The following is a 53610-nucleotide window of genomic DNA, read 5'->3' on the forward strand; positions in this document are numbered from 1 at the left end:
AGTGGTCGCACTGGAATCGGTTTCGGTCGCAGTCGCTGTCGCGCCCGCATCTCAGTCCGAGGTGTATACCCGAATACCGCTTCGCCAGTGAACATCTGTTCGAACGGGTATGTGACCCTCTCAGGTAGCCACCAGAACCGGTCGGCCCGCGTTCTGGACGACCCGGTCGGTCACACTTCCGATCTGGTCGCCTTCGCTGTGGGAATGCCCGTGGTATCCGAGCACGATCAGGTCGGCGTCGACCTCGTCGGCATAGCTGATAATCTCCACGTACGGTTTCCCGTGGCAGCATCGGGTGGTGACCTCGACGTCAACTGCGTCGCCTCTCTCGGCGACTTCTGCGAGTTCATCGTCCCCCCATTCCTCAACCTCGATGGTTTCCAGTTCCATACTGCTCAGGGCCGGCTCCGCGTGTCGGTCTGTATTGACAACGAAGACGGCGTGAAGCTCGGCACCGTGTTGCTCAGCCTGTTCAAGCGCGTGTGTCGCTGCGCGGTTCGCGTCAGCGCTCCCGTCGGTCGCAACCACAATTGTGTCGTACATGCTAGAATAGGGGACGCCATCCTATTTCAATCCGCTGACCATTCTCAAATGATAGTAATCTGTTATCACATACTGTGGTCGTCCACAGATCAAACGGACAGACTTTGATAGGATATCGTCAATCGAGCTTTCACGGGCGTAACCAGCTTTCCTTGCCACAAGCAAGCGAAGTCACGGCTCGATGTTTTCCCGAAAGTCGGGTGCTAATCCGGTTTGCCGGATACCGGCAAGCTCCGTTATCTCGAACTCGTAGAGTGCGACTCCGCCGGAGGTGGTGGCCGTCTGGAGCGTGTTGGGTCGCCAGGCGTTCTGTGTCATCGCCGTGATCTCCGACCATTCGTCTTCCGGCACATTGCTGATATCGCCAGCAAGCATCACGCTCTGCCACTCAAACGCGGTTTCGATGTCGTAGACGAGAAACCGGCCACGACCGGCTCGCTCAGTTAGTTCCGCTTTCTGACTCGATTCGCCCAGCAGGTAGGTGAAATAGAGGCACGCCCCGTCGTCAAAGCCGTACGATAGCGGCAGCAGATACGGAACATCTGTCGTCGGAAGCCCCAGAACGCCGGTCGAGTGTGCGGAGAGAAAGTCCTGAATCTCTTCGTCATCCATCTGTTCGAGTCCGTACTCCTCTAGTTGATCAACTGTCATAGGTCGCGTCTGATCATCCAGTTACGTATCATGAATGTAACCCCACGGTAAAAAAAGGTAGAGCGGGCTTCTCAGGAGAGAGGCTGTTTAGATTGCGGCACAGAGAGTGTCTTATCACCGAAGTCGCTCGGTACTCATCACATACTGTAGGATATCTGCCACCGAGAACTGCTGGCAACTCGGTCAAAATATTTGCGCCGTCGCTCTCAACTGCCGGATTTCTAATAGCGTGAGAATCGCGACTGCCGTTTATTTACTGACAACAACGAGTTGTAAACACAACAATGCTCGATTCCATTCTGGTCCCGACCGACGGTAGCGAACACGCGACCCGGGCCGCTGAACACGGGGCAGCGCTTGCGCGTGCGTTCAGCGCGAGCCTGCACGTCATGGCTGTCATCGATACGCGAACGGCAGGCGGGCCATTCAGCAGTGGCAATCTCGACGACGAGACACTCGACCGCATGACGGCTGACGCCGAAGAAACCGTCACAGCTATCACAGATGCGGTAGACGCCGCTGGAGCGATACAGACGACTATCCGCACGGGCAATCCAGCAGCGGAGATATGTGCATACCGTGACGACAACGAGATAGACCTGATCGCAATGGGAACGCACGGTCGCACAGGTGTCGGGCGATATCTCGCCGGGAGCGTGACAGAGAGTGTTGTCCGGCAGGCCGATGTCCCTGTCTTCACTGTCCGTGCCACCGAACAGAGTCGCGAGACCGACTCCTACGATGATATTCTCGTCCCGACGGACGGAAGCACGTCCGCAACGGCTGCTGTCGAACCGGCCTGCGAGATTGCGGCGAAGTTCGATTCCCGCGTTCACGCTCTGAACATCGTCAATCTCGGCGATATTGCGACCGGAGCGGAATACACGCTGCCGAAAGACCTGATTGACACCCTGGAATCACAGGGTGAGAAAGTCACCGAGCGGATTGCAGCGCGAGCCCGCGAAGCCGGCGTCGAGACTGTCACACAGGTCATCAATGGATTCCCGGCGGCAGATATCCTCGATTACGCCGAGGAGAACGACATCGATCTGATCGTCATGGGGACGGCCGGCCGAACCGGGCTCAATCGGTTCATTATGGGAAGCACGACAGAGCGGCTCATCAGACACGCCGATATGCCTGTGCTGGCAGTCAACGCCCGGGATCAGCATGCCAACGAGGGCTGAAACAGGGACACGCGTTCCTGTCTGTCAGCCTCCGGCTGCGTACGGCGTCCACCATGTGCCCAGCGAAGCGGCAGGCAGATACGACCCGACCATGCACTTATTGTTGTTCCTGTCGTGACAATAATTATGTCCGCGGAAAACCCGGTTACGATGACCGACGAGGAACGGGACGCGCTTCTGGACAATGGGGCACGGGTGTCCTCTCACTTGCCGCCGGCGACGCGCCGCCACACTCGGTTCCGGTTTCGTATGGGTACGACGCGCCGACCACCACCTTCTATTTCCGTCTGGCTGCCGGCACTGAGAAGTCGAAAGGCGAACTCAGCGACCGCCCGGCTACGTTCGTGACCTATCACGAGACGGAGACCGGATGGCAGAGTGTGGTCGCCAGCGGTCGACTTGAAGACGTAGAACGGGAGGGAATCGAGACTGAAACGCTAGCGGGGCTTGAGCACGTCGAAATTCCGTTGATTGACATCTTCGAACGCCCACTCCGCGAAGTGACCTTCGAATTCTACCGCCTCGTGCCGGATGACCTAACGGGCCGAACTGAACCTTAGAGCGAGACGGTCCCTTACAACACCACTCGAGACGGTCCCTTACAACACCACTCGAGGCTCCATTACACGATTTCGGAATCACCGCTCACGCCGGTGTCTCGAACCTCGTTTTATATGCTCATTTGGTTGCGATTGTCACGAGTCAGACACGACCGTTCCACCGTCGAAACCAGCGTCTCAAAGAAGAACCGCCGTAGTGTGGAGGCAAACACATATCAACACTGCGGTAGATCAGACTTCCATGTCCGAGGCCGCCCACACGCAACCAACTACCGACGTTCTTTCGGGGCTTGACAGCGAGTCTGATGGGCTGTCGGCATCGGAAGCCCGAAATCGGCTCAGCAGGCACGGCGAGAACGAAATAACGCAGGGGAGCAAACGGACACCACTCGACATCGCTGTCGCCCAGTTCGATAGCGCTCTTATCTGGGTTCTTGTTGCGGCTGCGATACTGTCCGTGTGGGCGGGCAACGCTGTTGACGCAGTGCTGATAGCCGTCATTGTGGTCGGGAACGGACTGTTCGGCTTCGTTCAGGACTACCGTGCAGAGGACACGCTCGAATCACTGCGAGAACTGACCGCACCGACAGCGACAGTCAGACGCGACGGACAGTCTGTTGCGGTCGACGCGACCGAACTCGTCCCGGGCGACGTTGTCGAACTGGAGAGCGGCGATGTCGTTCCAGCGGACGGTCGGCTAATTGACTGTCAGTCTCTGGAAGTCGACGAAGCAGCGCTCACTGGTGAGAGTACTCCGGTCGCGAAGGAAACTGAACCGGTGGATCCTGATGCACCGCTTGCGGAGCGCAAATCGATGGTGTACAAGGGGACGAATGTCACGCGTGGTTCGGGCGTTGCCGTCCTCACGGCCACCGGGATGGATACCGAGGTCGGGGCCATCGCTCGCCAACTCGCGAGCACGGAGGAAACAGACACACCGCTGCAGACGGAACTCGACACGCTCGGGCGGACGCTCGGTGTCGGCGTGATGGTGCTTGCTGCGTTTGTGGTTCCACTCCTCGTCTTCCAGGGGACCGAACTGGTTCAGGCGGCACTCACCGCAATCTCCCTCGCTGTGGCCGCGGTTCCCGAGGGACTACCAGCGGTTGTGACGCTAACGCTGGCCCTCGGTGTCCGGAAAATGGCTGATGAGAACGCGCTCGTGCGGCGCTTGCCTGCCGTCGAGGCGCTGGGCTCCGTCGATGTCATCTGTACGGACAAGACCGGAACGCTGACCGAGGGGCGGATGTCAGTCAGTCAGATCTGGGTCAACGACGCTGTTGTCGACAGTGACGAAATGGACGGAGAAGCCCTGCCTAACCGCGTTGCCATGGTGCTCCGCGCAGGGACACTGTGTAGCGATGCGACGCTCGAAGCGGGCGACCCGACAGAGCAGGCCATCGTCATGGCGGCTGACGAGTCTGGAATCGACGTCGAACGCCTCCGTGAAGAGCACCCGAGAACGGATGAGATCCCGTTCTCATCCGAGCGCAAGTGGATGGGCACTATTCACGATGACACGGTCTACGTCAAAGGTGCGCCTGAAGTCATCCTCTCGAAGTGCGCCCGCGTTCTTACCGATACCGGTCCGACTGACCTGACGCCTGACAGAGCCGAGCAGATCAGGGAACAGGTCGGCGCGTTCGCTGACGACGCGCTCAGGGTGCTCGCAGTAGCGTACACGGAGGATGTCGACGTGGTGGAACGGGATGACACTGGCGAAGCCGACGATGTCAGTGACGACCTGATCTTCGCCGGGCTGGTCGGTATGATTGACCCGGCCCGCGGGGAAGTCGCCGACGCGATTGCGGCGACCGAGCGTGCAGGCGTTGGCGTGAAGATGGTAACCGGTGACAATGTTCGGACCGCCGCAGCCATCGCCAGCGAACTCGGTCTGGGCCAACGCGTGATGGAAGGTGCCGATGTTGAGGACTGTTCCGAGGACACGCTCCGCGACCGTGTCGAGTCTGTGGACGTGTTCGCACGCACGTCTCCGGAGCACAAAGTCCGGATTCTGCAGGCACTGCAGGCGAACGGTCACACTGTCGCAATGACAGGCGACGGGGTCAACGACGCACCGGCGCTGAAAAACGCCGACATCGGCGTCGCGATGGGCGACCGTGGGACTGACGTGGCCAAACAGGCCAGCGACGTTATCTTGCTGGACGATAACTACGCGACAATCGAGCGGGCTATCGAGCGCGGGCGAGCCATCTTCGATAACGTCTGGAAGTTCGTCGGCTACCTGCTGAGTGCCAATGTGGCCGAAGTCGCCATCGTCTTTATCGCCTCGCTCTTTGGCTACCTCGTCCTGCCGGCAGTCCAGTTGCTGTGGATCAATCTCCTGACGGATGGGCTGCCAGCACTGGCACTCGGAGCCGACCCCAAAAGTGATGATGTGATGCAGCGACCGCCCAGAGATCCGGATCGCGGTATCGTTGACCACGATATGCTCGCGCTCATCGGGGGAACAGGGGTCATCTCAACAATGGTAATGCTCGGCCTGCTACTGGTCACGCTTGCCGGCGCACCCGCAGTCACGCCCTACGCGATGACGATGGTATTCACCGGGTTCGTGTTCCTCGAATTCGAAAAGCTGTACGTGATCCGCTGGCTCCGGGAGACACCGACGCTATCCAATCGCTGGCTGGCGTCCGCAGTGGGTGGGTCGATACTCCTGCAACTCGCCGTTCTGTACAGCCCCCTCAACATCTACTTCGGGACGGTCCCACTCGGACTCTCCGACTGGGGATTGCTCGGTGGCGTCCTCTTACTCGCCTTACCGCTGTATCTCGCTGTTGCCAGCGGGGTGAAGCGATTGTGACGCTTCGGACCGCCCTTATTCCAGCTGTCCGTTGAGCACTTTCGCGGCGACCAGCACCGGGTCCCAGACGGGGCTGAACGGTGGTGCGTACGCCAGGTCCAGCCGTTCGAGTTCATCGATGGTCATGCCCGCTTCGATGGCCGTCGCGAGCGTGTCGATACGTATCGCCGCCCGGTCTGCCCCAACGATTGCGCCGCCCAGCAGGCGACCACTCTTCTGGTCTGCGACCAGCGTCACGTCGGTGTCGTCACCGCCGGGGTAGTACCCTGACCGGGAGCCGGCCGTGACTGTCTTCGACACCGGGTCGAAGCCGTTAGCGCTGGCCTGCTCGTGGTCGAGGAGGCCGACGCGACCGCATTCGAGGTCGAACGCCTTCACGACGGCTGTCCCGGCGATGTTTCCGACGGGCGAGGGGTCGCCAGCGACGGTCTGCCCGATCGCGCGACCGGCCCGGTTCGCGGTCAGTCCAAGAGGAACCCAGTCAGGATCGCCGGTCACGGCGTGGCGGTCTTCGGCACAGTCTCCAGCGGCGTAGACTCCGTCGACGCTTGTCGCCCCGTACTCGTCGACTGCTATCGCACCAGAGGCACCGAGGTCGACCGGTGTGTCTTCGACGAGGGTTGTGTTCGGCCGGATGCCGATACCGACCAGCGCGAGGTCTACGTCGATGATACCGCTGTCGTGAGCGACCGATGCGACGCACCCGCTCTCGTTGCCGACGAGTTCCTCGACGGCGGTATTCAGATGTAGCGTCACGCCCTGGTTCCGGAGGTGGTCGGCAACGCGCTCGCCCACTGCTTCCCCGAACGGCGGCAGGAGGTGGCCCGACCGCTGGAAGAGGTGCGTTTCGACATCGTGCACCCGGAACGCTTCGGCCATTTCCACGCCGACGTAGCCGCCGCCGACGATAGCGACTCGCTTCGGTGGCTCCCAGTTGGCGTACTTCTCGACGAGCGTCGTATCGACGTATTCGATGCCCGTGTCGACGGCAGAGTCGCCGGGCTTGGACAGTGCGGTGCGGACCGCGGCGGCCGAATCGAGCCCGTGCATCGTGAACGCGCCGTCGCGTTCCGCCCCCGGTATCGGCCCGGTCACCGCGTGTGCGCCCGTCGCGACCAGCAGGTCGCCGTATGGCTGGCTGAACGTCTCGCCGTCGTGGGCTACGGTGATCGCTTCTGCGTCGGTGTCGACGCCGACGACCTCGTGGTTCCGGCGGAGGTCGATCCCCCGTTCGACCGCCTGCTCGGGCGACAGCGAGAGGAGGTCCGTCAGCCGCTCGACAGTTCCCTTCACGTAATACGGCGTCCCGCAGTGGGCATAGGAGACCCACTCGCCTCTTTCAAAGACAATCACGTCACGGTCCGGTGCCTCGCGGGCGAACTTGCTTGCAGCGCTTAGCCCGGCTGCGTCACCGCCGATGACTACGAACGGGTCCGTCATACAGACTCTCGTCTCGCTATGGTACTAATGATTGAGTGAGGTGTGGGTACCCCGTGCTGCCGCAGCTATTGAGTGTGCCCGACACAGATTCGATGCTGTTCGTCGCCCTCTCACTCCGCAAAAACTGCCTTTTTCCAGTTGTCACGACTGAATGGGGCTGGGAGGTGCTTCCAACTCTCACGTGATCCTAGAGCCGGCGATGACAAGACCCTGTGCGTCTCGGGCCCTTACTCGGCGTAGGATTCGATGAGTGTCCGGAGGTCTGCCTCGCCTTTGACGCCGACGACTTCTTCGACCTGCTCACCATCGGCGAACAGGATGAGCGTCGGCACGCCACGGACGCCGTACGACTGTGCGAGTTGCTGGTTGGCGTCGACATCGACTTTGGCGACGGTCGCGGCGGTCTCTGCGGCCAGCGTCTCGACGATCGGTTCGAGCATCTGGCACGGGCCACACCAGTCGGCATAGAAGTCCGTCAGGACGACATCGTACTTACTGACGACATCATCAAGCTGGTCTGCGCCGTCGATGTGAAGTGGTTCGTTTGTTGCGGTGGTTCCGGCGTCGGATGCAGTATCAGTTGCCATCACCAAAATGTACGCGGCAGCGACAAATAAGGTTTTGCCCACAATACACAATACTATGAAATACTGGCGGCTGGTAAAGATAGTAGATGGTTACCGCTTCACGGGGAGAAATCTGCTCGGCTCGGAAGCGACAGAGTATGATAGAGAGAAAGACGCGGCGTTAGCTTTCGACGGTCGGGGCTGCAGACTCGGACTGTTCGTACTTATTCTCGAACTCCTGAATGAGCTGGCCCATTTTCGCGTACCAGTCGTTAAGCATCCGCTGCATCTCGTCTGCAATCTGTGACGGGTCTGTCGGCGAGTAGACGTGGTAGTAGCCGCCCTGATCGTAGTTGATCTGATCCTTCTCGATAAAGCCCGTTTGGAGGAGCCGCTGGACGGCGCGGTACGCGGTTGAGCGCTCACGATCGACTGCATCGGCGAGTTCGTCGACGGTCAGTGGTTCCTCGGCTTCGACAAGCGCTCGAAAGCATTCCTTGTCGAGTTCCTTGAGCCCGTGGAAACATTCTAACAGACCCTCACACTGCATGTCCCGACGGAGCTGTTCAGACATCGAATCTGGCATCGTTATCACCTTTTTGTACCCGCTACGCAGTTATAAGACTTGTGTACGGTTCGCACAACTGCACGCAAAAGCTGCCAGCTAACGGGCGGGCATGGTTTCATGACCCAACCGACACGGCCCCATCGTCCGGGTAGTCTCTACTCGTCGCGGTTGTAGCGTACATCTCACCTCTCGACCTCTATGCCTCCGTTGTTGCTCACCCCGCCGCTCAAAGCCAGCGAGCCGTTCGCTGGAAGTTTTGGCTGTCTATAGCACGAGCAACATAAAGTATTTCTACGGTAGCTACATCCTCCCTGACAGAAATAGAAAACGAGGCTCTCGGAAATGATATCTGATCAGGACACTGCTTTGGCAGCCACGCAACACACGCGGCCCAATGAGGTATGAGTCGTTCTGAACCTGGGACGCCTTTTCCGGACGTCACAGGGTTACTCAAGAGTGCGATCCGCACAGGTATCGCTGTATGCTTCGCCGAGGGGATCAGAAGGCGGAGCCCTGGGGCGGTTGTGAACGCACTCATCGCTTTCGGAGGGGCGTCTCTACCAGACATCTTGGAACGGCGTTGCGCCGTTGAATTTCGGCCGTGGCAGCGGATCTATGTAGAGACAGCGATGCTGACACACGCTGTCGGGATGCTCGGCCCGTACGACGATATCTGGTGGTGGGACAATCTGACCCATATTCACTCGGCGACGGTTCTTGGTGGGCTGATTCACGTACTCTCGCGGCGGTTGGGCGTAAACCCGGAGCAGCGGGTCATTACCGGTGTCGCCACCATGGGCATCCTCTGGGAATTCATGGAGTACATCATTCACGCTTCGTCGCGACGACTCGGTCTCGAACCGATACTCGTCTCCTACGGAAAGACTGACACGCTGCTCGACCTCGTCTCAGATCTTGTCGGCGCAGTTCTCGTTCTCGTCTTCGGCGACGTCCTTCTCGGGAACCTTGTTCGACGCGAGAACGGATGAGTGTCTTCTCCCGTAGAGCGACCTATGTCCTCTCCGTGTTGAATAATCACCACCCTCACCTGACCGCACCTGAAGATTGGTGACTATGCGGCCTGTATTCACCACGTCATTCCTATCAGCTCTGGAGGGTTTCAACGGCGTCACGTAACCGTATCTCCGGCGTTACTCAGGGACCCGATACTTTTGCACATTATTCACACTATTGGGTTACATTGAAAGAGTTAGCTTGGGGTTCGAGAGCGAAGCGCCTTTGACCGCGGACTCCCGGCCTGGGCGTCACGAGCGTGAACTCCTCGAACGCTGAATGAGATATCCAGTCCGATGTAAGCAACTACGGAAGTGTACGGGGTTCCACGGACAGACCTGGCTCAGCACCCATGAAAGCGCTCGCTAACAGCGTCGCTTCCGTACCAGTCTATACCTGCAGCGCTCCTGAGGGCTGGGCAATAGTCCATATTCAGCCCACAGTACAGCTACATCCTCAACGCTTAGCGGGTTTTCTGTTAGATTCAGGATTTGCGAGATTGCGTCACGCTACCAACAGCATATCCGAAGAGACTTTGCTCTGTAGGCACAATATAATACACGAATGACGCTCCCAATCGACCCGAGTCAGATTGATCCTGAAGACATCGGCGAACAACAGGCGACGCTCGAAATGAGCCACGAGGACGCGATCGAACACGTCCGGGACGTGTTCACTGACGCCGGATTCGGTGTCCCCGTCGAGTTCTCGCCCTCCGAAATGCTCAACGAGAAGATCGACGCGGACCGTGACCCGTACTACGTGCTTGGGGCCTGTAATCCCGAAGTTGCCGACCGTGCCCTCGATGCGACGGACAACAGACTCGGTGCGCTCATGGCCTGCAACGTCGTCATCTGGGAAGAAGAGCCCGGGCAACAGCGTGTCTATCACGTCTCGATTATGCGTATCGCTCGCCTCGTCGGGATGGCACCCGACAACGAGGAGATGGCAGATATCGTCGCCGACACCGGTGAAATCGTTGACGAGGCGTTCCAGAACCTCTAACATGGGCTATCACACCTTTGATGCCGGCCGGGCCGACAAGCTCGAAGATGCACAGCAACGGTACCGTTCTCTTCTGCGGAAGAACTCCGCTGGGCGCTGTCGGCCAGTCGTGACGAGACGGTCGCGGATCTCGGGAGTGGGACCGGCTTCTACACCGACGACGTTGCACCGGCCGTCGACCACGTGTACGCTGTGGATGTGCAGGAGATGATGCACGACTACTACCGGGAGAAAGGTGTCCCCGACAACGTCGACCTCGTGACGAGTGCGGTCGACGACCTCCCGTTCGATACCAGCAGTCTCGACGCGGCGTTCTCGACGATGACATACCACGAGTTCGCTAGCGACGGGGCGCTGAGAGAGGTTGCACGGGTGCTCAAGTCCGGTGGGACGTTCGCCATCGCCGATTGGGCGGCTTCTGGAAGCGGTCGCAACGGCCCGCCCGTCGATGAACGGTTTTCGGCTGATGAGGCGACGGACGCGCTCCGCCAGCACGGGTTCACGGTTGAGTTCGAGGCTGTGCGACCGGAGACGTTTCTGCTCGTCGTGAGTGCTGAATAACGGGTCAGCATTGACCACTGGACACGCTCCGTTTCTCCGAGAGTCGGTCCGAGAACAGGAGTGCCCTACTCTGCTCTCAAACGTGCTTGGCGTTAACTGGCGAACAGCCGTCGCTCCGCCCGTTCGTGCTCGGTGGCCAATACGTCAACCAGTGGGGCGAACGGAGTCATCTCATCTACTCCTTGGCCCGCGCTATCGTCGACTGCGGCCGCCATCACCGGCTGTAGTTCGTCCAGAATTCGCTGGGCATCCGTGTGGCCGAGCGACAGGAGACGCTGGGCTGCGCCCAGGAGTCCGGTGACGAAGCCGTGACAGCACAGCAAACAAGCCTCGCGGACGGCCACGTCCGCCAGCGCCGTCGTAACGCCGAGTACGACGGCGTAGTTTCCGGGTGCTTCGTCGGCGTCGACGCGCTCCGCGTAGCGGTTCAGGAGCGCCTTGTCACGTAGTTCGGTCTGGAGCGAGAGCAGCCGGTCGCCGGACTGCTGGGCGCTCTCGCGGAACTCTGCGGCCAGCGTCACGGCCGACAGGCGCTGGTCGGCATGGCAGATCGCGTCGATATCACCGTCGGTCGCGGCGGCGTGTGCGGCCCGGAGCGCGACGAGTTCGGCGGGGCCGATTTGCCGTCGGAGATACGTCGACAGGAGCGCTTCGAGGTCTGCCGCATCTTCGACTCGGTCGTCCTGAATGAACTGTTCGAGCCCGTAGGAGACGGTGTAGGTCCCGACTGGCAGGAACGAATCCGCGAGGCGGAACGACTCAAGGGTTGGGGCGTCGCTCACTGGTCCCCTCCGTCAATAGTACGGACGCCGTGGTCGTGGGTGTGTCCAGCGCTGCCGTGACTGTGGCCACCGCCATCATGCGTGTCGGTGCCGTCACCGTGGGTGTGATCGACCCCGTCATCGTCGAACGTCGTCGGCGGCACGTGCTCGTACCGCGTCGGCACGTCCTCAGGGAGCAGGTCGGCGACCGTGTCTTCCATTCGTTCCTTCGAGTCGGTCACGGGGAACAGGGCTTCTTGCCCGCGGACTGCGAGGTTCCAGTGCTTGTTCCCGACTGCGTGGCCGACCTCCAGCGCCGCGGCCGGTGAGATATCGCTGTCGGCGAAATCGACCACAAGGGCCTCGATTTCGGCGAGTTCGACAACGACGAGAGTGCCGTCCCCAGCTTCCAATACGTCGCCGTCTGCGAGGTCACGGGCGACCACGATACCGAGGTCTTGGCCGGCTGTCGTTTCAGTCCGGACCCGCGAGCGCTGGCGTTCGGTGTCTGAGAGCACGACAGTGGCGTAGTCCGATGCATCGACGGCCTCGGTGATAGCATCGTCGCCACGGTGGCCGAGATAGGTGTCTGCGACCAGCATCAGTACTTCCTCCCGGACGGCGCAGGGGCGTCCAGTAACTCCTGTCTGGCGTGGTCCCAGGCTGCGTGGAGCGTCGACTGGACGGTCTCGGCACGGTCGCCGAGGGCACGAACGGCGACCCCGGCACCGTTCGGCAACGCTGTCGCACCGGCTCGCGCCTCACCGTCGGCGACGACTGCGTGGAGTGCGTCGCTCAGTTCGGCCTCGTCACGGTCCGGTGCGAGAACGAACGTCATCCCGTAGACGGTGAACTCGCCGAGAACGCCGGGTGCCGTGGGATCCTCTTCCTCTGGCCGCAGATGTGTCGCGTCCTCGAACAGGAGCCCATCGGGGCCGGTCCCGCGTACCCGGGAGAGGTATCGTTCGAACTCGAAGCGCTCGCCTCTGGCAAGACGACCCGGGACGACCACGTCGCTGACCACAGCAGTCGCACCTGGGCCCAGATCGACCGAAAGCTCCTGCAGGTAGCGGGAATCGGCGTGGAGTATCGTCGGCTCGGGCACGTAATCAAGGTGGCCGCCAGCGCCGACGCTGAGAGTCGTGTCGGCGGCCGCGTAGTTACACGTCATCGCCTGGACCTTCGTCGAACTCTGGGTCGAGACGTGCGCGATGGCCTCGTCCCCGACGGTTATGGACACGTCGTGGCGGTCACCCTGGGCGACGCCGCCGGTCGGCGACTGGATGAAGACGGTATCGGCCTCGGGGAGCGGGTCGTAGCCCAGCGTTCCCGAGATGTGGAATGGGACCGTCGCGTAGTCGTGAACCAGGGTCGTTCCCTCAGCCGTCCGCTCGAAGGTCAGTTCGAGCACGCCGTCTTTCCCGGGGGACCCCACGGCGGCCTGTGGCACGGCTTCGGTCGCATACCCCTCGAACGCTGGATGGGGCGCGTCGGCGGCCATCAGGCGAACAGCACCCCGTCGCGGACGTGTGTCAGCACCTCGTCGATATTCGTCTCGTCCTTGCAGTTGGTGAAGACGACCGGCCCATCCCGGACCTCGTTGGCGTCCCGGTCCATCACGTCGAGGTCGACGCCGACGTGGGGCGCGAGGTCCGTCTTGTTAACAACGAGCAGGTCACAGTCGACGACCCCCGGGCCGCGTTTGCGAGGGATGTCTTCCCCCTCTGCAACCGAGATGACGTACAGCGAGTAATCGGCGAGTTCGGGATTGAACGTCGCCGCGAGGTTGTCGCCCCCGCTTTCGACCAGCACCAGATCGAGTTCCGGATGCTCGGCGAGGAACGAATCGATCTGCTGGAGGTTCATCGACGGGTCCTCGCGGATGCCCGTGTGCGGACACGCCCCGGTTTCGACGCCGGCGACGAGGTCCTCGGGCACGACGCCGGCGAAGCGCTCGCGGAGCACATCGGCATCCTCCTGTGTGAGGATGTCGTTGGCGATGACACCCACATCAAGCCCCTGGTCGCGCAGTTCGGGAACAAGCGCGGTCAACAGTGAGGTTTTCCCGGAACCGACCGGACCGCCGATACCGACCGTCGCCACGTCGCGGTGTGTGAGACTCACTCGTCTGTCCCCGCTGAGTCTCCGCCGTCAGTCGCCGCCTCCGATTCCGTCGGTTCGTCGTCGGCCGACCCGACGCTGTCGGAGCGAATCGGGTCGTGAACCGTGACCAGTTTCGTCCCGTCGGGAAACACTGGCTCGACCTGGATCATATCTATCATCTCCGGGACGCCGTCCATCACATCCTCGCGGCCGAGCAGTTTCGACGCGCCGGAGCGGATTTCGGCGACCGACTGACCGTCCCGGCCCCGCTCGATGCACCAGTCACTGATGTAGGCGACAGCTTCGGGGTGGTTCAGCGGGACACCGCGTTCCTTGCGGCGTCGCGCGACCTCTGCGGCGGTAAAGACCGTGAGTCGCTCCTGTTCTTTGGCTGTGAGTTTCATAGCAGGTATCGCTGCGCGAGTGGGAGTTCTGAAGACGGTTCGCAGGTGACGTGGTCGCCGTCAACCCGGACCTCGAAGGTCTCCGGGTCGACCTCGATGTCGTCCGGACAGTAGCTGTTGTGCACCATGTCGTCCTTGCCGGGCGTGCGTGCGCCCTCAATCGGGACGACACGGGAGTCGAGCCCGTACTTCTCGTCGATGCCGGCCTCTGCAGCCGCCGGGGAGACGAACGACAGCGAAAGGGCGTGTTTGGCCTTGCCGACCGCACCGGCGCGTTCGCGCTGAAGAATCGGTTCGCAGGTCATCAGTGACCCGTTGGCTTCGCCCATCTCCGAGTGGACCGGGAAGCCACCCTTGAACGTCATCGCGGGCTTGACCCCGAAGAACGCAGGGTCCCACAGGCAGATGTCGGCAAGCTTGCCGGGTTCGAGTGTCCCGACGTGCTCTTCGATGCCGGCGCTGATAGCAGGATTGAGGGTGTACTTGGCGATGTAGCGCTTGATACGGTGGTTGTCCGCGCCGGTCCCTTCGTCTTCGGGCAGCGGGCCACGCTGGGATTTCATCTTCGAGGCCGTCTGCCATGTCCGTGGGATGACTTCAGCCATCCGACCCATCGCCTGTGAGTCCGAGGTCATCATCGAAATCGCGCCCATGTCATGGAGCACGTCCTCGGCGGCGATGGTCTCCGCCCGAACGCGGGATTCGGCGAAGGCCACGTCTTCCGGCACATCGGGGTTGAGGTGGTGACACACCATCACCATGTCCAGATGCTCGTCAAACGTGTTATCGGTATACGGCATCGATGGGTTTGTCGACGACGGCAGCATGTTCGGTTCGCCGACCATCTCCATGATGTCCGGCGCGTGGCCCCCGCCCGCACCCTCGATGTGGAACAGATGCATGGTCCGGCCGTCGACAGCCCCGAAGGTGTTCTCGAGGAACCCGGCTTCGTTCAGCGTATCGGTGTGCATACACACCTGCACGTCCTCGTCTTCGGCGACCTCGAGGCAGGTGTCGATTGTCTCGGGCGTCGACCCCCAGTCCTCGTGGAGTTTCAGTCCACAGGCCCCGGCTTCGACCTGCTCGCGGAGCGGGCCGGGCTCGGAGGCGTTACCCTTCCCGTAGAAACCGACGTTGACCGGCCACGCCTCGGCTGCCTGCAGGAAGCGCTTGACGTTCTCTGGCCCGGTCGTACAGGTGGTCGCGCCGCCGCCGTACCCGCCGCCGAACATCGTCGTGATACCGCCCGACAGCGCGTGTTCGTGAAGCTGGGCGGAATTAAAGTGGACGTGGATGTCGAGGCCGCCGGCGGTCGCTATCTTCCCCTCGGCTGGATACACGTCCGTCGATGGGCCGACGACCATGTCGACGCCGTCCATCGTGTCGGGGTTGCCGGCCTTCCCGATACCGGCGATTTCCCCGTTGCGAATCCCGATGTCGGCGGCGACGATACCGAGTATCGGGTCGATAATCGTCGCGTTCGTCAGCACCCAGTCGAGCGCGCCCTCTGCCTGTGTGACGCCGGGAGCCATTCCCAGCCCGTCTCGGAGCGTCTTCCCGCCGCCGAACACCGCCTCGTCGCCGTGGGTCCGCAGGTCCTCTTCGACCTTGGCGAACAGCTCCGTATCACCCAGCCGGACTTTGTCTCCCGTCGTCGGCCCGTACAGTTCGGCGTAGTTCTCGCGGTCGATGTCGCGTGTCATCGGTCGGACTCCGCGTCGCCGTCGTCCGTTGCGGTCTCGGCCGTGTCCCCGAACCCTGCCGCCCGCATCCGCTCGACTGCGTCGCTCGTGTCGCCGTCGACGCTCCCGTTGACCAGTCCGTTCATCCCGTGGGCGCGTCGCTTCCCACCGATTTCGACGAGTTTCGACCGTCTGCTCGTCGCCGGGTTCGAACCGGACGGCCGTGCCGGCAGGAATATTCAGCCGCATCCCCATGGCCGCTTCGCGGTCGAACTCTAGGGCCGCATTGGCCTCGAAGAAATGGAAATGCGACCCGACTTGCGAGGGTCTGTCGCCGGTGTTCCCGACAGTCACTTCCGTCGTCTCCCGGCCTTCGTTCAGCGTCACTGTCCCTTCGCCCGGGATGACCTCGCCGGGCACGAGTCTATCACTCATCGCGCCACCGCCCCGAGTATTTCTGACTGTTTGTCTATCATCTGCCCGTCTCTTTGAATACACATACTAAAATGATTGCTCTCTGCGCAAGTGACGCCTCTATATCGAGAACCGGATTAAATGCTAAAGTTTCAGACCTACATAAAGGGGTTCGACTATCGAACTGTCCTACTTCCGGGAGTCAACACGACTCACGTCCAGTCTGCCGGCGGTCTCGATGACCGGCGACACTGACAGCGCGGGCGAGCATAGAACGGGTGATTTCGGGCCGCAGAAGCCAGATTTGACTGACAGCGGCTGTACAGGTCACTGCACCGGAACAACGCCGGCAGTTTGTTCTTTTGTCCCATTGACCGAGAGCGACACAAAATAGCGGAATAGTTCAAATTTCACCAGCAGTACTACTGCTTTGGCTGACTATTCGTCATATCCTTTGATGACCTTATACTATCAAGACTGTGTGATGGACAATATAAGATAAGAGTGGTAAACCTTATTTGCCACCTCCCAGACGGCAACACTGTGAACGACATCATGGACGAACGTTCGGATATCGTGAGTAAAGAACGAGAGATGACCAAAGATGATGGAAATATCAATCCTAACAAAAACCTAGTATCGGAGGTGGAAGCATGAGCCGGTCCCCCCTCAGTCGCCGGCAATTCCTCGGCGCGAGCGGGGCCGCACTCGCCACCGGCCTCGCCGGCTGTTCCGCCGGCGAAGGCGGCACCTCGACGGACACCGCGAGCAGTACTGATACGCTCAAAATTGGGGTTTCAGAGGACCAGTCTGGGAACTTCGCTCTCGTCGGCGACCCGAAGGCAAAGGCGTCGATGCTCGCCATTGAGGAAATCAACGCCAACGGCGGTATCGACGGGAAGCAGATTGAGACGTTCCAGCGTGACCCCCAGTCTGACAATCAGCGCTATCAGGAGCTGACTCGCACGGCGATCAACGAGGAGAACGTTGACGCGCTGTGGGCCGGCTACTCCTCGGCAACCCGGGAGGCGATACGTCCGATAATCGACCGCAACGAACAGCTCTACTTCTACACCACGCAGTACGAGGGCGGCGTCTGTGACGAATTCACCTTCGCGGTCGGGCCGACCGCCCGCCAACAGCTCGGTATCGTCCTCCCGTATCTGGTCGAGGAGTTCGGCCCGGACATCTACACCATCGCGGCCGACTACAACTTCGGCCAGCTCTCCGCGGACTGGGTGAAGGTGCTGGCAAACGAAAACGACGCAAACGTCCTTGGTGAGGAGTTCATCCCGCTCAGCGAATCCTCTTTCGGCTCGACGATCAACCGAATTCAGGAGGCCGACCCGGACTTCGTCATGTCGATGCTCGTCGGGGCGAACCACACGTCGTTCTACGAACAGAAGGCCTCGGCCGGCCTCGACGTGCCAATCGGCACCTCGACGGCGATGGCACAGGGATATGAGCACCGACGGCTCGACGCCCCGGCGATGGCCAACATCTACGCGGGTGTCAACTACATGGAGGAGGTGCCGACCGACAGCAACACGGGCGACGGCGGCTTCGTCGACCGGTACTTCGAGATGTACCCCGACGCGCCCTACCTCAACGAGGAAGCTGAGACCAACTACTTCTCGACGTACATGTACAAGAAAGCCGTCGAGCAGGCCGGGACCACCGAACAGCCGGAAGTCGTCGACGCCTTGGAGTCGGGCATCGAACTCGGCACCGAGGAGGCACCCGAAGCACCGGAAGGTGAGACGATCCGCCTTGACGGTGCAACCCACCACGTCGACCACCACATGTGGATTATGCGCGCCGACGACGAGCACAACGTCGAAGCCGTCGAAAACCGCCAGATTCCCGAAACGTTCCTCTCGGAGACGGCCGGCTGTAACCTCCCCGAGAACCCGGAGCAGACCCAGTACACCCCGGTGGACTACTACGAGGAGGCCGAGTAGGGATGGTAAACGGGATCAACCTCGCGCTTCAGTTCCTCGATAGCTTCGCGTTCATCGTGCTTGCCGCGGCGGGGTTGGCCATCATCTTCGGGATTATGGGCGTCATTAATCTGGCACATGGGGAGTTCATCCTCATCGGTGCCTACACCGCGACGCTGGCCGTGACGCAACTCGGCCTCCCGCTCGTCGTGGCGATGCTCGTTGGCGGTCTGGTCACCGGCCTCTTCGGGATTCTGACCGAGCGGGTGATTATCTCCGGAGCTTGGCCTAATTACATCAGTCAACAGACGCTGGGCCGCGATATCATCGAACCGCTGTACGACCGACTGGCCGATTCGATGGTCGCCACGTTCGGGCTCAGCCTGATACTGACCCAGGGGGCCCGAATTCGCTTTGGCAACTCAATCGACCAGATAGCGACGCCGTTCGGCGCAATCTCGTACGGGGCGTTCTCGTACTCGACGTACCGGATCGTCCTGGCCGGCGTCAGCATCGGGCTGCTCCTGGCTACCTACTACCTGTTCACCCGGACGGACTTCGGGATGCGCGCCCGGGCGACGATACAGGACAAGGAAACGGCACAGGCCATGGGCGTCAACACCGACCGGATGTATATGCTAACATTCGGGTTCGGATCGGCGTTGGCCGGGCTGACGGGCGCGCTGTTCGCACCAGTCATCACGATGCAGCCGACGCTGGGCGACCAGTTCCTAGTTGAGGCGTTCGTCGCCGTCGTTGTCGGGGGGCCGAGCGTCGTCCTCGGGACCGCGCTGTCGGGGGGCGTTCTTGGGGCGATTCTGGCCACGTTCTCGAACCTCTACGGGACGTTCATCGGCCGTATCGCGTTGCTCGTCGCTGCGCTCATCGCCCTCCGGTTCCTCCCCGACGGCATCACCGGGTTCATCGAACAACTGCGGAAACGGAGACAGGAGAGCGACTAGATGTCGAAAAACAGTGCAAACGGCGAGGAGAACAGGTCGCTCCCGGGTCGGTTTCGCAGCCGGTTCGAGGGGCCAAACACTATCGGGGAATCGCGTGGGTTCTGGGTCGGCTTCGCCGTCGCCGTCGCGGCCCTTGTCGTCTACCCGGCCTTCGGTGACGGCTCACAGCTGTCGCTGTTCATGGTGCTGGCGCTGCTGGGGCTTTCCCTGTCAGTCGTCTGGGGCTACTCGGGCGTGCTGAGCTTCGGGCAGGTCGTATTCTTCGGCATCGGGGCCTACACGTTCGGTGTCGTCTCGATCAACTATGCGACTCCGGGCGGTATCACGGCCGCTGTCGTCGCCGGTATCGTCGGCGGTGGCCTCAGCGCGGCGATACTGGGCTACTTCATGTTCTACGGCGGGGTGCGGGATGTCTACGTGACTATCATCACGCTCGTCTCGACGATAGTCATGCACACGTTCATGGCCCAGACCGCCGGGTCCGAGTGGGCTATCGGCGAGGCGGCGCTTGGCGGCTTCAACGGAATGCCGGACATTCCGGTGTTGACGCTTGGCGTCGAGGGGGCTTCCTACCAGTTCATGTACAACCCGTTCCCGATGCGGGTTATCGGAATCGGATCGTTCGAGATCAGCCCGTTCTACTACCTCGTCCTCCTCCTGCTGGTCGGGACGTACCTCGGGTTGCGGGTCCTCGTCAACTCGGACTACGGGCGCGTGATGGTCGCCGTCCGAGAGGACGAGGACCGCACCGAGATGTTCGGCTACAACGTGACCCGCGTCAAGTTCGTCGTGTTCACGCTCGGCGGAGCGCTGGCGGGTCTGTCCGGCGTACTGTACGCCGCACGGAACGTCTACATCGACCCGACCGTGTTTTCGCTGCTGTTCGCGACGCTGCCGGTCATCTGGGTGAGTATCGGCGGTCGAAAGAGCCTGCTTGGGGCCGTCGTCGCAACGCTCGCCATCGAATACCTCCGCATTTCGATGGCGGGAGAGCTGGCGCTGGTCCTGCTTGGCACTCTGTTGCTGGTGACGATTCTGGTCCTTCCGAGCGGCTTCGTTCCGTGGCTCCACGATCAGATTGTCGAAACTCGACTCAGCCCGGGTGAAGCCAGCGGAGCCGACGCACCCGACGCGCCGAGTGAGGTGAGTGACTAATGAGTGATACTGAAACTGAATCCGACATCGACTCTCTCGGACCGAATGTTCGACAGACTGCCGCGGAACTGGCAACAGGTGACAGAACCGACACACTGCTACAGACCGACGGGCTCGTCAAGCAGTTCGGCGGATTCACTGCCACCGACGACGTGGACTTCTCGGTCGCCGAGGGAGAGCTCCGCTGTCTCATCGGGCCAAACGGTGCAGGCAAGTCGACGCTGCTGAACCTGATTACCGGGTCCTACGAGGCGAGTGACGGCAGTATCTACTACAACGGCCACGACATCACCGACCTCGACCCACACGAGCGGGTCTCCCGTGGTATCAGTATGAAATTTCAGGTTCCGTCCGTATACGGTGACCTGAGTGTCAGAGAGAACGTCAGGCTCCCCGTCCAGCAGTTCGCTGACGGGGAGAAGCGACGGCGGCTGGTCGCCGAGGCCATTGAGGCTGCGGGCCTTACCGGCTATGAGGACGTTGCTGCGTCGCAGCTCTCACACGGCCAACAACAGCAGCTGGAAATCGGGATGGCCGCCGCGCTCGAACCCGATCTGCTCCTGCTGGACGAGCCGGTTGCCGGACTTGACGTGGCCGAGCGCGAAGCTATCGCTGAGCGGATCAGGCGGCTCAACGAGGAGGAAGGGATTGCCTTCATCGTCATCGAACACGACACCGACTTCGTCGCAAGCATCGCCGAAGAAGTGACCGTCTTGCACAACGGCGAGGTGTTCCGCGAGGGGCCGATTGAAGAGATCGAATCCGACCCGGCGGTCCAGCGGATATATCTGGGAGGTGAGTCGTGATGCTTGAACTCGACAACGTTTCCGCTGCCTACGACACGACACCGATACTGCGGGACGTGGATCTCTCCGTCGAGGAGGGGGAAATCGTCGGCGTGATGGGGAAAAACGGCGTCGGCAAGACGACGCTCCTGAAAACGGTGATGGGACTGCTGGAACCAAGCGAGGGAACTATCAGCTACGACGGCACTGACGTGACCCACGCGAGTGCCGACGAACGCGCCCGGGCCGGCATCGGCTACATCCCGCAGGGTCGGGACGTGTTCCCCAAGCTAACCGTCGAACAGAACATCAAGATGGGCGAGACCATCCGGTCGGACAGCGACGAAACGCTGTACGACCAGATATACGACTACTTCCCCGTGCTTGAAGAACGAGCCAGTCAAGAGGCCGGGACGCTCTCAGGCGGGCAACAGCAGATGCTTGCCATCGGCCGCGCACTGGTGTCGAACCCCGATCTGCTCTTGCTCGATGAACCGTCCGAGGGCATCCAGCCCTCGATCGTTGACCAGATCAGCCAGGATATGCAGACGATCAACGATGACCTCGGGACAACGATTCTGTTCGTCGAACAGAACCTCGGAGTCATCCGTGAGATGGCCGACCGCTGTTACGCGATGGAGCGGGGCACGGTCGTCGATGAACTCGGCCCGTCCACGATTGCCGACGAGGACGCGATCGCGGAGTACCTCGCGGTCTGAGACGGACTCTCAGCTGTATCGCGTCTCTGGCACCCACCTGCGGGCGGTCGCCTGTGGAACGACGGACGGCAGTTCGGACGCGGGCTGGACTGTCGGCTACCTAATTCCTTCCTGATTACACGCAAGCAACCGAATCAACAGGAACTTGAGTACCCACTGAACAGACCTGTACACGAATGTCCGATCGTGACTCATGGATATCGAACCTCGGTTTCGTGCTTGCCGCCGTCGGCGGTGCGGCGGGTCTGGGGAACATCTGGCGGTTCCCGTGGCTGACCGCCGGAAACGGTGGCAGCGCGTTCCTCATCGTCTACCTGCTTGTCGTCGTCGGCATCGGCGTCCCGGGACTGCTCGCTGAGTTCGTCCTCGGACGCTGTGGCCGGCAGACACCAACCGCGGCGTTGCGCTCGCTCACCGGCTCCCGCTGGGGGTCGTGGCTGGGCGCGTTCAACGTCCTGACGACCTTGGTCATCCTCTCGTTCTACTCTGTCGTCGGCGGGTGGATTCTCCGATACACACTGGTCTCGCCGGTTGGGACGTACTTCGCGCAGCCCCAGCAGTACTTCGGGGCAATGAGCTTCGGCCTCGAAGCGGTCGCCTTTCACCTGCTGTTCCTCGGTATCGTTGCCGCCATCGTCTTTTTCGGCATCAGCAACGGTATCGAACGCGTCTCGAAGGTGATGCTCCCCGGTGTCGTGATTATCCTGCTCGGCCTCGCCGTGTGGACGGCCACCCAACCGGGGACGGCCGCCGGCTACGCGTTCTATCTCAGTTTCGACGCCGAATACCTCGCCGCGAACTTCCTGAGCGTCATCGGGCCAGCGGCGGGACAGGCACTGTTCACCCTCTCGCTCGGCGCCGGAGTCATGCTGACGTACGCCTCGTACCTCGACGACAACGCATCGCTCCCGCGGGATACACTTGTCATCGCAGTCTCGAACACGTTCATCGGTGTCCTCGCTGGACTGGTCGTCATTCCGCTGCTGTTTTCTCAGGGTGTCGACCCCGGACAGGGCGGCCCCGGTGCGCTGTTCGTCGCGCTCGCGACGGCATTTGCGACGCTCCCGGGCGGTGAACTCGTCGCGACTGCGTTCTTCGCAACCGTGCTGATGGCTGCGGTGACCAGCGGTATCAGCCTGCTTGAGACGCCGGTGGCAACGCTCGTCGACAGCTTCGGCGTCCCACGACGTCGGGCCACGGTGCTGGTCTCGGTCCTGCTTGCGGCAACTGGGAGCGGGCTGGCGCTCACGAGTTCGGTCTTCCAGTTCGTCTCCGGCACGCTCGCAGACCTGATGTTGACTGTCGGGCTGTTCGCGTTCACTGTCATCGTCGGCTGGCTGCTGCGCGGAGAAGCGCTGGCCGAGTTCCGCGCTGGAACTGACCGTTTTGAATGGCTAGCCAAGCCGTGGCTCATGACGGTCAGCTGGATTCTCCCCGTCGTCGTGCTGTTCCTGTTGACAAACACGCTCGCGTCGCTCGCCGGGATGTCGCTGGGACTCGGCGGCCGAGCGATTATCGCTGTCATCGGCACCGTCGCGCTGGCTGTCATCGTTCGAAGTGGAAGCCGGAGCGACCGGCTGAGTTCGCACTAGCGTCCTGATTTCGTTCATCTCCAGAAGCCGTCTAATCGGTGTCCGTCTCACGCACGACTACGGGCCACGACAACCTCGACCCACTCGCCTGAAACGGTGGTAAAATCACCAACCGATCACAAGTCGATGACTTTCTCTGTCACCAGCTTACCGTTGAAAATCAGAACTAGCCCATACAATGTGTTCCGACATTCTGTGCCGTCGGCCGGCGCTAACACTCTTCGCAACTGCAGTAGCGCTCGCAGACGGGGTTAGCACAGTCGGGATTACGTGCTGAGCAGAACTCCCGGCCGTGGGTAATCAGCAGGACGTGCAGCGGGTAGGTCAGCTCGTCGGGAATGAGTGCGTCTAGCTCGTCGTGGGCGCGCTTGTTGGTTGCTGACTCGGTCACCAGCCCAAAGCGCTTGGAGACCCGCTCGACGTGGGTGTCGACAGCCATTGTCGGCTTCCCGAAGTGGAAGTTCAGGACGACGCTGGCGGTCTTTGGGCCGACGCCCTTGATATCGGTGAGCCAGCCTTTCGCCTCGTCGGTAGGCATGGCGTCGAGGAAGGCAAGCGAGTAGGCTCCACCGGTTTCCTCGCGGATGGCCGCAAGCGCCCGCTGAATGCGGGCAGCCTTCTGGTCAGGGAGCCCGGCGACGCGGATGGTGTCGGCCAGTTCGTCGTGGTCTGCGGCTTCGATAGCCGCGAAGTCGCCGTATGCCGTGAATAGTGCCTCGGAAGCGCGGCGTGTGTTCTCGTCAGCTACGTTCTGTGAGAGAATCGTCGTCACCAACTGTCGAACTCCCTCGCCAGGGTCGGAGCTGGCGTCGGCGCCGTGGTCGCTTGTGCGTTCGACCGGGCCGTGCAGCGAGACGAGGTCGTCGTGCAGGTCACGAACACCGGCGGCGTCCCACTCCTCAGTCATCGACATATTCCCTGCCAAGGCCCAGACCGACTTCAAGACACCGACCCCTGTTCGGACCCGCGCCGGTCCACGCCGACTCTATATTTTGCCTGAGACGCCTTCCGACGGAGCCATACCACTCACTGGACTGTGAGCAGGGAGCAGCAAGATCGCTATCGGGGCTATCTACCCGGGCAAGTTCCCCGTCAGTATCAGCAACTGCGTTTAGCGATCACAGACGGCTTCGCCTGAGCCTACCGAGATATAGGTGTCATTGAGTGTGAATACCTTCTTACCTACACGAAGTAAATGGCCATGCATGGGGATGCGCTGTGAACTATTTGGACATGAATTTGGAGATTCGAAAATAGAGGAGTCGTACGATGAAGGCGAGCGCGGCACTGTTCTAACCGTTCGGGAATACAGGTCTTGCCAGCGATGTGGACATATCCGCCATATCTCTGAGAATCGAGGCTTGATATCCAACATAGCGGAATCGACAGCAAATGACGAGCGGTCGGACGATGCCGAATACACAGCCGAAACCGAGCGGCAAGTGGGACGGAGAGAGAATGCAGAGGGCAAGACCGAGGCAACAGACACGGGTCAGGCGGCGGAAACGGAATCGACCGATGCTTCCGAACCGACGGCGGAGGCTCTGGACACGGTCGCAGACCCATCCTCGGATGCAGAAATGAGTGATGCATCCACGGCGGTGACCGCATCGACACCACCGGAGCGGACCGACGATGCTGTGATCCTGTCTGAATCAGCGACACAAGAGCCAGATGATGACTCTACGCCGCCGAATAGCGATGATGCAGTCATCATTGACGATGCTTCAGACACTGTGCACCCGTCGTCTGAAACTTCTGAAGAATCAAGTACTGAAAACAGCCGAGACGAGAGTTTGCACACAGCGGACGACTTAGAGAGTACAACAACTGACTCAGATCCCACATATCGGTGCCCAAGATGTGAGTTCGAACTCCCTGTGAGTGAATCGTCGTACTTTCCCGGCGATGTCTGTCCACAGTGTCGAGTCGGCTACCTCGAGGACACATCCGACGGCGAGTCGCAAGCCTTCGACGAGACGTGACCCCATAGAGAGATGGTCACCGTGGAATAGTAGTGTTACAATGAGTGTCCGCTCAATAGTTCTGGAACAGCAGTTTTCGTACGTCATCTTTCGTCCGTGCGCTCACTGTTGAACCGTCTGGGAGCGTGACTTCGTATGGTTCGTCGGTTTCATCTGACCGAGTCCACTTTTCGTCATGTTCAGTCAGCAAACGGTTAGCGACCGACAGGGTGTCTCCCGGGGCGTTATTGGCCGTCTCGTTGGGCTCGGTTGCATCACCTGTTTCGCCGGTATCGGGTGCTAGACCAGCCTGTCCCGACGTATCGCTTTGTGTCTTATCGTGTCCGTCGCCGGGCGCATCCGCCGAGTTATTTGGACCAGTAGCCGCTTCTTCATCACCTTTGTCCGCTTTCGTCTCGGGTTCGACATCTGCAAGGCGAGTCGCAAGTTCACTTGTCCCGAGCGCCGAGAGCAGCTTCCCTCGCATCTCGTCGGCTTCAATACCGCTTCCGGGAACCTCCGACACCTCAGATGCGATGCGCTGGAGTTCCGGATACTCAGCTGAGGCGATTCGCTCGTAGTCGGGACGGTTCAGGCCTTGCTCGCCTTCGAGCTGCTCCGGCGGTGTGTATGTATCGAGGAGGTAGTCAACCACATCTTGCGTACGAATATGACCGTATGTCTTGATGAATGCGTCTTCAAGGTCCTCTTGAATCGCCGTTAAATCCGCCTGTTGTGTGTCCGTAATCTCGATCTCCGGCATTGGCTTCAACATCGGTCGCCCAACTCATAACTCGTTCCCTAGAGGGGGAGAACTGACGGAACCATTGTATAGCAGAGACACGCATGATCTTATATGCGGTGTCCCCGCTGCGACTCCGACCTCAGCACGTATACGCTTGCTACCGGTAACCAGACGGCGATTGTCTGTGAATCGTGCGGCTTCGCAGACCTCTCTACGTCTCATCACAACGAGGCATCCCCTCCAGAGTCCTGGGAATTCGCCTTTGCCCGATTCAACCAGCATCCTGATCCTACCCCCGGTAAACCCGAGAATACTGGCCGGACACCCAGTGTCCCGATTCCAGAGAGTGACGAATCCACAGACCGACCAGAGTTCTCGCTTGAACAGGCTGGTGTTGCGGTCGGCATCTCTCTGGGGTCTGATGCTAACAAGTTCCGACAGGACGCTGCTGACGAATTGAACCGCGTTATCGACGAGAGCGAAAGTGAATCAAGCGAGGAGGGTACAGCCAGTTTTGACGAGAACGATGCGGACAGTCAAAACGGGGACACTGAAGCCGACGAAAACGGAGACGAAACTGAGTAACATTCAACGTCAGTTGTGTCATCTGGAACGAGGACCAAGCGAAGATACTGGTTGATGCCGGCGAGCAGTGCTTCGATGCGGGAGTACCCGTTACTCAGCGGAGGCGTCTGGTTCTTCGGGCTGCTCGGTTTGCCCTTCGCGCTCTTCTTCCGACCGCGCTGCAACGAGTGCTCCCTGCGCAACGCTATACAGTGGATTCTCGGCCTGGCGGACATCGCTAATCGAGAACGGTATCTCGGAGTCATTGATCCGTTCGGCGAACAACTCTTCAAAGCCATCAGGACTCGATGTTCCGCCAGTCACAACGACCGGGACATCCAATCCTTCCTCGACGTCCTCCTCATCAACTTCACTGATGATGTTTTCGATGACATAGTCGAGGAGATTGTCGTAATAGATGCTCAGCGCCCCCTCGATACCACCGACATCCGTCTCAAAGTTGAGTGCGAAGTCTTCTTCCTTGACAGAAGTAACCTTATCGACGGGCGTGCCGGTCGCCTGTGCAGCTTGCTCGTCGATCCAGTCACCACCGCGTGCGATGGAGAACTTCATTACGGGGACTGCATAGTACGACAGACAAACGTTGGTCATCCCAGCGCCAAAGCTGATGCCGAGACCAGTGAACTCACGATTTGCAAGTTCCGAGTAGATGACGGCCATCCCCTCATTGATCGGCTCTGGGCTGTATCCCATATCAGTAAGGAGAGACTCAACCGTCTTTTGATGATACAGCGTTGAAACATCAGCGTCGATGGGGTCTGCAGGAACTGAGAAAAACAGACGCTCATTCGGGTACTCCGGTTGCCCAACCACCTGCTCAGTAATGAGCTTAATCATCGGAATGGCTGATTGCTCGTCGCTTGAGAGAATCCCGGCCTGCATCGGTCGGCGTGTCTCCTCGCTGAAGATGTTCGCGAAATTCAGAGCGTCATCGCCAACGATATAGACCCGATCATCCTTGCGAATGTGGAGAACGTCACTTCTCGACAGCATTTGTTCGGCCATGTCGCTGTAGTCAATTTCAACAAAGGAGTTCCGCTGCTGCACGAACACTGTCTCGTTCCCATCTTGACGTGCAGACAGGAGGTTCATCGTACCGACATCGAGACCTTGGGGCATACGGTTGTATTCCTCCCACCAAGTTGAAAAAACTAGCCTATACTATAGAACAAATTACAACTTACGTACCAACTTTGGAGCGAAGAAAGTGTAGGGGGATACTAACATGGTAAAACCAACCCAACGAAACTGCCACAGTAGACGGCGTAGGGACCAATTAGCTGTTTATTCGAAGAACAATGACTGAAGACGGCTCATAAGGCCCTTTTGCTCTTCGACACCAGTTTCCACATCATCGTCTTCGGCCTGCTCATTCCGGAACTCGGTAAGAGCGTTGACCTGCTCTTCGGTTCCAGTACTTCGATCCGTCTTTGATTGGCCACCTTGCAACTGCCTGAGTCCATCTACTGCGTCGTCAACATCGTTGCTGTCGGCCCGTGTCGTGGTCGCCTCGGAGTTCTCGATGGCCGTCTGGTCGAGGTCGGAGTCTGTGTCCGGCATATCCAGATTCAGCCGCTTGGTCTTGGGCTGTTGTTCGACGCCGCCCCAGGATAGCTCCGCCCCTTCCATCGCTTGCTCTATGTCGCTGTCTACGTCTGCTTTGCTGACTGACTCTGACTCACTCTCGGCCGAGTCAACCGGCTCGGCTGACTCAGCTGGCGTTGTCGCGCGCTCGAGGTAGTGTGCGACCAGTGCCGCTCCTGTCGAAGCGACAAGTGTAACTAGGCCAGTAGCGTAGACGCTGATCGTCCAGACGCTCCCGTTGATTCCCTCACTGGTCGTCCACCCGTACGGAAAAACGTCAACCAGAATCACAGTTGCAGCGAGACAGAACACTGTGCCAGCGGCACTGATAACTCGGGTCTTCAAACCCACTGGGAGGAGCACGACGACGCTCAATAGCACGGAGGGCAGTCCGATGAATCCGACGACGAGTGCGACCTCTCGGATCTGCCAGTACAGCGTACTCCCGGATTCCAGAGCGTTACTGTACAAAAAGAGGCCGAATCCGACAACGGCCAGGGTGACTCCTGCGAAAAAGAGGCCAAACCCGATATAGATGTCTCGCTCTTTATCCGGTTCGCCGATATAATCGCGATAAATCGACCTGAGCCTGTCGCGATAGCCCGACACAGGATCGGCAGATTCAGGGGACCTGTTCGATGTAGATGCAGGGCTCATTCAATTTGTTATTTTGTTCGGATGGGTGTTAAAGATGAGCTAACTCAATCTTAGTTACGATAACTCGAGGCGAAACCGCCTTTCACGGCGGGAATAAAGCTGACAATTGGGGATTCGTACCACGCCTGTTCGACAAGTATACGGGCGGAGTATGCCCGCGAGAACAGGTCGTTTCTGGACCCCCTGTCCCACCGTGGGACTCCTCGCGCTTCAGCGCGGAAGTACTTCGAGTAGGACGAAGCGACAAGTCGGTTCAGTGACTCGAGGGAGTCACTCCTTGTTCAATGGTGAGCCTGTCGTTCTGAATGTGGATGAAGATGGTCTGTTCAGGCTCATCAGAGACTGTAACGGCAGTGACTGACTCGTGCTGTCCGTCGAGAACGGCCTTAACCTTGTAACAGCCGTCCTGTAACAAGCTGACCGAGCACCCCGACTGGCCTGCCAGAAGGTGATAGTGTGCTGTATGACACCATTCCCCGTCATCGTATATTTTTACCTGGATATCATGCTTGGTGTCAGTGCCATTTCTGATGTGGAGGTCTTCGCGTGCTAAACGCCACTCTTCACTGGTCGCCGAGAGGAGTGCAAGACTGCTGGAGGGCATACCGACATCGCATCTATGTAACAACTACAATATATATTTTAAGATGGATATACGATATACATCTATCCCGTGTCGTCAATCTCACCGCGGCAACTCGGATTTTACCAGCGGCTGTACCACGTCGGATTTTTATCTGTCCATCATCTTCATAATTATATGCAATTTTACGAGGATGTCGCAGTCGGCGACGTGCGACAGTCGGATGGCTACACTGTGTCGAAATCCGAGATCGTCGAATTTGCCAAGAAATACGACCCACAACCGTTCCACACCGACGAGGAGGCAGCGAAGGACTCAGTCTTTGGCGGGCTAGTCGCCTCCGGGTGGCAGACCGCCGCGATCTGTATGCGTCTCAACGTCGAGACCAGCGAGGACATGGCAACACAGGCTGGCGTCGGCGTCGACAATCTCCGCTGGCACCAGCCACTCCAGCCCGGTGATACGCTACGATTACGAACCGAAATCATCGACAAACGTCCCTCTGACAGTGATCCGAGCCGGGGGTACCTCACCGCCCGCTACGAAGGTCTGAATCAGGACGACGAACTGGTTATTTCATACGAGGCGACAGCCATGATCCGCCGCGAAACCGACGAGTGACGACACACGCAAGCCGTCTGCATTCCTGTGTGTAACTCGTTGAACTGGCGGCGTTCGTTGGCAGCTACATATTGATATCTGCTTCAATAACATTTCTACAAAAACAACTCTCGGTATGGGCACCTGTCGATGAGTGTACCCTTTCACATCGATATGCTGGCTGTATGCGGAAGCTTAGATACAAATATGCGCCCCTGAGGTAGCAAAGGAGTATACCACATCCGAGTACCACTTATATGACATTCCTTCTCCACACCCAATGGCACTCAGCCGAATTCGGTCTATGTTCGGGTACGTGCCCGTATTCGCTACTGCCAGCCGAGTTCAACGGCCGAACCGGTGTCTCGACAGTGTTCGAGTTCGTGTTTTGCAGTCATGCCCGCGGTTTGGGCGGTGCGTGCCCGACCGACGCCGACCTTCAGGTCTACATCTACGGTATCTCGAACGTGGGTGATCGTATCCCGATATGCCGATGCGCCCATCTCCGAACAGACGGCAATGACGTTGTCGCCGCCAACAAAGAATGCCAGTGACTCATGCGCTTCCCGGAGATATCGCATCAGTTCCGCGTAGCCCTGCTCGATGCGAATGAAAGTATCGAACTCGTTGAGGCGGTCAGTGTACTTGCCTGTGGCGTCGTTGACATCGAAATGCGCAATCTGAACATCATCGTCACTCCGACTGGTAGCGGGGTCCCCCTGGAGGACTTCCCGGCGGGTACTGTCCTGAGCGCTTCCGGTATCCTGGAGGCGACGGGAGGCGGTACCTAGGGCTTGGACGGGCGAGGAACGGGCTTCGAGACTCATGCTTACCGTCACCGGATAGCGGTTGCCTAACGACTCCTGGATGCGGATATGATCGGACGCATCGAGGCCGTTTGTGACGGCGACCATGTTGTCGAACCTGCCGAAGAAGGCGTACCCGTCCATGTTGCCAACCAACTGCGAGACATCAGCGAACAGACGCGACTGTAACGTCTGGAGGTCAACCTCGCGGCGTGGTTCGGGCGTTGTTGTCCACGGGCCATAGTTGTCAATCTGAACCAGAGTTACCTGCGTATTTGTCACATAGGTATTCAGGAACTGACCTATGTTTGTGTTTGGAAATCAGTCAGTAGCACCGGTTTACGAGTCGATACACCCAAAGAAATCCAGCTGATGTGTGTAATACAGTAATTCGGCTGCAGCGACCTGTTCTCGCCGGCGTGCCAGCCAGGTCTCAAGGTCCTCGAAGTCGTTACCTGTCACCTCATCGACTGCATCTCCGATTGTATCGAGAATGTAGCGGAGAAAGTAGGCTTCGTCTGCCGGGTAACTTCCGTCTATAGGCCGGACGATCCAGTCTGATCCGGCCACCGCCGAGAGCGTCGTGCCGTCGAGGCGCTGGAGTCGGGCAAGCACGGTGCCGCCGGCGCGGCTGTCTCCGCCCTGTTTTGCGTCCATGTGGTCGTGATAGTGACCCTCGATCGCTCGGTCGGCCGGATGGCTGGGCTGGAAACGCGTCGCGCCGTCGAACGTGATCGGGAAGTAGTACAGACCACCGGGTGCAAGCGGTTCGAGTAGCGTCGCCAGCTCTTCACGGTCGAGAATGTCGAGCAGGGCGGCCCCGATGAGGAGGTCGTACTCCCCGTCGGCGGCTTCGGCGTATGCAACCGCTTCGGCCTGGACCGTCTCAATCCGAATCCGTCGGTTTTCGCCTTCCAGGACGGGTGGACTGTCTCCCACTGATATCTGCCGGTCGGCGGTCCAGTCACGGAGATAGTCGGGCAGGTGGGCCAGGTTCTCTGACTGAATATCGACCGCTGTGTAGCGGATATCGCCCGCAGGAAGCACGTCCCACTCGACGAAGCGAGCGAGCATCGTGCCGATGCCAGCCCCGATTTCGAGGACACGTAGTGGTCCGTCAGTGTCGGCTGCCCGGGCCGCCAACTGCTCGCGGAGGGTTTCGATCAGCCGGCGGTCCAGCGCGCGGTCGTCGATAGTCTGCTTGGCCCGCAGATACCGCTGGAAGGACCCCGTCACGCCGGCACCTCCGCGGGCTGTACGATGTCGGACAGCAGGCCGCGGACACGCGCTACCGTCGCCTCCCAGTCTGGATGCGCCTCATAGCTCTGTCTTGCGGCCCACCCCATTTCGGCCAGTCGGTCCCGGTCGGTAGCGAACCGCTCCAGTCCGCGGGCGACGGCTGCCGAATCGTCGGGGTCGATGAGTTTCCCCGTTTCGCCGTCAGTTATGATGTCGGCTGCTCCGCCCGCCCGGGTGGCGAGTGCCGGGAGGCCGAAGCTCATCCCCTCCAGATAGACGATGCCAAATCCCTCATATCGAGACGGCACTGCGAGAACGTGGCTCGACTGGAGCGTGCTCGCCAGTTCGGCATCCGGGAGTCGCCCCGTGAACTGTACGCGGTCATCCAGACCGTGTTCGCGGACGCGGTTCCGGACCGCAGTAACATGGGCCGCGTCGGCAGGGCGACCAACGATGGTCAGTTCGATGTCGGCATCCGCCTTGGCTACACCGTCGACGAGCGTATCCAGTCCCTTTCGAGGCGTGACGTTCCCGACGAAAACGACTCGTAGCGGCTCGGTGGTGGCCCGTTGCTCGACTGTCGACCGGTCGATTTCGGGGGCGAACCGGTCCCCGGCCGGCGGCGCAACGACGGTGTTGTTGGGGTTGACGCCCAAGTCGGTCACGACGCCTCGGGTCGTAGTACTGTTACAGACGACGCCCCGAACAGTCCCGAGATAGCGTCGCTCGACTGCTCGGTACAGCGGCGCGAGTCGGCGCGACTCGCTCGCCCGCAGGTGATGGACGATGCTGACGATCGGGTACGAGAGGGCACGGTTCGTGCGGACGAGCGACGGATGGGCGAGTTCGTCTTGCAACATGACGTCGACGTCGACGTCCAGTTGCCGGCGGAGCTTGCGCGACCCGTTGTCGAGGAGTCCTCTGTGGTAGTCACGCCAGGGGAGCTGGATACACTCGACGGTGTCTCCGGCGTCACGAAGTCCCTCGACGAGTTTTCTATCGTACCGAAACCCGCCCGACTGCTCGTCGAGGCTCCCGTACAGCGTCAGTCCGACCCTCATACGGCAGCGTCGTAACTTGCAGCAGCCTCGTCGTCCTCCCAAATGGTGACTGACAGTTCGGTGACTGTCTCGTCGGTGACATGCTCCATGACACGTTCGAAGATGACCCGGGCGAACCGTTCGACGCTGGGGTTGTACCCCTTGAACTCCGGGAGTTCGTTGAGCATCGTGTCCCGGTACCGGCCGGCGAGTGACGACAGGGCTGTGTCGGCATCGTCGATGTCAACGATGTAATCGAACTCGTTGAGTTCGGGGCCCCGGAAACACAGCTCAACTCTGTAGTGGTGTGAGTGTGGGTCACCTTCGAGGCCCGGGTTTGGGACAGTGAGGTAGTGCTGTGCCACGAACTCGGTCCGCACTGTCGTCGCGTACATGCCTGCACAAACGGTCGGGGCAAACCTAAATTTCGGGTGTCAGCTGTACGTCAACACGACCTGGACTGCGTCATCTGGCCGGTTCTCTAGGAGTTGATACGCGTCGGCCGCACGTTCGATGTCGATTTCGTGTGTCAGCAGCGCTGAGAGGTCGGTGTCACTCAACCACGACCGAACAACGTCCAGTCGGCGGTCCTTGTCCCAGCGGTCCGCGTGGTCCGGGTCGATTCGGCTCACCTGACTGCTGCGAAAGCGGATGTGGCTCCGATGGAAGTGGTGCCCGAGGTCGAGTGAGACGTCCTTCGAGCCGTACCACGACCCGACGATGACTTGGCCTGCATAGCCAGTGGCGTCGACCGCCCTGTCGAGTGCGGTGGGGTTCCCCGAGAGCTCGAAGGTGATGTCAGCATCGGCGTCACCGAGATTCCTTGGGGAGACCGACCGGTCTGCACCGAGCGCTTCCGAGAGTCGACGGCGGCCAGCACAGGGGTCGACTGTTACGAGCGACGACAGCGGAAACTCGGCTAGGAGCCCGGTCGTCAATAGTCCGACCGGCCCTTGGCCGAAGACGACCACCCGAGCGCCGATACGCGGTCGGGCATCCATCACGAAGTTGACCGCCGCTTCGACATTCGGGATGAACACTGCTTGTTCCGGTGGTAACGTCGTGGGGATGAGCGACGACGGTTCGGCGAGAAAGTGGCTTTGGTGTGGGTTGAACGCGAACACGCGCCGGTCAAGCCAGTCGTCGTCAACCGTCTCCCCGACGGCGGTGACACAGCCGACCGCAGCGTAGCCGTACTGCAGGGGATACGAGAATGTGCCGTCGAGGGCGTCGATTGTTTCGTCAGTCGTAAGCTCCGAATCGACCTCACCGCGGTACACCAGCAGCTCTGTTCCGGGACTGATGCCCGACAATTCTGTCCGGACACGGACCTCTGTGGGACCAGGGTCGGGCACCGTCTCTTCGTCGACCCTGACTGATTCCGAGCCAGTAAAGTACAGCGCTTTGGCGGGCATTATACTGGCTCCTGGCGGCGTGAGTGTGAACCGGTGCCGATGGTTCGGTGCGACCCAGCTCGAACGCGGCGACGGCTCCGGGGATGCACGTCTTCAACCCAGGCTTTCTCGGACTAAAAGGTATCTCAGCAAGAATTATAAGTATCCAAGTGAGTCGAGTCGGTCCCTGTCACTCGCAGCACCGTAGACACGCGAAACCGGGAGTGGCTCGGGTGGCGTCAGTTCGGGCTCGCGCTGGCCGTGATTGACGCCGCTCGTCTCAGCCCACGGCACGGCCAGTAGCGCCGGGACTGGCGTGTGCATCGGATGGCCGTACAGCCCCCACTCCCCGAAGAGATTACCGTGGTCTGCGGTGACGGCGATTCGGCCGTCGACGTTTTTGACGAGTGCTTCGACTTCCCGAAGGACGTACCGCAGGTTTGCTTCGTAGGCGTTCCAGACGCGCTCCGGCGAGACTTCGCCGCGGCGGAGCGCAACCCACGGATTCGCCGTGTTACTGTGGCTTCCAGTGCGGGCCAGCCCGCCGTCGCTGTCAAGCGGGTCGGGGATAAACGGGTGATGTGGCTGCATGTAGTGAACGACCAACCATTTGGGGTCCAGACACCGGGTTTGCGCGATGGCCCGGTCTGTAATAGCCTCGGCCGGGACGGTGTTCAAATCATCGTCCCAGCGCGTACTTCCAGACCTCGTCCAGCGCGGCGAAGGCGTCGGCATCGAGATACCGGTCCGTCCACGTGTTACCGGTGACCATGACGGTGTGGGCTGTCTCCGGATGACCGAGAAACGTGTTTTCGAGCCACTCTGAGGATGAACTCCCAACCGAGCGGACCGTCGACACGGCATCGAACAACTCGATATCGGGGGCAACCGTCCGTAGCAGGTCTGCTCGACAGGCGTCGAGGACGACGAGTACGTCCCACTCGCGCTCGTAGACGTTCGTTCCGTACGGAATCCGCCGGCCCAGTGCCTGCAACGCGCGCAAGTACGCCGTCCCCAGCCGGCTCATCCCCGGTTCTGTCACGTCTGGCATTCGGCGGCGGCGACTAAAACCCCACTGTCGATATGATATATATGTGAGGACGCCTCTATCGGAGTGTGCACTGTCTGTTCGTCGGTGCGGGCAGTATCGCGGCGGAGTACGCGGCAGAGCTGGCAGACGGCCCGCTCTCGCTGGCGGGCGTCTGCGACCTCGAGGCGGACCGGGCGAAGGCACTCGCCGCGGAACACGACTGTCCGGCGTTCACCGACCTCGACACCGCGCTCACCGCCGTCGACGCCCCGCTGGTGGTGAACCTGACGAACCACGCCGCCCACGCATCGGTGACCCGAACGGGACTCGAAGCAGGGCGACACGTATACTCGCAGAAACCGTTGGCACTGGGAGAGGCGGCCGCCGCCGATTTGCTTGCGCTGGCCCGGGACCGGAATCTGGCGCTTGGTTGTGCCCCGGGCACGCCCCAGGGGCCGTCACAGCGTCGTGCTGGACGACTGCTCGCCGACGGTCGTATGGGTCCCGTCCAGCTAGGATACGCCCACGCTCACGTCGGCCGCGTGACAGATTGGCACGACCGGCCCGATCCGTTTCTCTCTATCGGGCCGCTCTACGACGGCGGTGTCTATCCGCTCGCGCTGCTGATCTCGTGGTTCGGCCCCGTCGAATCTGTCCGGTCCGCAACTGCACTCGATAGCTGGCCCGAGCGGGAGGCAAAACGGCCGTCCGTCCCGAGCCACATTGAGGCGACGCTCGCGTTTGGCGGCGGTCTGACCGTGCGGCTAACCGCGAGTTTCTACGCGCCACACCGGAGTCGCGAGTTCTACGGGCTCGAACTCCACGGCGACGACGGATCGCTGTATCTCCGCGGGACCGGCGCAATGGCCGACAGCCCCTCAGCCGTTCAGTATGGTCGCGTCGGCCGCGAATACATCGACGCGCCTGCCCAGCACCCCACACAACCGTATCGCTATCTCGACCCGGTGGAGTCGCTTGCGGCCAGTGTCAATCGTGGTTCTCCGTCGCGGAAGACGGGCCGCCGTGGCGCCCACGTTGTCGCGGTCTGTAATGCGATTGAGACGACTGCGGAGACGAGTGGGCCGGAGTCCGTGTCCGACTACGGCGTGGCGGCCGCCCCTCAGCCAGCACCGACAGTCACCCCGAACAGAGACCAGAACAGTAGCCAGGAGCCAGCGATTCGGCTCCCGGCCGTCGGGTTTGGCTGTTCCCGCTACCGCAACGGAACGTACGTCGACCGCGCGGACTCCATTGCGGCGGCCCTCGATGCCGGCTACCGACTGCTCGACAGCGCCGAACTGTACGGTAATGAACACCGTATCGGCCGTATCCTTGCCGCTCCGGGCGCGCCCGACCGGCATCAGGTGTTCCTGCTCGGGAAAGTCTGGCGCACGAACCATCGTCAGGAGCACATGCTTACGGCCTGTCGGGGCAGTCTCGACGAGTTAGGCATCGACGCGTTCGACTGCTACGCATTACACTGGCCAGAGGCGTGGGCTCACAGCGGGCGCTTAGATCGACTGGCCGAGAAACCAATCGAGCGCCAGGAGGCATTGACCTTCCCCGAGGACGACGCGGGTGACATCGAGACCGACTCGGTCTCGCTCCAGCGAGCTTGGGCGAATCTGGAAACCCTCCACGAGCGGGGCTGGGCGCGCACGCTCGGGCTCTGTAACGTCTCGCAGCCCCAACTGGAGACGGTCATCGAGAGCGGGACTGTCAGGCCGGCACTCGTCCAGGTTGAGTGCCATCCGTACCAGCCACGGACTGACCTCGTCGAGTACTGTCACGAGCGAGGCATTAGGGTCGTCGCACACTCGCCGCTGTCGGCTCCCGGATTGCTTGACGAACAAGTTCTGGTGGATATCGCGGAGGCGTTTGGCTTATCACCAGCCGGAGCGGTGCTGGCGTGGAACGTCACACAGGGCGTCGTTCCAATTCCGTCCAGTACGACACCATCTCATATCATCGAGAACATAGACGCCGCTGGACAGCGACTCGACGCCGAGGCCTGTACCAGAATCACCGGGCTTCAACGGCCGGATTTCGAGCGGTGAGCGACACATTTGGCAGTGTTGTTATATGACTGAAAGTCGAATCAAACCCATGGCCGCGACGGAGACACAGGGACCTTCACTTGATGTAGCTTCGCTAGACAGCCGACACTGGATCGGTGTCGTCGCGGCACTGGTCACGGCCGCGATACACCTCCTGCTCGGTGTCAGGCTAGCCCCATCTGGTATAGGTATCAGCTTTATCCTCGCGGGGCTGGGGTTTCTCGGCGCTATTGTGCTGGTTATCCTGGGTATTCGACGCCGACTCGTCTACGCCGTCGGTGTCCCGTTCACGCTCGTCCAGATACTGTTGTGGTACTACGTCAACTTCGCCACCGGGCCAAAATCGTTCCCGGCTGATGTTGGAACACTGGGGGCAGTCGACAAGGTCGCACAGCTTGTCCTGCTGACGGTCCTCGTTGCGCTGCTGCGATGAGCTGTGCTACTGTAGCGGCGGATGAATGGCGGCCGGGAGGTGTCGATGGCCGAGAAACACGGTGACGGCGGGGTCCCTGTCGAACTTTCGGTTGTCGGCGGGTTCATTATCGCTGCCATTGTCGGCGTGCTGTTTCCCGCAGACGCGATGACCCATTGGATGTTCCACCCGGCGGTCGTCGCAGGCTGTTGCTGGGCCGGACAGCTCTGGTACGTCGGCCGAAAGCTCAGTGTCACGCCGGCCGCCGGTAACCCTTGGCGCTACACCTTCGGGATCGCGAACACGGTGACGCTACTTCGCGGTGGGCTTTATGCTGTCGTCGCTGGCTTTCTCGTGGTGCCGGCGACGACCGATCTCGTCTGGGTTCCGGCGGCCTGCTACGGTGCTGGCGTCGTGCTGGATAAGCTTGATGGCACCGTTGCCCGAACCGTCGGTAAGCAAACCCGATTGGGCACGCGGTTGGACATAGCTTTCGACACTTTCGGGTTCGTGGTCGCACCGCTTGTCGCAGTCCTTTGGGGTCAGCTTCCCGCCTTGTACCTCTCACTGTCGGCTGCTCGTTACGTCTACGTCGGCGGTATTCGCTGGCGGCGATACCAAAACCGGCCCGTCTTTGAGCGGCCTGACAGTGACCTCGGGAAGTATCTCGCCGGCGTCCAGATGGTGTTCATTACTGCCGCACTCGTCCCTACGGCGCCGACAGAACTGGTCTTCAAGCTCACACCGGTCGTCATCGCCCCGTCGCTAGCGGTGTTCCTCCGAGACTTCCTCGTCGCCAGCGGTCGCCTTCCCCGCGAGTGGTTCGACCGGCAGCGTTGATACGTCTCTGTCCCTACCCTTCTGTATGCTCTTCCCGACACACTTGCTCGTGGCCGCGCTTCTGGGACGGGTGTCGCGGTTGTCGCCGCTGTGGCTTGTGGTCGGGACCGCAGTGCCGGACGTAGTGGACAAGCCGCTAGCAACGGTCGGTGTCACCTCTCTCTATCATTCAATCGGTCACTCTGCGCTACTCGTCATCGTGGTGCTCCCGCTGGCTCTCTCAGGCCGGACCGGCTTGTCGGTGGCAGCTGGCTGGGTATTACATCTCCTCCTCGACACTGTCCACGTCGTTCTCAACGGCCGCGCCGGCGACGCAGTCTTTCTGTTTTGGCCTGTTGTCATTCCGGCGGACCCACTGTCGCTCTCACCAAGGCCGTTCTTCGTGTACTACCTCTGGAGTCCGTCGTTCTTCCTCGAAGTCGCGCTCTGGTTCACTACCGCGGGCCTAGCCGTCAGACACGTTACACGAGGAGGCCGTGTTAGCTTGTGGGACTTGGTCGATTGAACGCCCCTGTTGCTTTGGTAACTACAACACGGAGTTACAGCCCCTGAAACGCTGCTGCACTGATAGGGTCGACACTATCGGACTGGGTCAGCATCTGCCAACACAACAAAGCAACTGAGAGTTGCTGTGCCGTCGGCATCCCGTCTCACCGCAGTTACCGTCCAACACGGCTGACCGCACGCCTACGCATTCGGTTAGGTCGCACTACGTTCGGCCTTGACCTGCTCGACGTACGCTTCGACGACGTTTTGAATGATCACTTTCCCGGCCTCGGTGGTTGCCGCTGTCGGGTCACCGAGGACACCGTTTTCTGTGATTGATTTGAACCCTTCGCTTAGCAACCGTGCCGGCGAAATATCACCTTCGGGCCCGGGTTCGATAGCCTCCGTCCTGATGAGTCCCTCATCGATAGCTAGTACAATCGCTGTTTCGGCGGCCCCGGCGTGAATAACATCCTGCTCGTACTCGATACCGGCCTTGCTGAGTCCCTCATTCAGCAACTGCATGTGGTCATCGAGGTCAGCGAGCGGAATTACTGCGGCTTCGAGGTCACGTGCGATGTCTGGTGCCACGGTTTTGACCGGCCCGAAGTTCCCACCGTGGGTCGGGACAAGCACGATGTGTTCGAAGCCGTGGGTATCGAGTGACCTGCAGTACGATCGGATGACATCCATCAATGTCTCGGGTGGAACGGTTATTGTTCCAGGGAACTCCATGTGATGTCCCGAGCATCCGGGGCGGATTGTGGGAGCGGCAAGAGCATCGCCCATCTCGACCGCCATTCGGCGCGAGAGTTCATCCCCATCTAGCGTATCCATATTCAGCGGCAGGTGTGGGCCGTGTTGTTCGATCGAACCGACAGCTACGATCACTGTCCGTGTTCCGTTTTCGAGTGCAGACTCAATTTCTGGCCATGCCAGTTCCTCAAGACATACTGACCTGCGAGAAGACATTGCTGTCAGTTATCTGTCTTGACCCAAATACCTGCCGAACCCTGCATACGATTACCCATCAGCGGGTACGGGTCCACCGTTAGATTGCCCTTTGTACTGATTTTCGTCCTGTCGGGCCAGTAACCCGATGTTAGCTTTCTACACAGTCAGTGCAGCGGCCAGCGCCGGGTAGCGAGGGCCCGCCACATTCTGTGCACGCGTCAAGGCCTGCGCTGGGCTTCTCCCGTGGGACAGGTATTGTATCCAGTGCTTTTCGCAACCGCTTTTTCATGTAGCGTAGTATTGTAGTCAAGTATTTTAATATTTGGGGAGAACATCCCATTGGTGGTGTAATTAAGTGGAAAAATAGCCACAGTCTTGGATGAATGTGCCGCAATACCGTCTTGTATATGAGAAATTAACCAAAATATGTCTAGTCTGGCGACGCTACATTTTGTACCCGTACCGATGGACGAATCATGTGGGCTCAGACTGTCTTGCCAGCTTTCGTGGCCGTCCCAATGTCCGAGAATATGAATTTGGTTTCTTCGGGTGTCGTTTCTACGTCGCCCTCCCAGCCATGCCCAGAAACGACTCGCTCTACGATTAGGAGGCCGAGGCCGACTCGATTTTGGCCGAACGAGCCACCAAACACCGACTTTGCTATCGGCTCCGGTAGTTCAGGCCCGTCATTACTGACTTCAAATCCGGTCTCTGTGCCCCGGACCGTGACTGTCACATCCTCGCCACAGTGCTCTTTGACATTACGGAACAGGTTCTCGAATAATTGCTGGAGACGCGACCTGTCAGCCATAATCGTGCGACTATCAGAGATGGTCAATGTGGCGCTCGGCGGCGAAACGATATCCCATGCGTCACGTGCAATCGTTGCGATATCGACCGGTTCTCGCTCTCCAACATCCGCGCCGTTGCGGGCCAGCGAGAGTGTATTTGTGATGAGTGTCTCAATCCGGTCTAGGGAGTCAAGCACTGTCTGTAAGTGCGTCGCAACTGCGTCCGGCGCGGATTCCAAGGCATATTCTGTGTATCCGATTGCAGCCGTCAGTGGGTTCCGAATATCGTGTGCAAGCACCCCAGCGAACTCGTTGAGTCGCTCATTTTGCGCTTCGACGGTCTGGTAGTGTTTGTGCCGCTCTATTTCGTAGCTAATCCACTGCGTTAATAGCTCGACGAACTGTTGTTCCTGGTCTTCAAACTCGCCCTTTCGAGGGCTGTCGTCAGAGTAACAAAGCGTTCCATATGTTTCACCGTCGACCAGTATTGGTGCACCGATATAACACTGCAACCCGGTAGCCTCTGCGGCGATGTCATCAGCATATTCCGAGGCGTCCGCATCAGATACAATGAGCATTTCGCGGTCCTTGACAACGTGCCGACACCACGTTTCGTCAAGATTGTGGACTGTCCCGACTGCGTAGTCGCCCGTCTCAACAGTTGACCCAACGACATTATACTCGCCTTCAGCTGTGTATGAGAGCACTCCGTAGGCCAGCCCCAGTCGATCACGTCCGATTGTTATCGCCTGCTCGATTTTTTCATCTAATGCCAATGAGCGATCTGCGCCGAGTTCATACAGGTCTCGAAAGTAATCGTCAGCATCGGCTGACATAGCCATTTGGTTACATTCAGTTCTCAGCTATCTTCACGGTTTTCAACGCTGAACCCGCCCCGTTCCATGACGCCCCAGCTATCTACTCCGCGGAAATACTCAATGAGGCCCTGCCAGGCCACGATAGTCTTCCACTGTCGGTAACCGAAGTTCTCCAGCACGCCGTACCACAGTAATCGTCCTATCTGCCGTGGGTCTTCATATCGGTTGAAGCTCCAGACTTCGCTGAACACGCCGAACCATGACAGGAAGATACCAAACCCAGTCGTAAGCAAAAAGAAAACAATGACAAATTCGATGCTCAACACCCCAAAGTACCACGCAAGCGGGAGAATAATGTAGCCTAGCCCCTCGATAAGTGGGCCAAACATCTCCGCTGCGACAAAGAACGGAAGGATGACTGTTCCGACGCGGCCGTACGATGGGTTGAATAGCATTCCTCGATTCGTAACAACCGTCTCAACCATTCCACGGAACCAGCGACGGCGCTGGCGGCCGAGCATACGTCTATTGCTTGGAACTTCCGTCCAGGCGACTGGCTCGGGCACAAAATCAACAGTGTATTCCCGTCCTTCGTCGGTCAGATACCGGTGGAGGCGAACGATGATGTCGAAGTCTTCTGTAATCGTGTCATGGCGATAGCCACCAATCTCGCGGACAACGTCGGTTCGAAAGAGACCGAACGCACCCGAGATGAGAATTAATCCTTTGAGCCGATTGAGTCCGAGTCGACCGGAGTAGAACGCACGGAGATACTCCATTACCTGTAGTCCTGGGAGCCCAGTCTTCGGAAGCTTCACCTCTTTGACGAGGCCATCCTTGACAATACATTCGTTTGCTACTCTGATGACGCCGCCTGTCGCCACTGTCGTCCCCGGCCGCTTGAGAAACGGTTTGACGATCTGCAATAATGCATCTCTGTCGATAATCGTATCCGAATCGACCGCACAGAACAGCGCCATCTCTGTCAGCCAGATACCGGCATTGAGTGCGTCACTCTTGCCCCCGTTTGCCTTGTCAACAACCAATAGCTCCTCGTATCGGGTTGACCGGTATGTCCCGTGTATCTCTTCGCTAGGCACTTCGAATGGTACGGCTGCCTCGATTTCCTCGAGTTCAAACCGTTCGATCAATCTCTCAAGTGTCTCATCAGTTGACCCATCGTTGACGACGACAACCTCGAGTTCTGGGTAGTTCAGCGACAGCATCGATTGGACACTCTCTTCAATCGTCGCTGCCTCGTTGTAGGCTGGAACGACAAGCGCAATCCCTGGATAAAACGGGCTGGCAAACCGCCTGAACGGCTCATCCCAGTTTGCTTCACGCACGTCGTCGCGCAACTCGAACAGAGCCAGAATATGGAGACAGAGATAATAGCCGTTTACTACGAGATAGTAGGCAAGAATGAACAGCCCAATTGCGCCAAACACTGTGACGGCCAGATGAGTCGTTGAATGCATTAGTTATCCCTGGGTGGCCCGGGTGTGGCCCCGGGCGACACTATCGTATGATACGTGTTCACTGCTCCATTCCCAGGCAGCGCCGAGAATAGCTGGTCCACTACGACCGATTTGATCCTGTCGTCGCACCAGTGCGTTCGTTCCACGGACTAACGCCCGTGGATCCTCTTCGGAAACAAGCGCATAGAGAAGGATTGTCACTGCCTCTTGATCGCCCCATGAACCCAGCATCTCGTAGACAGCACCCCGAACACGCGGCGAGGAATCAGCCGTGGCCCGGGCCAGAAACCGTGAATCTCGAAGCTCCGGTCGCCAGCCGAAACTGCCAAGCGCACTTGCTGCGGCTGCTCGTACACCCTCGTCATCAGCCTCCAAATTGGATGTTAACCAAGATACATCTGCTGTGCGAATGCCGGTTCCGAGTTGTCCGTGAACGAGTAACACTTGCGCCAACAGTGCATCTGACCACGCCTCGTACCGGTTTGCTGCAAGTGCAAACATCGTATCGGGGGCCTCCCGTGCAAGCCGATACAGCGTATCTTGACCAAAGACACTGAACTCCGTTGTCGCCCCATCTAGCAGTAACTCGACGCCCTCTGCGGGGGAATCCAACTGTCCGGTCTGAAAGAGCAGACGCGCAACGGCCGCTCGCTCGGCCTGTGTCGTTGGCTCGTAAGATGCCGCATGATACGGGTCTGGATCATCTAGTCTGATGAGCCACGTTAACGCCTGTAATCGAACGAACGTATGACCACGTTCTAAATCAGACCGGGCGTCATCTGGGATGCCCAACGCGGCACCGAACTGCTTGAGCGAGTCGGCTTCGCTCCCGTCAAGCTCACGAAGATACTCTGCTAGAAGTTCCATCGCGACGCTCCGTTCTGTCTTCGAAAGAGTAGGGACCCATTCGTCCCACTTTGATTCTGGTGCAAAGGCTCTGCTGAGTAGCTCGTCTTGTACGTCCGAGCGCACACGACTCCGCTGTGTGGCCTTGAGATACCGGTAGCTCGACAGCCCCATTGTGAGTGCAAGCGAGACTATGAGTCCGATTCCAACGAGGAGTCCTATAACAGCGAGGATGACACTGATGGGTACGGAATACTCACCTACCGCCACAGCACCCTGCATCACCGGCACTCCTGTTCACGCCGTCGCATATCTTCGAACCCGAGCTAGTAGCTCTTGCGCACGAAACGGCTTGGTGACATAATCATCCGCGCCGGAGTCAAACCCCTCTAGTACGTGCTCTTCCTGTCCACGAGATGTGAGCATGACAATGGGTAAGTCTGAACGCACTGCCAACTCACCACCCCGGATCATCCGTAGTAGTCGGGTCCCGTCCAGACGCGGCATCATCACATCACAAATAACCAGTGCTGGTTCATACCCCGTATCAAGCAGATCGGCCGCGGCCTGTCCGTCCTCACAGACGCGGACAGCGTATCCCGCACTCTCCAATCGGTGGGTGAGCAACTGCCGAAGTGTTTCATCGTCATCAACTACGAGTATTTCATCACCCATTTGTTGTCGTCGCTAATATATGCAGGGTCAAAAGTCCGTCTAATAATATATCAGTGGCTAGTAATTACTATCCATTAGAGGGCAATAGAGTAATCAGATACAGAACCATATGCTATCTATGGAACGTCGCCGCTTTCTCGCGTCTGTCGGTGTGACTGGGGCTGCTGGTGTTGCGGGGTGTTTAAGCGAGAACGGTAATCAACCGATGTTTCAGGTCCGTCGGAAAGGGTTTGAGCGACTCACTGACGACGGGTATGAACCGCTGACCGTTCGTGGCCTGAACATTGGTATGGCAAAGCCCGGCTATTTCCCAGGGTCGGCAGCCATTACACGGGACGAATACGACCGCTGGATAGCGGATATCGGCGCTATCGCCAATGTTATCCGAACGTATACGATTCATCCTCCCGAGTTCTATCACGCCCTTGCAGCGTACAACGCGGATGCAACCGATCCGTTGTACCTCTTGCAGGGAACGTGGGTACCACACGAGCCACTAGTCACCGCAGGCGATGCAACCAGCATCTCAGACACGGTCGATCAGGAGCTACAGCGTACCGTGGACGTTGTCCACGGTGACACGACTCTTCCGGACCGACCCGGGCATGCTGGTGGTATCTACGATGCTGATGTTCACGAGTGGCTTCTGGGGTATTTATTCGGTATCGAGTGGCCACCATCCGTGGTCGAGGCAACGAACCAAGCCAACGACGCTGGGACGTACAGCGGGTCGTACGTACAGAGTGATGGGAGTGCCTTCGAGCGGTGGCTTGCGGAGCGGTTAGACGGTACTGTCGCTCACGAAACAACCAACCATGACTGGCAAGCCCCTGTCGGGTTCGTCAACTGGGTGACGACTGATCCGCTGGAGCATCCGTATGAGCCATTTGTCGACGAAGATTCAGTCACGATTGACCCGGATACTGTTACCACAACTGATGCGTTCGATCCGGGCACGTTTGCGGCCTACCACGTCTACCCGTACTATCCCGACCTGCTCAATGAAACACCGGACTACGTCGACTTTATTGACCACCGTGGTGAGCCCAATAGCTATGCCGGCTACCTCAATGACCTGGTCAGTGTGACAACCCATCCACTCCTCATTGCTGAGTTCGGAGTGCCAAGTTCACGGGGTATCGCGCACCGTGACGTACATGGGCGTCATCAGGGCCAACATACTGAGCAGTCCCAGGGCGAGATCGTCGCGGCGATGTACGAGGACATCGTCAAAGCAGGCACCGCAGGCGGCGTTGCATTCGCATGGCAAGACGAGTGGTTCAAGCGGACGTGGAATCTTGATGCCCGCTCGGTCCCCGGCCGTCGTCCGTACTGGTCAAACATTGAGACTCCCGAACAGCGATTCGGATTGTTGGCGTTTGAGCCGGAGAATTCTGTTTCCCTGTCCGGCAACAGCTCAGACTGGAACGACGCCACTGTCATCAAGCCACAAACAGCAGCCAATGTTCCAGCCGATCAACAACTCGAGGAGCTTCGCATCTCACACAGTTTAGAAGGATTAGAGATGCGAGTAACGCTCGGTGACGTAGCTGACCCGATGGACTGGAGTCGGGTGAACATCATCCTGACAGTTGGACTACGTGGGCAAGAGACATCTCTTCCACTCAATACGGGTGCGACAGCCGCTGCTGACTTTGTCGTTCACCTGCGTGGACCAGCGACATCCCGTCTGCTGGTCCAGTCGTCGTTCGACGCGTTCGCCCGCGAATTCGGTTCTCAGGCGGGCTTACCAGTTCAGGAATATCGCGACGGAACGGCGGGATTCGTTCCCGTCCGCGAGCCTATCAATCGTGGATACACTGTCCCAGCGACCGGCGATGTGGTTCCGTTCGAGGCCGTCGAAACGGGACAGCTCACCTACGCGAACGGGGACCCGTCATCGCCAGATTACAATTCGCTCACTGATGTCCACGTCAGTCCGGCAGACCGAACAGTCGAGATGCGACTGCCCTGGGTTCTACTCAACGTTGCTGATCCGTCAACCAAACAGCGAATCGCATCGGACTGGTCCGACGGTCTTGAAACAACGTCTTTCGAGACAGTAACAGTTGGCGCCGCGACGTACCGTCCGACCACAGATGGACGACAGGCACAGACCATCGATGGCACAACAAATCTCATAGACGCTCTCCCCGGACGCAACGGTACGACAGTGGACACAGCCACGTACAACTGGGAACAGTGGAACCAGCCATCATATACCGAGCGATTAAAACAATCATATGACGTTTTGCAGAACTTGTGGAGTTAGCTTGCTGTGAAACCCCCGCGCTCGTGCCCACATGGCGACTCGTTCATGTCCACGGCAGCGTTAACTACAGCATGGCCCGTCAGCACAGGACTAAAAAAGACACACAATCACTGCTGTCCGACAGCGCGGCCTGACCGTTCTTGGGGTTTCAGTGCCCACACGTTAGGATTCTCCTGCAGTTCGTACTCAGAGAGAAGGTTTGACTGGTACGCGTTATCAGCGAGTGACTCACGTGCGCTGTCCCATTCGTCGATTTCGATGCGGTTGAGCGGTCCGGAGACAATCACACTCCGCCATGCACCATCTTGACCAATATCGAAGGTGGTAAAACTCGCGATATCCGTCTGTTCCGCGTAACTTTCTTTCCGGAGTTCGGTGGTTGCGCCCAAAAACACGAAATACAGGGTGTCCTCTCCGTCGTACCCGAAAGATATCGGCACGCCGTATGGCACTCCCTCAGCGGCCATCGACAGCACACCAACACCTCTCTCAGTTAGTACCTCACCAATGACCGATTCTTCCAATTCCGCGCCCAACAAGGGTTGGTAATCTGAACTCATAGCTAAAATATGTTCTTGATACTGGATTAAACTATGATAGGATTCCCAGAACCTCGGAATTCGAGTCTTGATTAACGACCCGGGGGAGCGCAGGCCACCACTATAACAGATAACGACCAACACTACTCCCTGTCACTTGCTACCCGAGTACAAGACTTTGTTACCTGTCAGTCCGAACAGGTGGTATGGCGATCGACCCACTGACTAACGACGAAGTTCTGGCGGTCCTTGAAGACTGTGAGGCGACGGCGGTCCCGACAGCACACATCTCTGCACGTCTTTCGGCCCCAAAACCGTATGTCACGACACACCTCCAACAACTCGCGTTGAAGGGATTAGTCGGGTTCAACACACACAGAGGCGTTCGCCGCTGGCGGCTCACAACCGCCGCGAGAGAAGCACGTGAGTAAGAGATAGGTGCCCCTTCCTGCTGTCGTCTGGGCACAACTCCTTCACAGAACGCTGGGCTGTGAGCACACGGCTATGCGTCGGCGCGAATATCCCGATCAACAGCGTTCCTCGCAAGCGTACCGAAGCAGTCTTTCGCGTCGTCTGCTAGTACGTAGCGCTCGTGGACATCATCCGGTTCTCTGCCGCGCCCACTCGCCAGACCAACGACATGCGCGATCCTCTCGTAGTTCTCTCTGACGAGCGAACCGACGAGATCGGGGAGCCCGGCGCGGCCGGCGAGTTCTTCGGCGGCTGCCCGCCCCGCGTACACCTGCTTTGCCGGCCGATCGACCAGCACCATCGCAAACGGTGGCTCGTCGAACTGGGCCGTCAGAAACGACTGAGCTGACTCATCATACCATGAGATCGCGCCGATATCGTCGACCTGCTCCAGAGCTTTCGCAGCCACTGAGCAGTACGGGCATTCGCCGTCGTAGATGAGAACCGAACTAAAACGAGCCATGTACCCACTAGGGGTTCTCGACGCATATATCGTTGGATTGGGGGGGCCGTAGGTAGTGTCAGTGGCCAGTTCGGACCGCGACTTATCTGCCTTTATTTCCCTGAACTACCCTCGCCTGAGCCGAAGTTGTGTGCCGACTCTTGCCTGTTGTTTGGCACAGTTGCTGTGTAATCAGTTCGTTCATACGTCATTAGCTATCACCACGGAGTAATGCCCTTCACCAGACGGGTTCTCTGTACAGAGGATAGCCGTCGGACAGAACTACTTGGTACTATTGCCTCGAATTCGCTCCCGATTGTTGGTGTTGCGTTTCTCGACTGGAATGCGGCCGCACTGCTGTTTCTCTACTGGTTTGAGCTCGGTGTCGACTCGGTCTGGGCACTTGTCCGAGCAGTGTTTGCCGGTCGCCCACCGGAGATTGAGACTGGCACCTTACTTATCGGGTCACTGGCGACACGACAGTGCTCCCTCTCCGTCCCGAGAACCGGTCTGCGAGTCTATCTCACGACGCTGCTCGTGCTCCCAATTACCATTCTCATCCTGGCGGTCGTCTGGTTGTTTACTGGAGCCCTACTCGTCGGGCCACTGCCGGAACCCACTACAGAAACGGTAACTGGCGTGCTGCTTGCAACTGTTGGGATCTTCGTTCTGACGGGCGTCACAACGGTACGCAATTACTTCTACAACGGAGAATATCGGAAACATAACTCGACGACGGCGTTTCGCGGACTGTTACCTCGGATATGTACTGTCTTTTTCGGCGGCATACTCACTCTGACACTGCTAACAGCAGCTACGGAAGGGCCTGAAGCGGAACTCGGCAGTCTTGATCCGACTGTCGTCGGACTCCCACTGTTACTCATGGTCGTCTGCCTCAAATTCACCTCTGATCTCCTGGGCGTCTATAGCGACCGTCTTGCTGTCTATTTCAAGTCATACGATCAGGAATACGGCTGGCAAACGGCCCCGCCGAAGGCACGATCTATCGACGGGATGCTCGCTGATGCACCGGAGCGCGTTTGCCCGGTTCGCTGGGGACGGGTCATCGGCGGCCTCCTCCGACTCCCATATCACCCGGGAAGTGCACTTATCGGCGGCTTGGGGCTGCTCGTTGCGGCCCTGTTTGCAATTGGGGGTGCGTGGGACATCGTTGCCGTCATTGTTGTCGCAAGCGTTAGCATCCCGGTTCTCCTGCTGTGTCTCGATCAGCTATTGCGATACGGGACGGTCGAATACCGAATTGACTCTGACGCTGGTGCGCTCGTCGCATATGACCGTCTGTTTGGCACGGCACTCTGGCGGATCGAGTCGTGGGAGGAAAGCAGCCTCCGCGTTGAGAAGACGCCTCTTGATTCGCTGCTGGGAACAGAGACGGTTACTATCGAACACGCTGACGGCGAGTATATACTGCCACATCTGCCTGAGACCACCGCAGTCGTGGCGGCGTTTGACCGACAACCTGAGCGTTCAGAACAGATACTCCCCGGTCGGGCTGGTCTACTCGGCTGAGTCGTTTGAATGGCCTGTGGCGGGCTTCGTTATCTATCCTCGGAGACGGTGTTGTCGGTCCACAGGTCATAACCGACGACTAGTGCCATGCCACTCGTTGGGATAATCAACAGCAGCCTGCCAACGGGTGAGAAGTCAATGCCTGCCATCGAGAGACCGATGTATGCGACAGCGAGTACTGGTGGGACGGTGAGTGCGGCACCGAGTTGAGTACTGTCCGCCCGGAGGTAGCCAGCGCCCCAACCGACGAGTCCCAGGAGTATGAGCGGGATTGCAAGAGCCCAGATGAGGAAGGCGGTGAGTTCTCTCCCGATATCGTCTGTGCCGGCTGTAGTGAACAACAGTGTTCCAAGCAAACAGGCCCCAGTCCCACAGAGAGCGCCGAATGCGAACCCGCGCTGCAAGCGTGACATCGACGCGCTGTCACGCCTGATGACGGCACCGAGACCGACCACCAGTAGCGCATTCGCGCCTATGATGAGTCCGGGCCTGAGTGTCTGTTGCACCCAAATTGCACTAAGCAGCGGTGGGTTGAATACATACGAATCTCCCGGCCGCGGTGTCGGCCAGAGTTCAAGGGGCACTGCGGTGATGAGCAGACAGACTGCACTCAGACCGAGGAGCGAAGCGGCGATCCGAGATGAGTGACGCATAGCAGGTCACTCACCTCCAAGAGCCACAACAGTACCATCTGGAGAGACACCCACGATTCCGCCATCGAGTACTGCCAGTGAGACAGCCTGATACTCGGCTGGATACTGCCATACTGCCTCGCCAAAACGCGTTGTGAACGCGGTGAGGCCATCATCAGGCTGGAAGGTAAACACAGCGTCATCAGCCGCGGCAGTCACGGCGCCACCGAGATTGATTTCCGAACACCACCGTGGCTCCGGTGGACCGTTATCGACGCGGTCGAAGGCGAACGTCGCACTGGCGGCCTCACCGGGCCGCTCGATTGCATACACACTCTCGGGCGTCACGACCGGGAACTCAAGCGACCGCCTGTTGTCGAGACGCCACTGCTCGGTCCCGTCTGTGAGTGACCGGCCGAGCAGATCGCCGTACGTGTTGCTCACATAGACCGTCCCATCGGACAGGACAGGATATCCACCGGGCCGGTCCGAGCGTCTCCACTGGACCGCCCCGGTTGCGGCGTCTATCGCAACTATCTCCTCACCGGCGACAACGACGGTGTCGTCCACCATGGCCAGCCTCGCCCCGTCGGCGTCTGCCGTCCACTGCCGGCGTCCGTCGTCGATCGCAAATCTCGCTACCCCGTCAGTCGTGGGAACGAACAGGGCGTCGTCAGTCACCGTTGGAACGCCTGCCCCGGCCGTGTCGGTGTTTCGCCACGCAACTGTTCCGTCCGCAACCTCGAATGCAGCGATACCGTCTGCCGTCGCGAGAAAGACGCGACTGTTAGCTATCACTGGTGGCGCTGGTTCGTCTACGATGTCGACCACTGACGGGACTGTCACCGGTGTGAGATCACGCCGCCATTGTTCTGTGCCGTCACGGAGCGATAGGGCAACGACACCGGTCGCCGTCGTTAGCACGACAGTTCCGTCGGCGACGACCACCGCGCTTGCACCGGTGATTTTACTGTCACCAGACATTGTTGAAATATCTGCGTGCCATCTGACCGATGGTGTTGTCGTCTTCATCTGCACTGGCGCATAGCCCGTGTTCGCTGCGTCGAACCGCGGCGAGGGCCACGAGCCGTCGGGTACCGTTTTGAAGCCGGGGTTGTCGAAACCCGGCTCGACTGTATGAGATGGGTCTGGTGTGCCGTCGTCGGGACACGTCGACGAACAGCCAGCGACGCTGGCGACTGTTCCGGTGGCGACCATTCCGAGGAATGTCCGCCGCGATGTGGAGGGCATCGACTGTTCGTTCCGATACCTGCATAAAAAATGTTAATACGATATCCTGGTGAGGCGGAAATTCTCTTCTGTTGACCCAGACCGTCCATCTATCCTCAAGTCAATTGTCGGGTGAAGCCCGCTCTATTATCGATTGGCGGCTCAGCCTGCGATAAATCCAGCAAAGCTTAGTGAACCGTTCGCAATAGCGTTTCCATGGCCGAAACGACACTTGCGACGATGGACGAACTATTGGAAGGCGCTTTAGATGACGTGGACGACCCTGAAGTCCGATACAAACTCAGAAGTGCGCGACAACTTCTCCAAGTCGTTCAACAGCGGCAGGATATCATGGATGAAGCCATCGACACTGCCATTGAAGATGAAGCGGTTCTAGAAAACCTCCGCGACCTTGGCTATACTGAGTGATACGACACTAGCTGTCTGTTGACTCAGAACAAGTCTTTTGTCCTTCTCACCTAACTCTCCGACATGGCAACAGATACTGCTGAGCAACTCAGGGCGGAGTTAGAGTCGGTGTTCACGAACGCGGATTACCCCGTCGAAGAACCGATGGAACTGGTGCCAGCCCTGCCGGACGGTCCAGGTACGACATTCGAGGCGGGTGATATACGCGTCGGGGTGATGGATTTCGGTGCAGAATACGCCGACTATCAAGAGTACCCGTACGAGACGGCGGAGGCCCTCATTGACGACCTGATGACTGGGTTTCGGGAAGAAGGACTGTTTGACTGAGCGGGACGTTCCTCACACCGCTTGACTGCGTGATGGATATTCGCTACTCAGCAGTAGGAACGAAGCCGTATCGACAGCAACTATAACAGCGTTCGCGACGGGGCTGTCTCAGGCCTCCGCGTCATACCCCGCATCCTCCACAGCGGCGATGAGCTGTTCTGTGCTCACATTGCCGTCGACAGACACTTGCTCGGCGTCTTTGTCGGCCTCAGCGCCTTGCACTCCGGTGAGCGCTTCGATAGCCTCTTCGACGGTCTGCTCACAGTGGCCGCAACTCATCCCTTCGACGGTCAACGTCGTAGACATAGCAGTTTTGACGAAGAAAGCACGGACCTTTTCCGTTACGACTTAACTATCAGGAAAGTAGTACATAGTCCTATTAGAATACGGTTATTTGAGATATCAATTCAGTAGATAGGCATACATATACCAGAATATTATTGATATAGTTTTCGGCGCTCAGTAAAGAAGGATTGCACCGCCTCGGGAACACTCCAAGCAGTTCTCGACCAACTTCGCCAAAAGCGGAACGATCCTCAGAACACCGTTCTGATCAAGCTACGATGAGTCCCACCGAGGCGTACTCGTAGCTCCCACCACAGATGAGCAGCGGGTCTGGTCTAAGAGCAATTACGGCGGTTGGAACTTTTGAGCAGCAGTTACAGGGATTGTAGCCCTGTCGGTCAAGTCGAACACCGGTTCGTTGAGCCCATAGCAA

The 53610-nt window shown here is 59.2% G+C and carries 53 protein-coding genes and 3 pseudogenes; 24 read left to right on the plus strand and 32 right to left on the minus strand.

The annotated features are described in order from the left end of the window. Nucleotides 1-120: 120 nt before the first annotated feature. Together ACODNH_RS23205 and ACODNH_RS23210 are read right to left on the minus strand one after the other, a co-directional pair. A complete protein-coding gene (locus ACODNH_RS23205) occupies nucleotides 121-543 on the minus strand; it encodes a universal stress protein (RefSeq protein WP_306710701.1) in 423 nt (140 codons plus the stop codon). 171 nt (nucleotides 544-714) lie between these two features. Then, nucleotides 715-1194, minus strand: a complete 480-nt coding sequence (locus ACODNH_RS23210) for a pyridoxamine 5'-phosphate oxidase family protein (protein WP_434531796.1) — start codon at nucleotides 1192-1194, stop codon at nucleotides 715-717. A gap of 284 nt (nucleotides 1195-1478) precedes the next feature. On the opposite strand from ACODNH_RS23210, the gene ACODNH_RS23215 reads away from it, so the two are divergent. The 3 genes and pseudogenes from ACODNH_RS23215 (at nucleotide 1479) to ACODNH_RS23225 (ending at nucleotide 5765) form a co-directional block, all read left to right on the plus strand. Next, nucleotides 1479-2381 carry a universal stress protein gene (locus tag ACODNH_RS23215; protein ID WP_434531797.1) on the plus strand — a complete coding sequence of 301 codons (903 nt, stop codon included), beginning with the start codon at nucleotides 1479-1481 and terminating at the stop codon, nucleotides 2379-2381. A gap of 126 nt (nucleotides 2382-2507) precedes the next feature. Beyond that, nucleotides 2508-2941 (plus strand): annotated as a pseudogene (locus tag ACODNH_RS23220) (pyridoxamine 5'-phosphate oxidase family protein). A 241-nt stretch (nucleotides 2942-3182) separates the two neighbouring features. Beyond that, complete coding sequence (locus tag ACODNH_RS23225; RefSeq protein WP_434531798.1) at nucleotides 3183-5765, plus strand: calcium-translocating P-type ATPase, PMCA-type; 2583 nt, start codon at nucleotides 3183-3185, stop codon at nucleotides 5763-5765. A gap of 15 nt (nucleotides 5766-5780) precedes the next feature. Here ACODNH_RS23225 and ACODNH_RS23230 read toward each other — a convergent pair whose 3' ends face one another. From ACODNH_RS23230 to ACODNH_RS23240, 3 genes are all read right to left on the minus strand, one after another. Beyond that, nucleotides 5781-7205, minus strand: a complete 1425-nt coding sequence (locus ACODNH_RS23230) for an FAD-dependent oxidoreductase (protein WP_434531799.1) — start codon at nucleotides 7203-7205, stop codon at nucleotides 5781-5783. A gap of 227 nt (nucleotides 7206-7432) precedes the next feature. After that, entirely contained in the window at nucleotides 7433-7792 is a 360-nt protein-coding gene (gene trxA / locus ACODNH_RS23235) for a thioredoxin (protein ID WP_306710688.1), read from the minus strand. A gap of 160 nt (nucleotides 7793-7952) precedes the next feature. Then, nucleotides 7953-8357 carry a helix-turn-helix domain-containing protein gene (locus ACODNH_RS23240; RefSeq protein ID WP_306710686.1) on the minus strand — a complete coding sequence of 135 codons (405 nt, stop codon included), beginning with the start codon at nucleotides 8355-8357 and terminating at the stop codon, nucleotides 7953-7955. A 383-nt stretch (nucleotides 8358-8740) separates the two neighbouring features. Between ACODNH_RS23240 and ACODNH_RS23245 the strand changes: the two genes are divergently transcribed. The 3 genes and pseudogenes from ACODNH_RS23245 to ACODNH_RS23255 all read left to right on the plus strand — a co-directional run bounded on the left by ACODNH_RS23245 (nucleotide 8741) and on the right by ACODNH_RS23255 (nucleotide 10919). Continuing rightward, nucleotides 8741-9328 carry a hypothetical protein gene (locus tag ACODNH_RS23245; RefSeq protein WP_434531800.1) on the plus strand — a complete coding sequence of 196 codons (588 nt, stop codon included), beginning with the start codon at nucleotides 8741-8743 and terminating at the stop codon, nucleotides 9326-9328. Between the two features lie 589 nt (nucleotides 9329-9917). Continuing rightward, nucleotides 9918-10358 (plus strand): DUF302 domain-containing protein, encoded by a 441-nt coding sequence (locus ACODNH_RS23250; RefSeq protein WP_306710682.1) that lies wholly within the window; start codon nucleotides 9918-9920, stop codon nucleotides 10356-10358. A gap of 1 nt (nucleotide 10359) precedes the next feature. Continuing rightward, nucleotides 10360-10919, plus strand: a pseudogene (locus ACODNH_RS23255) (class I SAM-dependent methyltransferase). Nucleotides 10920-11011: 92 nt separating this feature from the next. On the opposite strand, the gene ACODNH_RS23260 reads toward ACODNH_RS23255, so the two are convergent. From ACODNH_RS23260 to ureC, 6 genes are read right to left on the minus strand one after another with little or no spacing between them, the layout of a single operon-like run. Continuing rightward, a complete protein-coding gene (locus ACODNH_RS23260; protein WP_434531801.1) occupies nucleotides 11012-11701 on the minus strand; it encodes an urease accessory protein UreF in 690 nt (229 codons plus the stop codon). Next, nucleotides 11698-12282 (minus strand): urease accessory protein UreE, encoded by a 585-nt coding sequence (locus tag ACODNH_RS23265; protein ID WP_434531802.1) that lies wholly within the window; start codon nucleotides 12280-12282, stop codon nucleotides 11698-11700. Before ACODNH_RS23265 ends, ACODNH_RS23260 begins: the two co-directional genes overlap by 4 nt. Continuing rightward, a complete protein-coding gene (gene ureD, locus ACODNH_RS23270) occupies nucleotides 12282-13181 on the minus strand; it encodes an urease accessory protein UreD (RefSeq protein ID WP_434531803.1) in 900 nt (299 codons plus the stop codon). Before ureD ends, ACODNH_RS23265 begins: the two co-directional genes overlap by 1 nt. After that, nucleotides 13181-13804 (minus strand): urease accessory protein UreG, encoded by a 624-nt coding sequence (gene ureG, locus ACODNH_RS23275; protein ID WP_434531804.1) that lies wholly within the window; start codon nucleotides 13802-13804, stop codon nucleotides 13181-13183. Before ureG ends, ureD begins: the two co-directional genes overlap by 1 nt. Next, on the minus strand, nucleotides 13801-14187 hold the full coding sequence (locus ACODNH_RS23280) for an urease subunit gamma (RefSeq protein WP_306710668.1): 387 nt from the start codon (nucleotides 14185-14187) through the stop codon (nucleotides 13801-13803). The genes ureG and ACODNH_RS23280 overlap by 4 nt, the downstream gene beginning before the upstream one ends. Next, nucleotides 14184-16304, minus strand: coding sequence for an urease subunit alpha (gene ureC, locus ACODNH_RS23285; RefSeq protein ID WP_434531805.1), 2121 nt, complete (start codon nucleotides 16302-16304; stop codon nucleotides 14184-14186). The genes ACODNH_RS23280 and ureC overlap by 4 nt, the downstream gene beginning before the upstream one ends. Nucleotides 16305-16936: 632 nt before the next feature. Here ureC and ACODNH_RS23290 point away from each other — a divergent pair. The 6 genes from ACODNH_RS23290 (at nucleotide 16937) to ACODNH_RS23315 (ending at nucleotide 23436) form a co-directional block, all read left to right on the plus strand. Next, a complete protein-coding gene (locus ACODNH_RS23290) occupies nucleotides 16937-18244 on the plus strand; it encodes an urea ABC transporter substrate-binding protein (RefSeq protein ID WP_434531806.1) in 1308 nt (435 codons plus the stop codon). 2 nt (nucleotides 18245-18246) lie between these two features. Beyond that, nucleotides 18247-19185, plus strand: a complete 939-nt coding sequence (gene urtB / locus ACODNH_RS23295) for an urea ABC transporter, permease protein UrtB (protein WP_306710660.1) — start codon at nucleotides 18247-18249, stop codon at nucleotides 19183-19185. After that, entirely contained in the window at nucleotides 19186-20340 is a 1155-nt protein-coding gene (gene urtC, locus ACODNH_RS23300; protein WP_306710658.1) for an urea ABC transporter, permease protein UrtC, read from the plus strand. Further along, nucleotides 20340-21146, plus strand: a complete 807-nt coding sequence (locus ACODNH_RS23305) for an ABC transporter ATP-binding protein (protein WP_306710656.1) — start codon at nucleotides 20340-20342, stop codon at nucleotides 21144-21146. Before urtC ends, ACODNH_RS23305 begins: the two co-directional genes overlap by 1 nt. After that, on the plus strand, nucleotides 21146-21844 hold the full coding sequence (locus ACODNH_RS23310) for an ABC transporter ATP-binding protein (RefSeq protein WP_306710654.1): 699 nt from the start codon (nucleotides 21146-21148) through the stop codon (nucleotides 21842-21844). Before ACODNH_RS23305 ends, ACODNH_RS23310 begins: the two co-directional genes overlap by 1 nt. A gap of 176 nt (nucleotides 21845-22020) precedes the next feature. After that, nucleotides 22021-23436, plus strand: a complete 1416-nt coding sequence (locus tag ACODNH_RS23315; protein ID WP_434531807.1) for a sodium-dependent transporter — start codon at nucleotides 22021-22023, stop codon at nucleotides 23434-23436. 211 nt (nucleotides 23437-23647) lie between these two features. On the opposite strand, the gene ACODNH_RS23320 is transcribed toward ACODNH_RS23315, so the two are convergent. Then, complete coding sequence (locus ACODNH_RS23320) at nucleotides 23648-24349, minus strand: endonuclease III domain-containing protein (RefSeq protein ID WP_434531808.1); 702 nt, start codon at nucleotides 24347-24349, stop codon at nucleotides 23648-23650. A gap of 298 nt (nucleotides 24350-24647) precedes the next feature. Between ACODNH_RS23320 and ACODNH_RS23325 the strand changes: the two genes are divergently transcribed. Continuing rightward, a complete protein-coding gene (locus tag ACODNH_RS23325; protein ID WP_434531908.1) occupies nucleotides 24648-25421 on the plus strand; it encodes a DUF7093 family protein in 774 nt (257 codons plus the stop codon). A 52-nt stretch (nucleotides 25422-25473) separates the two neighbouring features. Here the strand turns inward: ACODNH_RS23325 and ACODNH_RS23330 are convergent, their stop codons facing one another. Continuing rightward, complete coding sequence (locus tag ACODNH_RS23330; protein WP_434531809.1) at nucleotides 25474-26163, minus strand: hypothetical protein; 690 nt, start codon at nucleotides 26161-26163, stop codon at nucleotides 25474-25476. A gap of 93 nt (nucleotides 26164-26256) precedes the next feature. On the opposite strand from ACODNH_RS23330, the gene ACODNH_RS23335 reads away from it, so the two are divergent. Beyond that, the gene (locus ACODNH_RS23335; RefSeq protein WP_434531810.1) at nucleotides 26257-26730 is read left to right on the plus strand and encodes a hypothetical protein; all 474 of its coding nucleotides are present in this window, start codon (nucleotides 26257-26259) and stop codon (nucleotides 26728-26730) included. A 90-nt stretch (nucleotides 26731-26820) separates the two neighbouring features. On the opposite strand, the gene ACODNH_RS23340 is transcribed toward ACODNH_RS23335, so the two are convergent. The 3 genes from ACODNH_RS23340 to ACODNH_RS23350 all read right to left on the minus strand — a co-directional run bounded on the left by ACODNH_RS23340 (nucleotide 26821) and on the right by ACODNH_RS23350 (nucleotide 29575). Continuing rightward, on the minus strand, nucleotides 26821-27849 hold the full coding sequence (locus tag ACODNH_RS23340) for a hypothetical protein (protein ID WP_165897456.1): 1029 nt from the start codon (nucleotides 27847-27849) through the stop codon (nucleotides 26821-26823). 165 nt (nucleotides 27850-28014) lie between these two features. Continuing rightward, a complete protein-coding gene (locus tag ACODNH_RS23345; protein ID WP_306711218.1) occupies nucleotides 28015-28923 on the minus strand; it encodes a DUF7139 domain-containing protein in 909 nt (302 codons plus the stop codon). Nucleotides 28924-29224: 301 nt separating this feature from the next. Continuing rightward, complete coding sequence (locus ACODNH_RS23350) at nucleotides 29225-29575, minus strand: hypothetical protein (RefSeq protein ID WP_434531811.1); 351 nt, start codon at nucleotides 29573-29575, stop codon at nucleotides 29225-29227. 156 nt (nucleotides 29576-29731) lie between these two features. On the opposite strand from ACODNH_RS23350, the gene ACODNH_RS23355 reads away from it, so the two are divergent. Then, nucleotides 29732-30175 (plus strand): MaoC family dehydratase, encoded by a 444-nt coding sequence (locus ACODNH_RS23355; RefSeq protein ID WP_306710635.1) that lies wholly within the window; start codon nucleotides 29732-29734, stop codon nucleotides 30173-30175. Between the two features lie 308 nt (nucleotides 30176-30483). Here the strand turns inward: ACODNH_RS23355 and ACODNH_RS23360 are convergent, their stop codons facing one another. From ACODNH_RS23360 to ACODNH_RS23385, 6 genes and pseudogenes are all read right to left on the minus strand, one after another. Further along, the gene (locus ACODNH_RS23360; RefSeq protein WP_306710633.1) at nucleotides 30484-31242 is read right to left on the minus strand and encodes a GTP cyclohydrolase III; all 759 of its coding nucleotides are present in this window, start codon (nucleotides 31240-31242) and stop codon (nucleotides 30484-30486) included. 57 nt (nucleotides 31243-31299) lie between these two features. Then, nucleotides 31300-32196 (minus strand): class I SAM-dependent methyltransferase, encoded by an 897-nt coding sequence (locus ACODNH_RS23365; protein ID WP_434531812.1) that lies wholly within the window; start codon nucleotides 32194-32196, stop codon nucleotides 31300-31302. Beyond that, nucleotides 32193-33260: a glycosyltransferase family 4 protein gene (locus tag ACODNH_RS23370; RefSeq protein ID WP_434531813.1), complete on the minus strand. Its 1068-nt coding sequence runs from the start codon at nucleotides 33258-33260 to the stop codon at nucleotides 32193-32195. The genes ACODNH_RS23365 and ACODNH_RS23370 overlap by 4 nt, the downstream gene beginning before the upstream one ends. Then, nucleotides 33257-33634, minus strand: a complete 378-nt coding sequence (locus ACODNH_RS23375) for a 6-pyruvoyl trahydropterin synthase family protein (protein ID WP_306710625.1) — start codon at nucleotides 33632-33634, stop codon at nucleotides 33257-33259. Before ACODNH_RS23375 ends, ACODNH_RS23370 begins: the two co-directional genes overlap by 4 nt. Nucleotides 33635-33673: 39 nt before the next feature. Then, a complete protein-coding gene (locus ACODNH_RS23380; protein WP_434531814.1) occupies nucleotides 33674-34654 on the minus strand; it encodes an oxidoreductase in 981 nt (326 codons plus the stop codon). 135 nt (nucleotides 34655-34789) lie between these two features. Beyond that, nucleotides 34790-35660: pseudogene (locus tag ACODNH_RS23385) on the minus strand (hypothetical protein). An 89-nt stretch (nucleotides 35661-35749) separates the two neighbouring features. Between ACODNH_RS23385 and ACODNH_RS23390 the strand changes: the two are divergent. Genes ACODNH_RS23390 through ACODNH_RS23405 form a run of 4 tightly spaced genes read left to right on the plus strand, consistent with a single transcriptional unit; the run spans nucleotide 35750 to nucleotide 39477 of the window. Further along, a complete protein-coding gene (locus tag ACODNH_RS23390) occupies nucleotides 35750-37720 on the plus strand; it encodes an aldo/keto reductase (protein ID WP_434531815.1) in 1971 nt (656 codons plus the stop codon). A gap of 49 nt (nucleotides 37721-37769) precedes the next feature. After that, entirely contained in the window at nucleotides 37770-38153 is a 384-nt protein-coding gene (locus ACODNH_RS23395; protein WP_306711216.1) for a DUF7475 family protein, read from the plus strand. Between the two features lie 45 nt (nucleotides 38154-38198). Beyond that, nucleotides 38199-38972, plus strand: coding sequence for a CDP-alcohol phosphatidyltransferase family protein (locus ACODNH_RS23400; RefSeq protein ID WP_434531816.1), 774 nt, complete (start codon nucleotides 38199-38201; stop codon nucleotides 38970-38972). Between the two features lie 25 nt (nucleotides 38973-38997). Next, the gene (locus ACODNH_RS23405; RefSeq protein ID WP_306710613.1) at nucleotides 38998-39477 is read left to right on the plus strand and encodes a metal-dependent hydrolase; all 480 of its coding nucleotides are present in this window, start codon (nucleotides 38998-39000) and stop codon (nucleotides 39475-39477) included. A 194-nt stretch (nucleotides 39478-39671) separates the two neighbouring features. Here ACODNH_RS23405 and ACODNH_RS23410 read toward each other — a convergent pair whose 3' ends face one another. The 5 genes from ACODNH_RS23410 to ACODNH_RS23430 form a co-directional block, all read right to left on the minus strand. After that, nucleotides 39672-40430, minus strand: coding sequence for a creatininase family protein (locus ACODNH_RS23410; RefSeq protein WP_306710611.1), 759 nt, complete (start codon nucleotides 40428-40430; stop codon nucleotides 39672-39674). 466 nt (nucleotides 40431-40896) lie between these two features. Beyond that, nucleotides 40897-42039 (minus strand): GAF domain-containing sensor histidine kinase, encoded by a 1143-nt coding sequence (locus tag ACODNH_RS23415; protein ID WP_434531817.1) that lies wholly within the window; start codon nucleotides 42037-42039, stop codon nucleotides 40897-40899. A gap of 23 nt (nucleotides 42040-42062) precedes the next feature. After that, nucleotides 42063-43499, minus strand: coding sequence for a glycosyltransferase family 2 protein (locus ACODNH_RS23420; protein ID WP_434531818.1), 1437 nt, complete (start codon nucleotides 43497-43499; stop codon nucleotides 42063-42065). A 3-nt stretch (nucleotides 43500-43502) separates the two neighbouring features. Further along, on the minus strand, nucleotides 43503-44627 hold the full coding sequence (locus ACODNH_RS23425; RefSeq protein WP_434531819.1) for a HEAT repeat domain-containing protein: 1125 nt from the start codon (nucleotides 44625-44627) through the stop codon (nucleotides 43503-43505). Nucleotides 44628-44642: 15 nt separating this feature from the next. Then, nucleotides 44643-45020: a response regulator transcription factor gene (locus ACODNH_RS23430; RefSeq protein WP_058991837.1), complete on the minus strand. Its 378-nt coding sequence runs from the start codon at nucleotides 45018-45020 to the stop codon at nucleotides 44643-44645. A 118-nt stretch (nucleotides 45021-45138) separates the two neighbouring features. On the opposite strand from ACODNH_RS23430, the gene ACODNH_RS23435 reads away from it, so the two are divergent. After that, on the plus strand, nucleotides 45139-47292 hold the full coding sequence (locus tag ACODNH_RS23435; RefSeq protein WP_434531820.1) for a hypothetical protein: 2154 nt from the start codon (nucleotides 45139-45141) through the stop codon (nucleotides 47290-47292). 107 nt (nucleotides 47293-47399) lie between these two features. On the opposite strand, the gene ACODNH_RS23440 is transcribed toward ACODNH_RS23435, so the two are convergent. Beyond that, nucleotides 47400-47852, minus strand: a complete 453-nt coding sequence (locus ACODNH_RS23440) for a pyridoxamine 5'-phosphate oxidase family protein (protein WP_434531821.1) — start codon at nucleotides 47850-47852, stop codon at nucleotides 47400-47402. Between the two features lie 185 nt (nucleotides 47853-48037). Between ACODNH_RS23440 and ACODNH_RS23445 the strand changes: the two genes are divergently transcribed. Continuing rightward, nucleotides 48038-48262, plus strand: a complete 225-nt coding sequence (locus ACODNH_RS23445) for a hypothetical protein (protein ID WP_434531822.1) — start codon at nucleotides 48038-48040, stop codon at nucleotides 48260-48262. Nucleotides 48263-48333: 71 nt separating this feature from the next. Here the strand turns inward: ACODNH_RS23445 and ACODNH_RS23450 are convergent, their stop codons facing one another. Further along, nucleotides 48334-48765, minus strand: coding sequence for a DCC1-like thiol-disulfide oxidoreductase family protein (locus ACODNH_RS23450; protein WP_434531823.1), 432 nt, complete (start codon nucleotides 48763-48765; stop codon nucleotides 48334-48336). A gap of 210 nt (nucleotides 48766-48975) precedes the next feature. Here ACODNH_RS23450 and ACODNH_RS23455 point away from each other — a divergent pair, with 210 nt between their 5' ends. Next, entirely contained in the window at nucleotides 48976-50274 is a 1299-nt protein-coding gene (locus ACODNH_RS23455; RefSeq protein WP_434531824.1) for a DUF6498-containing protein, read from the plus strand. A 29-nt stretch (nucleotides 50275-50303) separates the two neighbouring features. Here the strand turns inward: ACODNH_RS23455 and ACODNH_RS23460 are convergent, their stop codons facing one another. Both ACODNH_RS23460 and ACODNH_RS23465 read right to left on the minus strand, forming a co-directional pair. Continuing rightward, nucleotides 50304-50927, minus strand: a complete 624-nt coding sequence (locus ACODNH_RS23460) for a hypothetical protein (protein WP_434531825.1) — start codon at nucleotides 50925-50927, stop codon at nucleotides 50304-50306. A 6-nt stretch (nucleotides 50928-50933) separates the two neighbouring features. Then, nucleotides 50934-52124, minus strand: coding sequence for a PQQ-binding-like beta-propeller repeat protein (locus tag ACODNH_RS23465; RefSeq protein ID WP_434531909.1), 1191 nt, complete (start codon nucleotides 52122-52124; stop codon nucleotides 50934-50936). Between the two features lie 228 nt (nucleotides 52125-52352). Here ACODNH_RS23465 and ACODNH_RS23470 point away from each other — a divergent pair, with 228 nt between their 5' ends. Continuing rightward, nucleotides 52353-52565, plus strand: a complete 213-nt coding sequence (locus tag ACODNH_RS23470; RefSeq protein ID WP_306710588.1) for a hypothetical protein — start codon at nucleotides 52353-52355, stop codon at nucleotides 52563-52565. A 63-nt stretch (nucleotides 52566-52628) separates the two neighbouring features. Continuing rightward, entirely contained in the window at nucleotides 52629-52892 is a 264-nt protein-coding gene (locus ACODNH_RS23475; protein ID WP_306710587.1) for an MTH865 family protein, read from the plus strand. Nucleotides 52893-53000: 108 nt separating this feature from the next. Here ACODNH_RS23475 and ACODNH_RS23480 read toward each other — a convergent pair whose 3' ends face one another. Beyond that, nucleotides 53001-53198, minus strand: a complete 198-nt coding sequence (locus tag ACODNH_RS23480; protein WP_306710584.1) for a heavy-metal-associated domain-containing protein — start codon at nucleotides 53196-53198, stop codon at nucleotides 53001-53003. Nucleotides 53199-53610 lie beyond the last annotated feature (412 nt).

The sequence above is a fragment of the Haloarcula sp. NS06 genome, from assembly GCF_051122755.1.
In the GTDB taxonomy this organism is placed as follows: Archaea; Halobacteriota; Halobacteria; order Halobacteriales; family Haloarculaceae; genus Haloarcula.

Coding starts and splice junctions, on each gene's coding strand:
- ACODNH_RS23205 (WP_306710701.1), bottom strand. CDS start 543: ATGTACGACACAATTGTGGTTGCGACCGACGGGAGCGCTGACGCGAAC.
- ACODNH_RS23210 (WP_434531796.1), bottom strand. CDS start 1,194: ATGACAGTTGATCAACTAGAGGAGTACGGACTCGAACAGATGGATGAC.
- ACODNH_RS23215 (WP_434531797.1), top strand. CDS start 1,479: ATGCTCGATTCCATTCTGGTCCCGACCGACGGTAGCGAACACGCGACC.
- ACODNH_RS23225 (WP_434531798.1), top strand. CDS start 3,183: ATGTCCGAGGCCGCCCACACGCAACCAACTACCGACGTTCTTTCGGGG.
- ACODNH_RS23230 (WP_434531799.1), bottom strand. CDS start 7,205: ATGACGGACCCGTTCGTAGTCATCGGCGGTGACGCAGCCGGGCTAAGC.
- trxA (WP_306710688.1), bottom strand. CDS start 7,792: ATGGCAACTGATACTGCATCCGACGCCGGAACCACCGCAACAAACGAA.
- ACODNH_RS23240 (WP_306710686.1), bottom strand. CDS start 8,357: ATGCCAGATTCGATGTCTGAACAGCTCCGTCGGGACATGCAGTGTGAG.
- ACODNH_RS23245 (WP_434531800.1), top strand. CDS start 8,741: ATGAGTCGTTCTGAACCTGGGACGCCTTTTCCGGACGTCACAGGGTTA.
- ACODNH_RS23250 (WP_306710682.1), top strand. CDS start 9,918: ATGACGCTCCCAATCGACCCGAGTCAGATTGATCCTGAAGACATCGGC.
- ACODNH_RS23265 (WP_434531802.1), bottom strand. CDS start 12,282: ATGCTGGTCGCAGACACCTATCTCGGCCACCGTGGCGACGATGCTATC.
- ureD (WP_434531803.1), bottom strand. CDS start 13,181: ATGGCCGCCGACGCGCCCCATCCAGCGTTCGAGGGGTATGCGACCGAA.
- ACODNH_RS23280 (WP_306710668.1), bottom strand. CDS start 14,187: ATGAAACTCACAGCCAAAGAACAGGAGCGACTCACGGTCTTTACCGCC.
- ureC (WP_434531805.1), bottom strand. CDS start 16,304: ATGAGTGATAGACTCGTGCCCGGCGAGGTCATCCCGGGCGAAGGGACA.
- ACODNH_RS23290 (WP_434531806.1), top strand. CDS start 16,937: ATGAGCCGGTCCCCCCTCAGTCGCCGGCAATTCCTCGGCGCGAGCGGG.
- urtB (WP_306710660.1), top strand. CDS start 18,247: ATGGTAAACGGGATCAACCTCGCGCTTCAGTTCCTCGATAGCTTCGCG.
- urtC (WP_306710658.1), top strand. CDS start 19,186: ATGTCGAAAAACAGTGCAAACGGCGAGGAGAACAGGTCGCTCCCGGGT.
- ACODNH_RS23305 (WP_306710656.1), top strand. CDS start 20,340: ATGAGTGATACTGAAACTGAATCCGACATCGACTCTCTCGGACCGAAT.
- ACODNH_RS23310 (WP_306710654.1), top strand. CDS start 21,146: ATGCTTGAACTCGACAACGTTTCCGCTGCCTACGACACGACACCGATA.
- ACODNH_RS23315 (WP_434531807.1), top strand. CDS start 22,021: ATGTCCGATCGTGACTCATGGATATCGAACCTCGGTTTCGTGCTTGCC.
- ACODNH_RS23320 (WP_434531808.1), bottom strand. CDS start 24,349: ATGTCGATGACTGAGGAGTGGGACGCCGCCGGTGTTCGTGACCTGCAC.
- ACODNH_RS23325 (WP_434531908.1), top strand. CDS start 24,648: ATGCGCTGTGAACTATTTGGACATGAATTTGGAGATTCGAAAATAGAG.
- ACODNH_RS23330 (WP_434531809.1), bottom strand. CDS start 26,163: ATGCCGGAGATCGAGATTACGGACACACAACAGGCGGATTTAACGGCG.
- ACODNH_RS23335 (WP_434531810.1), top strand. CDS start 26,257: ATGCGGTGTCCCCGCTGCGACTCCGACCTCAGCACGTATACGCTTGCT.
- ACODNH_RS23340 (WP_165897456.1), bottom strand. CDS start 27,849: ATGCCCCAAGGTCTCGATGTCGGTACGATGAACCTCCTGTCTGCACGT.
- ACODNH_RS23350 (WP_434531811.1), bottom strand. CDS start 29,575: ATGCCCTCCAGCAGTCTTGCACTCCTCTCGGCGACCAGTGAAGAGTGG.
- ACODNH_RS23355 (WP_306710635.1), top strand. CDS start 29,732: ATGCAATTTTACGAGGATGTCGCAGTCGGCGACGTGCGACAGTCGGAT.
- ACODNH_RS23370 (WP_434531813.1), bottom strand. CDS start 33,260: ATGAGGGTCGGACTGACGCTGTACGGGAGCCTCGACGAGCAGTCGGGC.
- ACODNH_RS23375 (WP_306710625.1), bottom strand. CDS start 33,634: ATGTACGCGACGACAGTGCGGACCGAGTTCGTGGCACAGCACTACCTC.
- ACODNH_RS23380 (WP_434531814.1), bottom strand. CDS start 34,654: ATGCCCGCCAAAGCGCTGTACTTTACTGGCTCGGAATCAGTCAGGGTC.
- ACODNH_RS23395 (WP_306711216.1), top strand. CDS start 37,770: ATGGCCGCGACGGAGACACAGGGACCTTCACTTGATGTAGCTTCGCTA.
- ACODNH_RS23400 (WP_434531816.1), top strand. CDS start 38,199: ATGGCCGAGAAACACGGTGACGGCGGGGTCCCTGTCGAACTTTCGGTT.
- ACODNH_RS23405 (WP_306710613.1), top strand. CDS start 38,998: ATGCTCTTCCCGACACACTTGCTCGTGGCCGCGCTTCTGGGACGGGTG.
- ACODNH_RS23410 (WP_306710611.1), bottom strand. CDS start 40,430: ATGTCTTCTCGCAGGTCAGTATGTCTTGAGGAACTGGCATGGCCAGAA.
- ACODNH_RS23415 (WP_434531817.1), bottom strand. CDS start 42,039: ATGTCAGCCGATGCTGACGATTACTTTCGAGACCTGTATGAACTCGGC.
- ACODNH_RS23420 (WP_434531818.1), bottom strand. CDS start 43,499: ATGCATTCAACGACTCATCTGGCCGTCACAGTGTTTGGCGCAATTGGG.
- ACODNH_RS23425 (WP_434531819.1), bottom strand. CDS start 44,627: ATGCAGGGTGCTGTGGCGGTAGGTGAGTATTCCGTACCCATCAGTGTC.
- ACODNH_RS23430 (WP_058991837.1), bottom strand. CDS start 45,020: ATGGGTGATGAAATACTCGTAGTTGATGACGATGAAACACTTCGGCAG.
- ACODNH_RS23435 (WP_434531820.1), top strand. CDS start 45,139: ATGGAACGTCGCCGCTTTCTCGCGTCTGTCGGTGTGACTGGGGCTGCT.
- ACODNH_RS23440 (WP_434531821.1), bottom strand. CDS start 47,852: ATGAGTTCAGATTACCAACCCTTGTTGGGCGCGGAATTGGAAGAATCG.
- ACODNH_RS23445 (WP_434531822.1), top strand. CDS start 48,038: ATGGCGATCGACCCACTGACTAACGACGAAGTTCTGGCGGTCCTTGAA.
- ACODNH_RS23450 (WP_434531823.1), bottom strand. CDS start 48,765: ATGGCTCGTTTTAGTTCGGTTCTCATCTACGACGGCGAATGCCCGTAC.
- ACODNH_RS23455 (WP_434531824.1), top strand. CDS start 48,976: ATGCCCTTCACCAGACGGGTTCTCTGTACAGAGGATAGCCGTCGGACA.
- ACODNH_RS23460 (WP_434531825.1), bottom strand. CDS start 50,927: ATGCGTCACTCATCTCGGATCGCCGCTTCGCTCCTCGGTCTGAGTGCA.
- ACODNH_RS23465 (WP_434531909.1), bottom strand. CDS start 52,124: ATGGTCGCCACCGGAACAGTCGCCAGCGTCGCTGGCTGTTCGTCGACG.
- ACODNH_RS23470 (WP_306710588.1), top strand. CDS start 52,353: ATGGCCGAAACGACACTTGCGACGATGGACGAACTATTGGAAGGCGCT.
- ACODNH_RS23475 (WP_306710587.1), top strand. CDS start 52,629: ATGGCAACAGATACTGCTGAGCAACTCAGGGCGGAGTTAGAGTCGGTG.
- ACODNH_RS23480 (WP_306710584.1), bottom strand. CDS start 53,198: ATGTCTACGACGTTGACCGTCGAAGGGATGAGTTGCGGCCACTGTGAG.